The 57,671-nt window shown below is 62.2% G+C and carries 47 protein-coding genes, 1 other RNA gene and 3 pseudogenes (2 of these 51 only partly in view); 26 read left to right on the plus strand and 25 right to left on the minus strand.

The window, feature by feature from the left end; translation table 11 throughout:
* From D5125_04400 to D5125_04435, 8 genes are all read left to right on the plus strand, one after another.
* Positions 1 to 209: the final stretch of a methyl-accepting chemotaxis protein gene (locus D5125_04400; GenBank protein QFY88776.2), read on the plus strand. The gene continues 1,765 nt to the left of window position 1, outside the view; 209 of the gene's 1,974 nt are visible here — the last part of the coding sequence; its start codon lies beyond the left edge, outside the window; its stop codon occupies positions 207 to 209.
* A gap of 10 nt (positions 210 to 219) precedes the next feature.
* A complete protein-coding gene (locus tag D5125_04405) occupies positions 220 to 795 on the plus strand; it encodes a purine-binding chemotaxis protein CheW (protein ID QFY88777.1) in 576 nt (191 codons plus the stop codon).
* 12 nt (positions 796 to 807) lie between these two features.
* Positions 808 to 1,629 (plus strand): SAM-dependent methyltransferase, encoded by an 822-nt coding sequence (locus tag D5125_04410; GenBank protein ID QFY88778.1) that lies wholly within the window; start codon positions 808 to 810, stop codon positions 1,627 to 1,629.
* Positions 1,630 to 1,631: 2 nt separating this feature from the next.
* Entirely contained in the window at positions 1,632 to 2,228 is a 597-nt protein-coding gene (locus D5125_04415) for a chemotaxis protein CheD (protein ID QFY88779.1), read from the plus strand.
* 56 nt (positions 2,229 to 2,284) lie between these two features.
* Positions 2,285 to 3,352 (plus strand): chemotaxis response regulator protein-glutamate methylesterase, encoded by a 1,068-nt coding sequence (locus tag D5125_04420; protein ID QFY88780.1) that lies wholly within the window; start codon positions 2,285 to 2,287, stop codon positions 3,350 to 3,352.
* A 129-nt stretch (positions 3,353 to 3,481) separates the two neighbouring features.
* Entirely contained in the window at positions 3,482 to 5,029 is a 1,548-nt protein-coding gene (gene purH / locus D5125_04425; protein ID QFY88781.1) for a bifunctional phosphoribosylaminoimidazolecarboxamide formyltransferase/IMP cyclohydrolase, read from the plus strand.
* A gap of 207 nt (positions 5,030 to 5,236) precedes the next feature.
* On the plus strand, positions 5,237 to 6,529 hold the full coding sequence (gene purD / locus D5125_04430; protein ID QFY88782.1) for a phosphoribosylamine--glycine ligase: 1,293 nt from the start codon (positions 5,237 to 5,239) through the stop codon (positions 6,527 to 6,529).
* Positions 6,530 to 6,537: 8 nt separating this feature from the next.
* The gene (locus D5125_04435) at positions 6,538 to 7,041 is read left to right on the plus strand and encodes a SprT-like domain-containing protein (GenBank protein ID QFY88783.2); all 504 of its coding nucleotides are present in this window, start codon (positions 6,538 to 6,540) and stop codon (positions 7,039 to 7,041) included.
* Between the two features lie 340 nt (positions 7,042 to 7,381).
* Here the strand turns inward: D5125_04435 and D5125_04440 are convergent, their stop codons facing one another.
* The 3 genes from D5125_04440 to D5125_04450 form a co-directional block, all read right to left on the minus strand.
* On the minus strand, positions 7,382 to 7,618 hold the full coding sequence (locus tag D5125_04440) for a hypothetical protein (GenBank protein ID QFY88784.1): 237 nt from the start codon (positions 7,616 to 7,618) through the stop codon (positions 7,382 to 7,384).
* Positions 7,619 to 8,500: 882 nt separating this feature from the next.
* A complete protein-coding gene (locus D5125_04445) occupies positions 8,501 to 9,547 on the minus strand; it encodes a porin (GenBank protein ID QFY88785.1) in 1,047 nt (348 codons plus the stop codon).
* A 309-nt stretch (positions 9,548 to 9,856) separates the two neighbouring features.
* Positions 9,857 to 11,314, minus strand: coding sequence for a YdiU family protein (locus D5125_04450; GenBank protein QFY88786.1), 1,458 nt, complete (start codon positions 11,312 to 11,314; stop codon positions 9,857 to 9,859).
* Positions 11,315 to 11,505: 191 nt separating this feature from the next.
* On the opposite strand from D5125_04450, the gene D5125_04455 reads away from it, so the two are divergent.
* Positions 11,506 to 12,129, plus strand: a complete 624-nt coding sequence (locus D5125_04455) for an NAD(P)H-dependent oxidoreductase (GenBank protein ID QFY88787.1) — start codon at positions 11,506 to 11,508, stop codon at positions 12,127 to 12,129.
* Positions 12,130 to 12,226: 97 nt separating this feature from the next.
* Here the strand turns inward: D5125_04455 and D5125_04460 are convergent, their stop codons facing one another.
* Positions 12,227 to 12,823, minus strand: coding sequence for an isochorismatase family protein (locus D5125_04460; GenBank protein QFY88788.1), 597 nt, complete (start codon positions 12,821 to 12,823; stop codon positions 12,227 to 12,229).
* Positions 12,824 to 12,841: 18 nt separating this feature from the next.
* Positions 12,842 to 13,393: a zinc ribbon-containing protein gene (locus tag D5125_04465; GenBank protein ID QFY88789.1), complete on the minus strand. Its 552-nt coding sequence runs from the start codon at positions 13,391 to 13,393 to the stop codon at positions 12,842 to 12,844.
* Between the two features lie 267 nt (positions 13,394 to 13,660).
* Between D5125_04465 and D5125_04470 the strand changes: the two genes are divergently transcribed.
* The 7 genes from D5125_04470 to rsfS all read left to right on the plus strand — a co-directional run bounded on the left by D5125_04470 (position 13,661) and on the right by rsfS (position 20,262).
* On the plus strand, positions 13,661 to 14,770 hold the full coding sequence (locus D5125_04470; protein ID QFY88790.1) for a PilT/PilU family type 4a pilus ATPase: 1,110 nt from the start codon (positions 13,661 to 13,663) through the stop codon (positions 14,768 to 14,770).
* Between the two features lie 120 nt (positions 14,771 to 14,890).
* Positions 14,891 to 17,335: a glycogen/starch/alpha-glucan phosphorylase gene (locus D5125_04475; protein ID QFY91054.1), complete on the plus strand. Its 2,445-nt coding sequence runs from the start codon at positions 14,891 to 14,893 to the stop codon at positions 17,333 to 17,335.
* 43 nt (positions 17,336 to 17,378) lie between these two features.
* Entirely contained in the window at positions 17,379 to 18,647 is a 1,269-nt protein-coding gene (locus D5125_04480) for a glutamate-5-semialdehyde dehydrogenase (protein QFY88791.2), read from the plus strand.
* A gap of 97 nt (positions 18,648 to 18,744) precedes the next feature.
* Positions 18,745 to 18,948, plus strand: coding sequence for a type II toxin-antitoxin system HicB family antitoxin (locus tag D5125_04485; protein ID QFY88792.1), 204 nt, complete (start codon positions 18,745 to 18,747; stop codon positions 18,946 to 18,948).
* A complete protein-coding gene (locus D5125_04490) occupies positions 18,945 to 19,151 on the plus strand; it encodes a type II toxin-antitoxin system HicA family toxin (GenBank protein QFY88793.1) in 207 nt (68 codons plus the stop codon). Before D5125_04485 ends, D5125_04490 begins: the two co-directional genes overlap by 4 nt.
* 82 nt (positions 19,152 to 19,233) lie before the next feature.
* Complete coding sequence (gene nadD, locus D5125_04495; GenBank protein QFY88794.1) at positions 19,234 to 19,878, plus strand: nicotinate-nucleotide adenylyltransferase; 645 nt, start codon at positions 19,234 to 19,236, stop codon at positions 19,876 to 19,878.
* 27 nt (positions 19,879 to 19,905) lie between these two features.
* On the plus strand, positions 19,906 to 20,262 hold the full coding sequence (gene rsfS / locus D5125_04500; protein ID QFY88795.1) for a ribosome silencing factor: 357 nt from the start codon (positions 19,906 to 19,908) through the stop codon (positions 20,260 to 20,262).
* 304 nt (positions 20,263 to 20,566) lie between these two features.
* Here rsfS and D5125_04505 read toward each other — a convergent pair whose 3' ends face one another.
* The 4 genes from D5125_04505 to D5125_04520 all read right to left on the minus strand — a co-directional run bounded on the left by D5125_04505 (position 20,567) and on the right by D5125_04520 (position 22,008).
* On the minus strand, positions 20,567 to 21,226 hold the full coding sequence (locus D5125_04505) for a 5-formyltetrahydrofolate cyclo-ligase (protein QFY88796.1): 660 nt from the start codon (positions 21,224 to 21,226) through the stop codon (positions 20,567 to 20,569).
* Positions 21,227 to 21,260: 34 nt separating this feature from the next.
* Positions 21,261 to 21,445: non-coding RNA, 6S RNA (ssrS, locus tag D5125_04510), on the minus strand.
* Between the two features lie 27 nt (positions 21,446 to 21,472).
* Entirely contained in the window at positions 21,473 to 21,778 is a 306-nt protein-coding gene (locus tag D5125_04515; GenBank protein QFY88797.1) for a cell division protein ZapA, read from the minus strand.
* Complete coding sequence (locus D5125_04520; GenBank protein QFY88798.1) at positions 21,775 to 22,008, minus strand: TIGR02449 family protein; 234 nt, start codon at positions 22,006 to 22,008, stop codon at positions 21,775 to 21,777. Before D5125_04520 ends, D5125_04515 begins: the two co-directional genes overlap by 4 nt.
* Before the next feature lie 216 nt (positions 22,009 to 22,224).
* Here D5125_04520 and D5125_04525 point away from each other — a divergent pair, with 216 nt between their 5' ends.
* From D5125_04525 to D5125_04545, 5 genes are read left to right on the plus strand one after another with little or no spacing between them, the layout of a single operon-like run.
* Positions 22,225 to 22,791, plus strand: a complete 567-nt coding sequence (locus D5125_04525; GenBank protein ID QFY88799.1) for a UPF0149 family protein — start codon at positions 22,225 to 22,227, stop codon at positions 22,789 to 22,791.
* Positions 22,792 to 22,799: 8 nt separating this feature from the next.
* The gene (locus tag D5125_04530) at positions 22,800 to 24,119 is read left to right on the plus strand and encodes an aminopeptidase P N-terminal domain-containing protein (protein QFY88800.1); all 1,320 of its coding nucleotides are present in this window, start codon (positions 22,800 to 22,802) and stop codon (positions 24,117 to 24,119) included.
* 11 nt (positions 24,120 to 24,130) lie between these two features.
* Positions 24,131 to 25,318 carry a 2-octaprenyl-6-methoxyphenyl hydroxylase gene (gene ubiH / locus D5125_04535; GenBank protein QFY88801.1) on the plus strand — a complete coding sequence of 396 codons (1,188 nt, stop codon included), beginning with the start codon at positions 24,131 to 24,133 and terminating at the stop codon, positions 25,316 to 25,318.
* 38 nt (positions 25,319 to 25,356) lie between these two features.
* Positions 25,357 to 26,574, plus strand: a complete 1,218-nt coding sequence (locus D5125_04540) for a UbiH/UbiF/VisC/COQ6 family ubiquinone biosynthesis hydroxylase (GenBank protein QFY88802.1) — start codon at positions 25,357 to 25,359, stop codon at positions 26,572 to 26,574.
* A 2-nt stretch (positions 26,575 to 26,576) separates the two neighbouring features.
* Positions 26,577 to 27,512, plus strand: a complete 936-nt coding sequence (locus D5125_04545; GenBank protein ID QFY88803.1) for a MoxR family ATPase — start codon at positions 26,577 to 26,579, stop codon at positions 27,510 to 27,512.
* Positions 27,513 to 27,763: 251 nt separating this feature from the next.
* Here the strand turns inward: D5125_04545 and D5125_04550 are convergent, their stop codons facing one another.
* From D5125_04550 to D5125_04580, 6 genes and pseudogenes are all read right to left on the minus strand, one after another.
* Positions 27,764 to 28,363: a methyltransferase domain-containing protein gene (locus tag D5125_04550; GenBank protein QFY88804.1), complete on the minus strand. Its 600-nt coding sequence runs from the start codon at positions 28,361 to 28,363 to the stop codon at positions 27,764 to 27,766.
* A 196-nt stretch (positions 28,364 to 28,559) separates the two neighbouring features.
* The gene (locus D5125_04555; protein QFY91055.1) at positions 28,560 to 30,161 is read right to left on the minus strand and encodes an ATP-binding protein; all 1,602 of its coding nucleotides are present in this window, start codon (positions 30,159 to 30,161) and stop codon (positions 28,560 to 28,562) included.
* Positions 30,162 to 30,544: 383 nt separating this feature from the next.
* Positions 30,545 to 32,311, minus strand: coding sequence for a DUF4214 domain-containing protein (locus D5125_04560; GenBank protein QFY88805.2), 1,767 nt, complete (start codon positions 32,309 to 32,311; stop codon positions 30,545 to 30,547).
* A 132-nt stretch (positions 32,312 to 32,443) separates the two neighbouring features.
* Positions 32,444 to 34,618 (minus strand): annotated as a pseudogene (locus tag D5125_04570) (cadherin repeat domain-containing protein).
* Positions 34,619 to 35,200: 582 nt separating this feature from the next.
* Positions 35,201 to 36,748 (minus strand): annotated as a pseudogene (locus D5125_04575) (VCBS domain-containing protein).
* Between the two features lie 300 nt (positions 36,749 to 37,048).
* Positions 37,049 to 37,588, minus strand: a pseudogene (locus D5125_04580) (DUF4347 domain-containing protein).
* A gap of 418 nt (positions 37,589 to 38,006) precedes the next feature.
* On the opposite strand from D5125_04580, the gene D5125_04585 reads away from it, so the two are divergent.
* From D5125_04585 to D5125_04605, 5 genes are all read left to right on the plus strand, one after another.
* Positions 38,007 to 38,372 (plus strand): hypothetical protein, encoded by a 366-nt coding sequence (locus D5125_04585; GenBank protein QFY88806.2) that lies wholly within the window; start codon positions 38,007 to 38,009, stop codon positions 38,370 to 38,372.
* Positions 38,350 to 39,927 (plus strand): hypothetical protein, encoded by a 1,578-nt coding sequence (locus D5125_04590; GenBank protein QFY88807.1) that lies wholly within the window; start codon positions 38,350 to 38,352, stop codon positions 39,925 to 39,927. The genes D5125_04585 and D5125_04590 overlap by 23 nt, the downstream gene beginning before the upstream one ends.
* A gap of 70 nt (positions 39,928 to 39,997) precedes the next feature.
* Positions 39,998 to 40,726 carry a response regulator transcription factor gene (locus tag D5125_04595; GenBank protein ID QFY88808.1) on the plus strand — a complete coding sequence of 243 codons (729 nt, stop codon included), beginning with the start codon at positions 39,998 to 40,000 and terminating at the stop codon, positions 40,724 to 40,726.
* A 309-nt stretch (positions 40,727 to 41,035) separates the two neighbouring features.
* Positions 41,036 to 41,380: a UPF0175 family protein gene (locus D5125_04600; GenBank protein ID QFY91056.1), complete on the plus strand. Its 345-nt coding sequence runs from the start codon at positions 41,036 to 41,038 to the stop codon at positions 41,378 to 41,380.
* The gene (locus D5125_04605) at positions 41,362 to 41,880 is read left to right on the plus strand and encodes a DUF3368 domain-containing protein (GenBank protein ID QFY88809.1); all 519 of its coding nucleotides are present in this window, start codon (positions 41,362 to 41,364) and stop codon (positions 41,878 to 41,880) included. The genes D5125_04600 and D5125_04605 overlap by 19 nt, the downstream gene beginning before the upstream one ends.
* A gap of 48 nt (positions 41,881 to 41,928) precedes the next feature.
* Here D5125_04605 and D5125_04610 read toward each other — a convergent pair whose 3' ends face one another.
* The 10 genes from D5125_04610 to D5125_04655 all read right to left on the minus strand — a co-directional run.
* Entirely contained in the window at positions 41,929 to 42,888 is a 960-nt protein-coding gene (locus D5125_04610) for an Rpn family recombination-promoting nuclease/putative transposase (GenBank protein ID QFY88810.1), read from the minus strand.
* Between the two features lie 147 nt (positions 42,889 to 43,035).
* Positions 43,036 to 44,601: an ATP-binding protein gene (locus tag D5125_04615; GenBank protein ID QFY88811.1), complete on the minus strand. Its 1,566-nt coding sequence runs from the start codon at positions 44,599 to 44,601 to the stop codon at positions 43,036 to 43,038.
* A gap of 376 nt (positions 44,602 to 44,977) precedes the next feature.
* On the minus strand, positions 44,978 to 47,689 hold the full coding sequence (locus D5125_04620) for a sulfotransferase (protein ID QFY88812.1): 2,712 nt from the start codon (positions 47,687 to 47,689) through the stop codon (positions 44,978 to 44,980).
* 63 nt (positions 47,690 to 47,752) lie between these two features.
* Positions 47,753 to 47,980: a type II toxin-antitoxin system RelE/ParE family toxin gene (locus D5125_04625; protein QFY88813.1), complete on the minus strand. Its 228-nt coding sequence runs from the start codon at positions 47,978 to 47,980 to the stop codon at positions 47,753 to 47,755.
* Positions 47,968 to 48,171 carry a transcriptional regulator gene (locus D5125_04630; GenBank protein QFY88814.1) on the minus strand — a complete coding sequence of 68 codons (204 nt, stop codon included), beginning with the start codon at positions 48,169 to 48,171 and terminating at the stop codon, positions 47,968 to 47,970. The genes D5125_04625 and D5125_04630 overlap by 13 nt, the downstream gene beginning before the upstream one ends.
* 197 nt (positions 48,172 to 48,368) lie before the next feature.
* Complete coding sequence (locus tag D5125_04635; protein ID QFY88815.1) at positions 48,369 to 48,902, minus strand: transposase; 534 nt, start codon at positions 48,900 to 48,902, stop codon at positions 48,369 to 48,371.
* Positions 48,903 to 49,181: 279 nt separating this feature from the next.
* The gene (locus D5125_04640; GenBank protein QFY88816.1) at positions 49,182 to 53,141 is read right to left on the minus strand and encodes a cadherin repeat domain-containing protein; all 3,960 of its coding nucleotides are present in this window, start codon (positions 53,139 to 53,141) and stop codon (positions 49,182 to 49,184) included.
* 1,677 nt (positions 53,142 to 54,818) lie between these two features.
* A complete protein-coding gene (locus D5125_04645; protein QFY88817.1) occupies positions 54,819 to 55,520 on the minus strand; it encodes a response regulator transcription factor in 702 nt (233 codons plus the stop codon).
* A complete protein-coding gene (locus D5125_04650; protein QFY88818.1) occupies positions 55,487 to 57,406 on the minus strand; it encodes a sensor histidine kinase in 1,920 nt (639 codons plus the stop codon). The genes D5125_04645 and D5125_04650 overlap by 34 nt, the downstream gene beginning before the upstream one ends.
* Positions 57,406 to 57,671, minus strand: partial view of a transporter gene (locus D5125_04655; protein ID QFY88819.1) — the 3' portion only. Its footprint extends 616 nt past the window's final position; the window shows 266 of its 882 coding nt (coding positions 617–882); the start codon falls outside the window, past its right edge — the gene reads right to left on this strand; the stop codon is at positions 57,406 to 57,408. The genes D5125_04650 and D5125_04655 overlap by 1 nt, the downstream gene beginning before the upstream one ends.

A 57,671-nucleotide genomic window follows, 5' to 3' on the forward strand; every position in this document is an offset into this window, starting at 1 on the left:
TCAGCGCCCAGGCCGAGAACCTGCAACAGGCGGTGGCCTTCTTCAAGCTCTCCGGCAGTCAGTCCGGTGGCGGCGCACCCCGCCGCTCCGGGGCCGCCAAGGCCGCCAAGAAGCCGACCGCCGCCCCCAAGCGCCTGGAGTCCAGGTCTTCATCCCGCGATGAGACCGATGAGGGTGATCTGGACATGAGTGACTTCGAGCGATTCTGAGGAGCCCGCCATGGGTGAACTAGCAACCACGGACCAACAACCCGGCACGGGGACGAATCTGGTGGTCGATGAGGCCAATCAGTATCTGACCTTCCATGTGCAGGGGGAGAGCCTGGCCATCGGTATTCTCGATGTCAAGGAGATCATCGAGGTAGGCGTCATGACCCGAGTGCCCATGACCCCTGACTTCATTCAGGGGGTGATCAACCTGCGCGGCAACGTGGTGCCGGTGATCAACCTGGGCAGCCGTCTGGGCCGGGGCAGATGCCCGATGACCCGGCGCAGCTGCATCGTGCTGGTGGAGTGCGAGGTGGAGAACAGCGACCGTCAGACCATCGGCATGCTGGTGGATGAGGTGAACGAGATCCTTGAGATCCGCCAGGACTGCATGCAGCCGCCGCCGGACTTTGGCACCGACATCCGCATCGACTTCATCCAGCGCATGGCCCGGGTGGACGAGCAGTTCATCGCCCTGCTCGATATCGGCCATGTGCTCTCCATGGGCGAGCTGGCCCAGTATATGCTGCCCGGCGGGGCGGCCAACCTGCCCGCAGCCACGGCGGAAGCGGCACGGGGAGCGGATTGACCGAAACCCGCCATGGATCAGGAAATCGATTTTCAGGTCGAGCCGATCACGGACGACGAATTCAAGCGTTTTCAGAAATTGCTGCACGACACGGCAGGCATTTTCCTGCCCCCGGCCAAGAAGGTGCTGGTGCAGGGGCGTCTGAACAAGCGTCTGCGCGCCCACGGCTTCACCCGATTTGGTCAGTACTACCGGCTGGTCACCGACCCCGCCCAGCGGCGGGAGTTTCAGGTGATGGTGGACTGCCTGACCACCAACGAGACCTACTTCTTCCGCGAACCGGCCCACTTCGAATACCTCAAGACCCTGCTGCCGGGGCTGGCCAGCAAGGGGCCGGTGCGGGTCTGGAGCGCCGCCAGCTCCACCGGTGAGGAGATTTATACCCTGGCCATGGTGCTGGCCGAGACCCTGCGCGAACGGCCCTGGGAGGTGATCGGCTCGGACATCAACAGCCAGGTACTGCAACAGGCGCGCAGGGGACTGTATTCCCTGGAGCGCACCCAGGGCATTGCGCCTGAGCTGATGCGCAAGTATTGCCTCAAGGGGGTACGCGCCCAGGCCGGTTATTTCCTCATCGACAAGCCGCTCAGGGCGCGTACCCGCTTCACCCAGATCAACCTGAAAGACGACCTCGGCCAACTGGGCAAGTTTCAGGTCATCTTCCTGCGCAACGTGATGATCTACTTCGATCCGGGAACCAAGAAAGACGTGGTGGAACGCATCATCGAGGCCCTGGTGCCGGGCGGCTACTTCTTCATCAGCCATTCCGAGAGCCTGCACGGCATCACCAGCAAGTTGAAGATGGTCCGCCCATCGGTATTCCAGAAGGCCTGAGCATGAAGTCCTGGCCGGCCGAAAAACGGGTTACCATCCACCCTGGCGAACAGCATGTGAGCCGGGACCGTCAGTTCATGATCTCCACCCTGCTCGGCTCCTGCGTCGCCGCCTGTCTGTATGACCCGGTGATGCGGGTCATGGGCATGAACCATTTTCTGCTGGCCAACAAGCGCTACAGCAAGGATATGCCGGTCATCGCCAGCGAGGCGGGCCGCTACGGGCTTTACGCCATGGAGCTGCTGATCAACAATATGCTCAAGGCCGGGGCGCAGAAGCGTAACCTCAAGGCCAAGGTATTCGGCGGTGGTAACGTCCTGCCCGGTATCAGCAGCGACAGCTTCTTTGCCGTGGGGGAGGTCAACAGCCGCTTCGTGCTGGAGTTTCTGGAGGCGGAGAAGATCCCGGTCCTGTCCAAGGGCCTCGGCGGCGACCACGGCCGGGTGATCCACTTCGTCTCCACCGATTTCTCGGTCTATGTCAAACCCATAGCCCGCTCCAAGACCATCGAGGTGGAAAAGAAGGAGCAGCAGTACTGGAAGAAGGCCATCAATCAGCGCGAGCAGGAAGAGCAGCAATCGGAAATTCAGTTCTGGTGATTGCCCCCTAGGTTTGGCCCGAGTCCCGAACCCCGAACTCCGAGTCCCGTATTCTCATGATAAAAGTAATGATCGTTGACGACTCCGCCGTGGTGCGCCAGGTGCTGGCGGAGCAGCTGGGCAAGATGAGCGGCATCCAGGTGATCGCCACCGCCCGCGACCCCCTGTTCGCCCTCAAGGAGATGGAGCGGCAGTGGCCGGATGTCATCATCCTGGACATTGAAATGCCGCGCATGGACGGGGTTACCTTCCTGCGCAAGATCATGGCCGAGCGGCCCACCCCGGTGATCATCTGCTCGACCCTGACCGACAAGGGTGCCGAGGTGACCATGCAGGCCATGTCGGCCGGCGCGGTGGATATCATCACCAAGCCCAAGATGGGGCTGAAGGGCTTTCTGCAGGAATCCAACACCCGCCTGGCCGACGCCATCAAGGGCGCGGCCCACGCCCGCCTGAGCAGGATGAGCGGGGCCAGGTCCGCCCCCACCCCGGTGACCAGCGCCAAGCTGAGCGCCGATGAGGTGCTCGCCCGCGCCCCGCGCTCCAGTATCGGCGGCACCACCGACAAGGTGGTGGCCATTGGCACCTCCACCGGCGGCACCCAGGCCCTGGAGCGGGTACTCACCCGTCTGCCGCGCACCGTTACCGGCATCGTCGTGGTGCAGCACATGCCCGAGCAATTCACCGCCGCCTTCGCCAACCGCCTGGACAGCATCTGCCAGGTACGGGTCAAGGAGGCCGAGAATGGCGACCGCGTCATCCCCGGTCAGGTGCTCATTGCCAACGGCGGCAAGCACATGCTGATGCGTATCAGCGGTGCCCAGTACCGGGTAGAGATCAAGGACGGCCCCCTGGTCAGCCGTCACCGCCCCTCGGTGGACGTACTGTTCCGCTCGGTGGCCAATGCCGCTGGGGCCAACGCCCTGGGCATCATCATGACCGGCATGGGCGATGACGGTGCCCGCGGGCTGAAGGAAATGCGTGACGCCGGTGCCCGCACCCTGGGTCAGGACGAGCCCAGCTGCGTGGTCTATGGCATGCCCAAGGAGGCCATGAAACTGGGCGCGGTAGAACGCGAACTGCCCCTGGACAAGATCCCCGAGGCCATCATCGGCTGGCATTGAGACACTCGGGCCGACTCCTGGCAGCCCAGCGGGTCTGTCGAGCCTTAGGCCCTTTTTCTCGATAAATCGCTGTCATCCCCCCGCCTCCGTGAGAAAATACCCCTTCATCTAACCAACCAGAGAGAGCCCATGAGCATCAAAAGAGCCTTGATCAGCGTCTCCGACAAGACCGGCATTGTTGATTTTGCCCGCGCCCTGGCCGAGCGCGGGGTTGAGATCCTTTCCACCGGCGGCACCGCCAAGCTGCTCACCGAGAACAACATCTCGGTGACCGAGGTATCCCAATACACCGGCTTCCCGGAAATGATGGATGGTCGGGTGAAGACCCTGCACCCGAAGATCCACGGTGGCATCCTGGGTCGGCGCGGGCAGGACGATGCCGTGATGGCGGACAACGATATCGGTCGCATCGACCTGATCCTGGTCAATCTCTATCCCTTCGAGGCCACAGTGGCCCGGCCCGATTGCAGCCTGGAAGAGGCCATCGAGAATATCGACATCGGCGGACCGACCCTGCTGCGCGCCGCGGCCAAGAACCACAGGGACGTCACCGTGCTGGTGGATAGCGCCGATTACAACCGGGTGCTCAAGGAGATGGCCAAGGGCGGCATCAGCCCCGAGACCCGCTTTGATCTGGCGGTAAAGGCCTTTGAGCACACCGCCCGTTATGACGGCATGATCGCCAATTATCTGGGCAAGCGGGTAAGCAAGGAGCCCAGCCCCCTGCCGCGCACCTTCAACCTGCAGGTACGTCAGGCGCAGGCCATGCGCTACGGTGAGAACCCGCATCAGAGTGCTGCCTTTTTCGTTGAGGACCAGGCCCCGCCCGGCTCCATCGCCCGTGCCCGCCAGCTGCAGGGCAAGGAGCTGTCCTACAACAACATCGCCGATACCGATGCCGCCCTGGAGTGCATCAAACAGTTCGATGAAGGCCCGGCCTGCGTCATCGTCAAGCACGCCAACCCCTGCGGCGTGGCCATGGGCACCACCCTGCTGGAGGCCTACGAGCGGGCCTACAGCACCGACCCGGAGTCGGCCTTCGGCGGCATCATCGCCTGCAACGGCAAGCTGGACAAAGAAACCGCCCAGGCGATTGTGGAGCGCCAGTTCGTCGAGGTGATCATCGCCCCCAAGATCTCCTCCAAGGCGCTGGAGGTGATCGCCAGCAAGAAGAATGTGCGCCTGCTGGAGTGCGGCAGCTGGGGCGAGGCGGCCGAGCGGCTGGACTTCAAACGGGTCAATGGCGGCCTGCTGGTACAAAGCGCCGACCTGCTACTGACCCAGGAGGTCAAGGTGGTGAGCGAGCGCCAGCCCAGCGAGGAGGAGATGCGTGATCTGCTGTTCAGCTGGCGGGTAGCCAAGTTCGTCAAGTCCAATGCCATCGTCTATGGCCGTGACAGCATGACCATAGGCGTCGGCGCGGGCCAGATGAGCCGGGTCAACTCGGCGCGCATCGCCGCCATCAAGGCCGAACAGGCGGGGCTTGAGGTGAAGGGCTCGGTGATGGCCTCAGACGCTTTCTTCCCCTTCCGCGACGGCATAGACAACGCCGCCGAGGCGGGCATAGTGGCGGTGATCCAGCCCGGCGGCTCAATGCGCGATGAAGAGGTCATCCAGGCCGCCAACGAGCACGGCATGGCCATGGTCTTCACCGGCATGCGCCATTTCCGGCATTGATTTTCAGCGGCCAGCCGCCAGCGGTCAGCAGCCAGCTTAACGCTCATGGAGCGAGCAGCGATACCCAGGAGCATGAAACGTTTCTTGGTGGCTTCGGGACTCGTAAATTGCCATGGATGTTTCACAGTAAAGACGAGTACTTTCTGCAAATTAAAGCTGATAGCTGAAGGCTGGCAGCTGACCGCTGGCAGCTGACGAGGTAAACAAATGAACCTATTGATCATTGGTAGTGGCGGTCGGGAGCATGCCCTGGCCTGGAAGGTGGCGCGCTCACCGCTGACGACGCGGGTCTATGTGGCACCGGGCAATGCCGGTACGGCGCGGGAGCCGGGGATGGAGAATGTGGCCATCTCCGTGGATGATATTCCGGCCCTGGTGGCGTTTGCCCGGGAGCGTGCGATTGATCTGACCATCGTCGGCCCCGAGGCGCCGCTGGTGCTGGGGCTGGTGGATGCCTTTCAGGCGGCGGGTCTGGCCTGCTTTGGTCCGACCCAGGCGGCGGCTCAGCTGGAGGGTTCAAAGGCCTTCACCAAGGCGTTTCTCGCCCGGCACAACATCCCCACCGCCGACTACGCCACCTTCTCCGAGCTGGAACCGGCCCTGGCCTACCTGCAGCAGCAGGGCGCGCCCATCGTGATCAAGGCCGATGGCCTGGCGGCGGGCAAGGGGGTGATCGTCGCCGAGACCCTGGAGCAGGCGGAGGCGGCGGTGCGCGACATGCTGGCCGGCAATGCCTTCGGCGAGGCCGGGCATCGCGTGGTGATCGAGGAGTTTCTGCAGGGCGAGGAGGCCAGCTTCATCGTCATGGTCGATGGTCACAACGTCCTGCCCATGGCCACCAGCCAGGACCACAAGCGGGTGGGCGATGGCGATACCGGTCCGAATACCGGCGGCATGGGTGCCTATTCGCCGGCACCGGTGGTGACGGATATCGCCTACATGCGCATCATGGACGAGGTGATCTTCCCCACGGTGCGCGGCATGGCTGCCGAGGGCATGCCCTACACCGGTTTTCTCTATGCCGGTTTGATGCTGGATGCCGAGGGCGCGCCTCGGGTCATCGAATACAACTGCCGCTTCGGCGACCCCGAGACCCAGCCGATTCTCATGCGTCTGCAATCGGACCTGGTGGCCCACTGCCTGGCCGCCCTCAAGGGCGAGCTGGACCTGGAACACAGCCTCTGGGATCAACGCGCCGCCCTGGGCGTGGTGCTGGCCGCTGGTGGCTATCCCGGCAGCTACGCCAAGGGCGAGCCGATCAGCGGCCTGGATGGAGCGGACAGCGCCGATGCCAAGGTCTTTCACGCCGGCACGGCGCTGCAAGACGGCCAGGTGATCACGAGCGGCGGACGGGTGCTCTGCGCCACCGCCTTAGGTGATAGCGTAGCCCAGGCCCAGGCCAGGGCCTACGCCCTGGCGGCCGAGATTCACTGGAACGGCTGCTTCTATCGCCACGACATAGGCTACCGAGCCATAGCCCGGGAGCAGGCCGAGCCCTGAATCTGGATTTGCAGGAAGAACTAGAGCAACAACTGCGGCAGGCCACCCTGGCCTGTCTGGCCCAGGCCGAGCCCCTGCTGCGCGGGGCCGGTCGGTGCCGCGCCCAGGTCCGGGTGCTCTGTGATCTGCGCGGCAAGGCCGCAGGTCAGGCGGTCTGGGCCCAGGGCGAAACCCGCATCCGCTACAATCTGGCCCTGGCCAAGCCCCAGCCCGAAGCCTTCATCCAGCAGACCGTACCCCACGAGGTGGCCCATGTGGTCACCCGCCTGCTCCATCCCAGGGCCCGCCCCCACGGGCCCGAGTGGCGAGCGGTGATGGCCCACCTGGGCATAGCCGATGCCCAGCGCTGCCACAGCTTCGCCGTTACCCCGCCTGGCCACAGCCAACGCCGCTGGCCCTACCGCTGCCCCTGCCGCGAACACCAGCTCAGCACCACCCGCCACAACCGCATCCTGCGCGGCGAGCGCAATTATCTGTGCCGCTATTGCGGCAGTCTGTTACAGCGGGTCTAGGAGCCTGTCGGATTTAGGAATTACGGTGACACTTTACCATTTACAAAGAAATGGGGGCAGGTCCGGACGCAGATCGTTGATCAGCGAGACCAATAGCTCCGGCGCCTCGGCAAACAGGCGCTTGAAGACGTAGTCGTTGGTGGGGTCCAGTAGTGGGCGCATGGAGCTTCCTCAGAATTGAGGCAAATATAGCACAGGTGTTTTATGGCGGAAGGGGCAGTCAAAACGCGATCAGGCGGCCTGGGCCCCCTGGTCATTGATTCTCGATCGTTAGCCCATGCAGGAAATAGCAAAATCCCGCTTTGGTCGAGACTGATCCGCAGCGCGTGGGAAGGAGAAACTATGCATCGGCAAGCTCAAGTCGGCGTTCAATACGATCGAGGCGGTTGTCATGCCGGTCCAGCCGCAGCTGGATGTTGGCATTATCCTCGTGCAGGGTAGCCATGGCTCTTTCCAGGGAGTTGATGCGTTGCTTGATGGAGGAGAAATCCTCGCGGGTCTCTTGGCGGAATTCACGCAGGTCGTTACGCATGGCGCGTAAATGTTCAATGATCAGGTTGTCAATATTGTCGGCCATGGCTTATCTCCTCTCCCCTGGATCGGATCATGCGTCACATTTTAGCTGAGTTTTACTGTGAAACAACAGCAACGACCTGTAGGAGCGGTTTTAGCCGCGAAAGCCGCCGGCACAGTGCCAGCGGCCATCGCGGGCAAGCCCGCTCCCACAGACGAATAAGGGTTTCATGTTCCGGGGTGGTGCTGTCCGCCCCATGAGCGTTAGGGTATTTTCTCGTCTCCACGCGCTGAGTGGGAACGAGAACAATCGATGGGACGCAGAGAAGAATGAGGAAGAAGCCCCGTAGCCCGGATGCAGTGAAACGGAATCCGGGGTTGCCGTTGGCGAAGTGCTGAAGAGAATGGACGCAGAGGACGCAAAGGAGCGCAAAGGACGCAGAGAAGAATGAGGAAGAAGTGGCCCGGACGGAGTGGAGCGATGTCCTTGCTTCGACGATGCTCAGCACAGGAAGCCTGTCGAAGGGCGGAATCCGGGGTTGCCGTTGGCGAAGTGCTGAAGAGAATGGACGCAGAGGACGCAAAGGAGCGCAAAGGACACAGAGAAGAATGAGGAAGAAGTGGCCCGGATGGAGTGGAGCGATGTCCTTGCTTCGACGATGCTCAGCACAGGAAGCCTGTCGAAGGGCGGAATCCGGGGTTGCCGTTGGCGATGGATACCCCGTTGCACCTCCGAGCGCCAATTCGGCATTTCAGGGCTCGGAGTTCCCGGATTGACAGTGAGAGGAATCAAAAACGAGAACACCCCCTGGGATCGCCGATCCCGGGCAGGGTATCCCGATGGCCTGATGGGGCCTTCTCGGGCTTGGCTTGGGAGGGATCAAACGGACATAAAAAAACGGGACCCGAAGGCCCCGTTTTTTTCTCTTACAGGTATAAGTTCAGATTAGAACTTGTGAACCATACCGAAGGAGAAGCCGGAGTGATCGTTACCATTGCCACGACACTGGCTATTCACACCTGCTGAATCGGCACACCATAGGTTACCGCCAGCATTGGCTTCATTGTCAAGATCGGTGTACAGGGCATAGACCTTGGTACGCTTGCTCAGGTTGTGATCCATGCCGATGGCCCAGTAGTCAAAATCTTCAGCCAGGGCTTCGTCATCGTGGTTACCAAACTGTACTTTGAACACGTTATTGCCCATAGCGTAGCTGGCATTGACGATCATGTTTTCTGCATCACGCGCGTTGGCTGCATCATCGATTTCTTCGTAGATCAGGCCGACAGAGAAGCCGTTGGCCTTGTAGCCCAGGCCCAGTTTCCAGGCATCGGCATTATCTGCACCAACGATACCACCATTGGCTGCATTTTCATGGTCTTCATAGGCCAAAGAAGCGAACAGAGGTCCGTTGGAGTACATGGCGGCCAGGCTGACGGCATTGGTCTCCAGGGTATTGCCGAATACAACCGGCTCATCAACCAGATGCTGAACCCAAGCAGCGGCAACGGTCAGGCCGTTCATATTGGGTGAGATGTAGGCAACGGTCTGGGGAACACGCTCATCAAAGCGGTTAGCATCCAGATTTTCACCGATAACGATGGTGGCATCGGCCAGGGTATCGCCAAACAGGTCCAGGGAGCCGCTGGAGATCTTGTAGGGGGTGTCGTGACGACCCATCAGCATGGTACCCCAGTCGCCAGACAGGCCGACGTAGGTGTTGCGGCTACCGACATTTCCGCCCACGGCGCTTTCGATCTTGAAGATAGCCTTCAGGCCGTTACCCAGGTCTTCGGAACCCTTGACGCCGAGGCGGCTGGCGCGAGCACCAGCATGGTTGCCAGTTGCCCAGTCATTGCCGTCAACGGTGGCATCGCTATCAACGTAGTCCAGAGAGGCGTGCATCTGACCGTAGATGGTGATGTCCTGGGCCAGGGCGACACCTGAGGTCATGGCGGCGGCGACGGCCAGAGAGAGAATCTTTTTGTTCATGTTCAACTCCAAGTAAGTTGTTTGAGAGAAATTTGCTACATGCAGGTTGCATACTAGCAGGGAATTCCTTTTTTGCAACATCTTTTTCGCGTTTGTGTGAAAAAAGTTGCGGCACCAGATTTTGTTGCGCAAATGTAACGGATTCCCAAGTGTGATGCAAGCCCAGCTGTTGCGCCTGCGCTTTTGTTGCGGCGCGACCAGGGGGCCGGGATGGGCTGATGTGTCGTTCCGCGCCCCTTGGCCTGTTCGCGGCCATGGGCCGCTCCTACAGGCGTGTGCCTTCCTACGGCTGGTTTCGGCTGTGCCGGGCTAGGTGCCGCAGAAGGTCTGATAGCCTTGGTCGCCGTCGGCCGGGGCGTCCTGATAAGCGGCGGTGGCGGGCAGTTGCTGGTAGGGGGAGCGCAGTACCTGGAGGAAGGCCTCGGCGGGGGCGGCATCGCCCTGTTCGACACAGGCCTGGATCACCGCTTCCATGTGATGATTGCGGGGGATCACCCTGGGGTTGTTGCGGCGCATGATGCGCCGGGTTGCGCCGGGGTCTGCCTGTTGCTGGCGTTGCCGCCAGCGGGGATACCAGTCGGCCAGTTCCTGGTTTAGCTGGCGCTCCAGGTCTTGCCGCTCCGGCTGTTCCAGGCAGCAGGTGAGGCGGTCGAAGGTTTGGGTGTAGTCCATCCGCCCCTGCTGCATCCGTTGCAGCAGCGCCTCGGCCAGGTCCTTGTCCTCGGTTCGGCTGGGCTCCAGCCCCAGCTTGGCCGCCATCATGCGCTGCCGGGCCTGGTCTAGGGCCGGGGCCATGGCCTCGATCAGGGGCAGCGCCTGGGCCAGGGCGCGCTCCGGGTCGGGGTCGATCAGCGGCAGCAGGCATTCGGCCAGCCGCGCCATGTTCCATTGGGCGATGCCGGGCTGGTTACCGAAGGCGTAACGGCCCTGCCTATCTATAGAACTGAACACGCAGGCCGGGTCATAGACGCCGAGCATGGCGCAGGGGCCGAAGTCTATGGTCTCACCGGAGATAGCCGTGTTGTCGGTGTTCATGACACCGTGGATAAAACCCACCCGCAGCCAGTCCACCACCAGCTCCACCTGGCGCTGTATTACCTGCTCCAGCAGGGCGATAAAGCGCTGCGGCCCGGCCTCGGCCAACTCCGGGTAATGGCGCTGGATGGCGTAGTCGGCCAGGGTCCGCACCTGCTCGAACTGGCCCCGCCGGGCGAAGAATTCAAAGCTGCCCACGCGCAGATGGCTGGCCGCCACCCGGGTCACCAGGGCACCGGGCTCGGCACCCTCGCGCCAGACCGTTTCGCCGCTTTGCACCACGGCCAGGCTCTGGCTGCTGGGCACCTCCAGGGCCTGCAGGGCCTGGCTCATGATGAACTCGCGCAGGGCCGGCCCCAGGGCGCAGCGGCCATCGCCATTGCGGGAGAAGGCGGTGCGCCCGGAGCCCTTGAGCTGCAGGTCGAGCCAGCGGCCGGAGCCATCGCGCAGGTCGCCCAGCAGGTGGGCGCGGCCATCCCCCAGCTGGGGCACGAAGTGGCCGAATTGATGACCGGCATAGGCCAGGGCGATGGGTTCGGAGCCGGGCAGCAGGCGGTTGCCGGAGAAGACCTGGGCGAGCCGCTGCGGGTCGTTGAGCAGTTCATCGGCCAGGCCCAGGGCCTCGGCCAGCTCCTGATTCCAGAGAAATAATCGGGGTGCCCGCACCGGCTCGGGGTCGATGCGCTGATAGAAGGCCGGACCCAGGGCCTGATAGCTGTTGATGAAGTTCATGGTGCCAATCTATCACCGCCGGGCCGGGGCAAATCCTTGTGCTGGTTGCGGAATCCGGCAGTGGGGCGGGCCTGGCCAGGGTTTGGGGTGCCCCAATAGATCGCCCAGAGGGCAAGGGGATTTTGGTGAGGAGGGCTGAGCGCCTATAGTAGAGTGGCCCCGTGAAACCCCGAACCACTCAGGAGACCCCGATGAATCCGGTACTCAAAGCCCTTGAATTTCGCCATGCCTGCAAGCAGTTTGACCCCGAGCGGCAGATCCCCCGCGCCGAGCTGGAGGAGATCATGGAGTGCGCCCGCCTGTCGCCCTCGTCCTTTGGCATGGAGCCTTGGCGATTTTTGGTGATTCGTGATACGGCCATGCGCCAGCGCCTGCGTCCGGCCTGCTGGAACCAGGCGCAGATTACCGATTGCAGCGATCTGGTGGCCATTGTCACCAAGCCCGAGGCGGTGCGGCCGGATACCGATTACGTGCGCGCCCTGTTCAACCGCCGCCAGCTCAGCGCCGAGGCGGAGGCGGCCTATCTGGAGCGCTACCGCAACCACATGCATGCCGAGGTGGAGCCCTTTATGAGCTATCACGCCTGGGCCTCGAAGCAGTGCTATATCGCCTTGGGCAACCTGATGACCGCAGCCGCTGCGGTGGGCATAGATAGCTGCCCGATGGAGGGCTTCGAGAAGACCGCTGTGGAACAGGCGCTGGGGCTGGATACCGATCTGTACCAGATCGCTGCCCTGCTGGCCCTGGGCTATCGCGCCGGTGAGCAGTCGCCGCGTCTGCGCCTGAGCCGGGAGCAGGTGGTGGAGTACCTTTAAGCAGGCCCAGTGGGAGCGGGCTTGCCCGCGATTCCAGCCGCTGGCTGATCGAGGTGAGACAAGTGGGCAATGCTCCCATCTGACCCACCAATCTGACTCAGTCAGGGCCGCCACGAAACATCCGGGAGAGACTGCGGAACTGGGCGTTGCTGGCATCGGCCAGCCATTCAAACACCACAGATTCGGTATTGCTGACAATCGCCCCGGCCTGGGTCAGGCGTGCCAGGGCATTGGACTTGTGGTGCGGATTGCGTGAGCAGAGGGCGTCGGCCACCAGGAATACCTGATAGCCCCAGTCCAGCAGGCCGATGGCGGTTTGCAGTATGCAGATGTGGGCCTCCATGCCGACCAGCACCACCTGGGGCCGCTGCCGCGGCGGGGCCAGCCATTCGCCGAAACCGGCCTGGGCGCAACAGGAAAAACTGGTCTTACTGAAGTAGCTCTGTTGCGCCGGGAGCAGGGCGCGGATCTGCCCCAGGGTGGGGCCAAGCCCCTTGGGATACTGCTCGCTGGCGTAAATGGGGACCTGCAGGGCCTGGGCCGCCCTGCTCAGGCGCTCGATGTTGCTGCCCAGCTGGGCCAGGCAATCGGTGGGCATAGCCGCGCACAGGCGCTCCTGGATATCCACCACCAGCAACTGCGACCGCTCGGCCCGGCACAGGCCGAGGCCTTTTTCTGATCTTGCCTCTGACATATTCTCAACCCTCCGTCTTCAGTCCTCTGTCCTCTGCCCTCTGTCTTCTGTCCTCTGAAACTCACTGCCGTGGCACTTGGGACAGGGCGGGATGCGGCCTACCTTGTGGAAGTGGACCTCCTCGCCACAGGCCTTGCACTGGAGTACGCCGGGGCCTGTGATCTCGCCGGTCTTGTATGGGGCCAGGCGTGCCCGCTCCGCCCATTGCTTGAGTTGCAGGCTGGTCTGATCCGCCACCGAGGCGAGCATGTGCAGCATACGCGCCTCGATCAGGCTGGCGTCTATGCTCAGCCAGGTGCGAAATTCCTCGCCGGTATCGGCCAGAAACTTGCCCGCGTCCTCCAGGTCGCGTTGCAGGTAGGTGGAGAGCCGGTCCGCCTCCTCCCGGCTCAGCTCGCCCAGCTCCACCATCTTCTCCCGTGCCTGGTCCAGGCGCTCCCGCAGGTGCGGCAGGCCGTCCTGCTCAAACCGCTCCACGCCCTCATGCACCAGACCGAGCATACGCTCGTAGGCCTGGCTGAGGCGGTCAAGACCGTCTTTCTTTTGCTCGTGGTTAGAATTCTCGTTCATGCTCTGCCTCGGTGTCTGTGGGTTATTGGCCAGCGCCCTTTGCTGGCCGCTGCTCCTGACGCAAGTTTGGCCCAGTGGGCGGAAAAGTCCAATGACCTGGATTCAGATCAATCTGGACCTGAATCCCGGCCGGAAATCGTTGTATGATTGTGCCCTTGTTTCCCCGGCGGGGGAGTTGGCGGCATCTGGGTGTCAACCCAAGCCATTCACCGGACCAGGCCGCCAAGTACACCGACTATTTCACGTTTCACCAAGCGAGACAATCTGATGGACATTACGCCTTATCTCAAGTTGATGGTGCAGAAAAACGCCTCGGATATCTTTTTCTCCACCGGCACCCAGGTACATATCAAGGCCGAAGGCAAGACGGTGCCTGTGGGTGAGACCAAGCTGGCGGTGGGGGTGGTGCGCAAGCTGGCCTATTCCATCATGAGCGACAAGCAGCTGAAGGAGTTCGAGGCGGAGATGGAGTGCAACCTGGCCATCAGCGTCGAGGGCCTGGGCCGCTTCCGCGTCAATGTCTTCCGCCAGCGCGGCGATGTGGCCATGGTGATCCGCTACATCAAGGGCGACATCCCCTCCATCGAGGCCCTCAACCTGCCGCCCATTCTCAAGGACCTGATCATGGAGCGGCGCGGCCTGATCCTGGTGGTGGGCTCCACCGGCTCAGGCAAGTCCACCTCGCTGGCCTCCATGATCGACTACCGCAACTCCAACGAGTGCGGCCACATCCTCACCCTGGAGGACCCGGTGGAGTTCCTGCACCGGCACAAGAAATCCATCGTCAACCAGCGTGAGATCGGCTTTGACTCCAAGTCCTACGAGATCGCCCTGAAAAACGCCATGCGCGAGGCCCCGGACGTGATCCTGATCGGTGAAATCCGCGACCGCAGATCCATGGAACACGCCATGGCCTATGCCGAGACCGGTCACCTGTGCCTATCCACCCTGCACGCCAACAACGCCAACCAGGCGCTGGATCGCATCATCAACTTCTTCCCCGAGACCGCCCATCACCAGCTGCTGCTGGATCTGTCGCTGAACCTCAAGGGGGTGGTGTCCCAGCGTCTGGTACGCGGGCTGGACAAGAAGCGGGTACCGGCGGTGGAGGTGCTGCTGCTGACCTCCTACATCAGCGAGCTGATCCAGAAGGGCGAGATCCACGGCATCAAGGAGGCCATGGAGCAGGGCGGCCAGCGCGGCATGCAGACCTTCGATCAGGCCCTGTTCGAGCTGTACACCAACCAACAGATCAGCCTGGACGAGGCGCTGAAAAACGCCGACTCGCGCAACAACCTGTCGCTCAAGATCCGCCTCAACGAGGGCGGCAACAGCGCCGTGAGCGAGGATGAGCTCATCATGCACCCGAATGAATAACCCATCGCCACCAGCAACCAGGGAAACCCCGGCATGAAAAACACCCACGAGCTTAACAGCATCAGCGAAATGTGCGAGGCGGACAGCCACAACCAGCTTACCGACCTGGACCCCCTGGGCATGGACAGCGACAGCCTGATCCAGGACTTTCGCCACTACTTCACCCACACCCTGGGCCGCGACCGCCGCTGCTGCTCCAACCACTATTACTACAAGGCTCTGGCGCAGACCCTGCGCGACCGCCTGATGGAGCGCTGGAAAAACACCCGCTACGCCTACGACGAGGGCAACTGCAAGCGCACCTATTACCTGTCCATGGAGTTTCTCATGGGCCGCGCCCTGCGCAACGCCATGCTCAACCTGGACGTGGAGGCCGACGTCAAGGATGGCCTGGAGGAGCTGGGCATAGTGATGGAAGACCTGGTGGAGATGGAACACGACGCCGGTCTGGGCAACGGCGGCCTGGGCCGCCTGGCGGCCTGTTTTCTGGACAGCTGCGCCACCCTGCAACTGCCGGTCACCGGCTACGGCATCCGTTACGAATACGGCATGTTTCGTCAGGTGATCGAGGACGGCTATCAGCTGGAGGAGCCGGACCACTGGCTGCGCGACGGCAACCCCTGGGAGCTGGAGCGGCCGGAATACGCCCAGCGCATCCACTTCGGTGGCCGCACCGAGCATTTCGTTGACCCCGAGGGCAAGCACCACGCCCGCTGGGTGGATACCCACGACGTGCTCGCCGTGCCCTTCGACAACCCGGTGCCCGGCTACCGCAACGGCACGGTCAACACCCTGCGCCTGTGGAAGGCGGCGGCCACCGACGAGTTCGACCTGGACGAATTTAACGCCGGCGACTACGCCGACGCAGTGGAGGCCAAGAACCAGGCGGAGCATATCTCCATGGTGCTCTACCCCAACGACGCCAGCGAAAACGGCAAGGCCCTGCGCCTGCGCCAGCAGTATTTCCTCGCCTCCGCCAGCCTCAAGGACGTGATCCGCGGCTGGAAGCGGGCGCACAAGGACTTCAGCGAGTTTTCCAGCAAGAACTGCTTTCAGCTCAACGACACCCACCCGACCATCGCCGTGGCCGAGCTGATGCGCCTGCTGGTGGACATAGAGCGGCTGGATTGGGACGACGCCTGGGAGATCACCAGCCAGACCATGGCCTACACCAACCACACCCTGCTGCCCGAGGCCCTGGAGCGCTGGTCGGTGCCCCTGTTCAAGCAGCTGCTGCCGCGTCTGCTGGAGGTGATCTACGAGATCAACGCCCGCTTTCTCAGCGAGGTCTCGGCGCGCTGGCCGATGGACACCCAGCGCCTGGGACGCCTATCGATCATCGAGGAAGGCCCGGTCAAGCAGGTACGCATGGCCCATCTGGCCATAGTCGGCAGCTTCTCGGTCAACGGCGTGGCGGCGCTGCACTCGGAGTTGCTCAAGCAGGGCCTGTTCCGTGATTTCTATGAGATCTGGCCGGAGAAATTCAACAACAAGACCAACGGCGTCACCCAAAGACGCTGGATGATCGCCTGCAACCCCGGCCTGACCCAGCTGCTCAACGAGACCATCGGCGAGAGCTGGGCCTATCAGCTGGATGACCTCAAGGGGCTGCGCCAGCAGGCCAGCGACCACGCCTTTCAACAGCGCTGGATGGCGGTGAGACGGGAAAACAAGGTACGCCTGTCCAACACCATCTGGCGCGATTGCGGCGTCAAGTTTGACCCCGACGCCCTGTTCGATGTGCAGGTCAAGCGCATGCACGAATACAAGCGCCAACTGCTCAATCTGCTGCATGTGCTGCATCTGTACGACCGCATCAAGCAGGGCGATACGGAAAACTGGACGCCGCGCTGCGTGCTGTTCGGCGGCAAGGCCGCGCCCGGCTACGCCCGCGCCAAGCAGATCATCAAGCTGATCAACAACGTCGCCCGGGTGGTCAACCGCGACCGTCAGGTACGCGAACTGTTACAGGTGGCCTTCCTGCCCAACTACCGGGTCACGGCCATGGAGATCATCGCCCCAGGCACCGACCTGTCCGAGCAGATCTCCACCGCCGGCAAGGAGGCCTCGGGTACCGGCAACATGAAGTTCATGATGAACGGGGCCCTGACCATAGGCACCCTGGACGGGGCCAATATCGAGATCCGCGATGCCGTGGGCGAGGAGCACTTCTTCCTCTTCGGGCATAGCGCCCAACAGGTGCAGGACCTGCGTCCGCACTACAACCCGGAGCACTTCATCCAGGGCGACAACCGCCTGAGCCGGGTCATGAGCCTGCTGGAGAGCGGTCATTTCAACCAGTTCGAGCCGGGCCTGTTCGACGCCATTGCCCAATCCATTCGCAGCCCGCAAGATCCCTGGCTGGTGGCCGCCGACTTCAGCAGCTACATCGACGCCCAGCAACGCGCCTCGGAGCACTTTAACTGGAGCGAACGCTGGGCGCAGAGCAGCATCCTCAACACCGCCTGCAGCGGCTTCTTCTCCACCGACCGCACCATGCAGGAATACAATCGGGACATCTGGCAACTCAACCCCATGGCCCCTCTGACCATGGAGATGAAATGAACACCGCCCCTTTGGCCTGGGCCGAAAGGAAACCTACATCACAATGAACAGCATCACCGACATCGATAGCTACATGAATGAACTGGGCCAGCGCGCCCGCGCCGCCTCGCGCCAACTGGCCGCCGCCGCCACCGCCGACAAGGACCGCGCCCTGCTGGCCATGGCCGCCGATCTCGATGCCCACCGCGCCGAGCTGATGGCGGAGAACCAAAAAGACCTGGACGCCGGTGCCGCCAAGGGCCTGAGCGAGGCACTGCTGGATCGCCTGAGCCTGACCCCGCCGCGCATCGATGGCATGATCGAGGGCCTGCGCCAGATCGCCGCCCTGGCCGATCCCATCGGCGAGATCTTCGATCTCAACTACCGCCCCAGCGGCATCCAGGTGGGACGCATGCGCGTGCCCCTGGGGGTGGTGGGCATCATCTACGAGTCACGGCCCAACGTCACCGCCGATGCCGCAGCCCTTTGCCTTAAATCCGGCAACGCCACGGTGCTGCGCGGCGGTTCCGAGGCCTTTCACTCCAATCAGGCCATAGCCGCCTGCATCCAGCGCGGCCTGCAGCAGGCCGGGCTGCCGACGGATGCGGTGCAGGTATTGCAGACCACCGACCGCGCGGCGGTGGACCTAATGATCGCCCTGCCCGAGTTCATCGACGTCATTATCCCCCGTGGTGGCAAGGGCCTGATCGAGCGCATCAGCCAGGGCGCGCGGGTGCCGGTGATCAAACACCTGGACGGCATCTGCCACGTCTATATCGACGATCAGGCCGACCGCGACAAGGCCCTGCTGGTGGCCTTCAACGCCAAGACCCAGCGCTTTGGCACCTGCAACACCCTGGAAACCCTGCTGGTGGCCGAGGCAATCGCCGAGCGGATACTGCCGCAGCTGGCGGCCCTGTACCGGGAAAAGGGCGTTGAGCTGCGCGGCTGCCCCGCCACCTGCAATCTGCTGGCGGATGCCATCCCGGCCACGGCAGAGGATTGGGATACGGAATACCTGGCGCCGATCCTGTCGATCAAGGTGGTCAAGGACCTGGATCAGGCCATAGAACACATCAACCGCCACAGCTCCCAGCACACCGACAGCATCGTCACCGAGAATTTCAGCCGGGCGCGGCGCTTCCTGCGCGAGGTCGATTCCAGCTCGGTGATGGTCAACGCCTCCACCCGCTTCGCCGACGGTTTCGAATATGGCCTGGGGGCGGAAATCGGCATCTCCACCGACAAGTTCCACGCCCGCGGCCCGGTGGGCCTGGAGGGCCTTACCTCGGTGAAGTTCATCGTCCTGGGTGATGGGCATGTGCGGCAGTAGGCCAGCTGCCAGCCTTCAGCGGCCAGCTGGATTTTCCAATGGATTATCTGGGCTCAAAACAGGTCATCGCCGAATAGTGCAAAATTGAGGGGCGGGAATGAAGTTGAAGGTTGTGATACATCAAGCGGAAGAGGGCGGTTACTGGGCGGAAGTGCCTTCCATACCCGGCTGTGTCACTCAGGGTGATACCTTTGATGAGTTATTGGGGAATATCTATGAGGCGGTTGAGGGCTGTCTTTCTGTAGATATTCAGGACATCGCCGTATCAGAGCATGACCGGGTGATGGAGATTGCTGTTTGAAGACCGTTAGTGGCAAAAGACTGTGTCGGCTACTTGAACTCAAAGGCTGGGAATTGAGGCGGGTAAATGGCAGCCACCACATATTCGCCAAAGCCGGGGAAAACACACGCATCTCTGTGCCCGTCCATAGCAATACGCCACTGAAGCTTGGCCTACAACGGCATTTGATGCAGCTTGCTGGCATCACTGAGCAGGAGCTATAGACATTGTCCGTGAAGCCTTGAACAAAGTGCCCAAAAAAATCTGGCGGGCTGATAGCTGGCCGCTGGCCGCTGACGGCTGACCATGATCGGCATTCTTGGCGGCACCTTCGACCCCATCCACTTCGGCCATCTGCGCACGGCGCTGGACGTGCAGGAGGCCCTGGGCCTGGAGCAGGTGCGTTTTCTGCCCTTGAACCAGGCGGTGCACCGGCCCCAGCCGCAGGCCAGCCCCACGCAGCGTCTGCAGATGGTGCAGCTGGCCATCGCCGACCGGCCCGGCTTTGTCGCCGATGCCAGCGAGCTGCAACGCGGCGGCGCTTCCTACATGCTCGATACCCTGGGCCACCTGCGCCAGCAGCTGGGCACAGACACCCCGCTGGGCCTGCTGCTGGGCACCGATGCCTTCAATGACTTCCTCAGCTGGCGTGAGCCGCAACAGGTTGCCGATCTCTGCCATCTGCTGCTGATGACCCGGCCCGGCTACCAACTGCCGCAGCAGGGCGAGCTGGCCGAGTTCGTTACCCAGCGTTTGCGCCAGGCCCCTGCCGAGCTGACCGGCCCCGGCGGGCGCATCTACCTGCAGCCGGTAACCCAGCTGGCCATCTCCGCCACCGACCTGCGCCAGCGTGCGCATCAAGGGCGCGGCCTTGCTTACCTGCTGCCCGAGCCGGTCAGACAATTCATTCAATCCGAGGGCCTCTATTCCGACACAACTGGGTTAAGATGACAGCCATTAGAGAACACAGGATTGATGATGCAGACAGAAGAACTCAAAGTGCTGGTGGTGAAGGCCCTGGAAGACATGAAGGCGCGTGATATCGAGGTGATAGACGTGCGCGGCAAGACCAGTATCACCGACATCATGGTGGTGGCCTCGGGCACCTCAGACCGCCACGTCAAGGCCCTGGCCGAGACCGTCGCCTTTCAGGCCAAACAGGCCGGTGAGACCCCGCTGGGCATGGAGGGCCTGAGCGAGGGGGAGTGGGCCTTGGTGGATCTGAACAGCCTGGTGGTGCATCTGATGCTGCCCAAGGTGCGAGATTTCTATCAGCTGGAACGGCTGTGGAAGGAGCCCAGCCTGGCCCATCGCCAGGAGCGCCCGGCCCCATAGGTTGTCCGGCCTGGTATCTCCCTGGGACGCATAAAAAAACCCCTTCACCCAGGGCGAAGGGGTCAATGCACATAAGCAACTCTCTCAGGATTCAGCGCCTGTCCGCCTTGGAGGCCAATGCCTCCCCACGCCCTAATTAAAGCCTATTCTGCCGATTTTGCCGGGATTTTTCCCGGTCAGCCCCGCCTGAGCGGCTTTATTGAGATCAAAATCCTGAAATGACAGGCAACTGAGAAGAAAACCTCATCTCATATCTGTATGCTTCGGTACTCTGTGGCTCTGTGGCGAAATACTCTTTTTAGGTTCAAGTAAACAACCTGGCCCCGATGACGCGGCGACCAGGGACCGCCCAATGTGGTCCTTTTTTTGGTTCCGGCAGATACAGCCCCCGCTCGGTGACCAGGGCATCCATGGCCAGATCCCAGGGCTTAGGCTGCAAGCGGGTCAGGCGCTGGCATTCGTGGGCCACGCCCAGCAGGCGCGGCCGGTGCCAGCGGCCCCGGCGCAGAAAGGCAAAGCTGCGGTCATAGTAGCCACCGCCCATGCCCAGCCGGTGGAGCCGATCATCAAAGCCCACCAGGGGCATCAGCACCAGGTCCAGCCGACGCAGATTCAAGGGTGGCCGGTATCGGGTAATGGGCTCGGCAATGCCGAAACGGTTGGGCCGCAGGCAATCACCCGGCCGGTAGGGGGCAAACCAGAGCCGCTGCGTCTGGCCCGGACGCAGCACCGGCAGGTAGAGTTTTTGCGGGCGATGGCGCAGGGCCTGCTGCAAGGGGCGCAGGTCCACCTCGCCATCGGTGCCCAGGTAGAGGCCGATGTGGCGGGCCTGCAGCAGCCAGGGCAGGCGCAGTAAGTGTCGGCAGACAGCTTGGCTGTGCTGGCGCTGCTGGCGGGGATCAAGGGCGCGGCGTTTCTGGCGCAGGGCCTGGCGCAGCGAGGGACTGGCGATATCTGGCTGCATGCGCGGGGAGGGGACGAAAAAGGGGGATGAAAAAGGCGCTCCCACCAGGGCCGTTATCGACTTCGTTCCTGAACCGTTGGGTTCAAGTGGGAGCGGCACCGAGGCTTCAGGCTTTCCGCTATGAAGCGGACATGCACAACGGCATCGGTATTGTGCCCCCAGGGTACACTGTAAGGCTCAAGAAAATACCCCATCGAAACACGAGAGCGGCAGGAGCGCCTAGGTGTTACCTTAACCCTATTGTCATCAAAGTTCCAGCTGGGAATTCTGATTCAGGGCAATTTCGATCTTCTGCTGGATATGGCGCAGGCGGTTGTCCATCTCGCTGCGTCGGCCGGAGCTTTCACAGTCCTGTTGCAGGTATTCATGGGCGATGTTCAGCGCGGCCATGATGGCGATGCGCTCAACGCCGATGATGTTGCCGCTGGAGCGGATGTCACGCATCTGCTGATCCAGGTAGCGGGCGGCCCGTTGCAGGTCCTCGCGGCCCTCGGCATCGCAGCTGACGCGGTAGTCCTTGTCGAGGATCTTGACGTTGACCAGTTCACTCACGAGCCGGACTCCAGTGCCTTGAGGCGGGTAATCATGGCCTCTACCCGGCTGCGGGCCAGCTCGGTCTTTTCGATCAAGGCGGCACGCTCGGCCACCAGCTTTTCCTGCTGGGCCTTGAGCGAGCGGTTTTCTTCGCCCAGCTGGGTGCAGGTGGAGATCAGTTCATCCACGCGCTGCTCCAGCTTGAGCAGGTCGTTATCGGCCGATGTGGAGGTATTGGTAGTGTCCATGGCGGAGATATTAGAGATAGCCTGTTAGAGGGTCAATGAGAGAAACGGGGTAATTATAGGCCAAACCCTGGAATGCCTGTCCATGGTAGCATCTACCGCCTGCGAAAGTAGCCCAAATTGCAGGGATGACCTTGCGCCAGGCCCCCCTGCCTTGATGTTCGACTCAGGTAAGGCCCGGCACGGGCCGAATCCGATTTTCTGACAAGGTGAATAGCCATGCACAGCGCCGACACCCCGGCCAGCCACGCCCGGCTGCAACAGGGCCTGCACGACCTGTCCCTGCCGCTGGGTGCAGGCGAGGTACATGGCGTGCTCTGTGGCCTGCTCTGCGGCAACAGCGCCGATGCGCAACAAGCGTGGCTGACGGAATTGCTCCCCGATGGCCTGGACCTGGCCAATCTGAGCCACAAGACCCTGGCCGAACAGCTGGCCGGGCTGTACCGCCAGACCCTGGCCGAGCTGGGCAGCGAGGAGCTGACCTTCGACCTGCTGCTGCCCGGTATCGAACAACCCCTGGGCGTGCGCGCCGCCGAGCTGGTGGGCTGGTGTCAGGGCTTCAGTTACGGCCTGGGCCTGTCCGGCTGTGACCTGGATGCCCTCAGCGCCGATGCCCGCGAGGGCCTGAGCGACCTGGTGGACATCACCCGCCTGGCCACGGACATCCCCACCCCGGACGAGCAGACGGAGCAGCAGCTGATGCAGCTGGTCGAGTTCACCCGCGTCATTGTGCTGTTGATCTTTCTGGAACTGACGCAGTCGGCCGAGGGAGGCGTAAACCCGTGAAGCCCCCGATGCACAAGGAATACGCCAGCCGCCGCCGTCGCCTGCTGCAACAGCTGGGCAAACAGGCCTTGGCCATCATCCCCACCGCGCCGACCCGGTTACGCAACAACGATGTCGAACACCCGTTTCGGCCGGACAGCGATTTCTTCTACCTCACCGGTTTTACCGAGCCCGAGGCCATTGCCCTGTTGCTCACCGGCAAGCGGCCCAACTTCATCCTCTTCTGTCGTGAGCGCGACCCCAAGCTGGAACGCTGGAACGGCCTGCGCGCCGGGCTGGAGGGGGCGCGCAAGCTGAGCGGGGCGGATCAGGTATTTGCCATAGAGGAATTTGAACAACGCCTGCCGCAGCTGTTGGAAGGCCGTCGTCGGCTGTACTACGCCATCGGCAGCCATGCATTGCTGGATCGGCTATTGCCGCAGGGCATTCGCCGGTTGCAGGGCAAGGGCCGGGGCGGTGCCCAGGTGCCGGAATCCCTGCACAACCTGGACCTGCCGCTGCATGAGATGCGCCTGATCAAAAGCCCGGCGGAGATCGAACTCATGCGCCAGGCGGCCAGCATCTCCGCCCAGGCCCATGCCCAGCTGATGCGCTGGCTGCGGCCCGGCATGATGGAATATCAGCTGGCGGCCCGCTTCGAGCATGAATGCCAGCAGCAGGGTGCCCGCCGCCAGGCCTATCCGGCCATAGTCGCCGGTGGTGCCAACGCCTGCATCCTGCACTACACCGATAACGACTGCCCCCTGCGGGCAGGCGATCTGGTGCTGGTGGACGCCGGTGGCGAATACCAGGGCTATGCCGCCGATATCACCCGCACCTTCCCGGTCAATGGCCGCTTCAGTCCGGAGCAGCGGGCGCTGTATGAGCTGGTGTTGCAGGCGCAGCAGGCCGCCATCGAGCAGGTCCGCCCAGGTAACCCCTGCAACGCCCCCCATGAGGCTGCGGTGCAGGTACTCTGCCGCGGCCTGGTCAAGCTGGGCCTGCTCAAGGGCCCGGCCAGCCGCCAGCTCAAGCGCGGCGGCCACAAGCGCTTTTTCATGCACCGCACCGGCCACTGGCTGGGGCTGGACGTGCATGACCTGGGCAGCTATCAGCAGGGCGACGACTGGCGTTGTCTGGAGGCCGGCATGGTGCTGACGGTGGAACCGGCGCTGTATATAGATGCCGACGACAAAAAAGTGGACAAGCGCTGGCGCGGCATCGGCATCCGCATCGAAGACGATGTACTGGTCACGGCCGAAGGCCATCAGATACTCAGCCAGGAGGCACCCAAGCAGGTGGATGAGATCGAGTCCTGGATGGCGCAAGGCCAGGTACTGAAGGCATAGAAACAGAACCCATGCACACAGACCCTATCGATATCGCCATCGTCGGCGGCGGCATGAACGGGGCCAGCCTGGCCCTGGCCCTGAGCCAGGCGGGACTGAGCACGGCGCTGATCGAGGCCGTATCCCTGCAAAGCGAACAGCGACCCAGCTACGACGACCGCGCCATCGCCCTCGCCCTGGGCTCGGTGCGCATCCTGCAGCGCCTGGGGATCTGGACCGAACTGGCCCCCCTGGCCGAGCCTATCCACCGCATCCATGTCTCCGACCGGGGCCACTTCGGCATCGCCCGGCTGGATAGCGCTGCGCAGCGCGTACCCTTTCTCGGCCAGGTAGCCCTGGCCCGCGACATAGGCGCGGCCCTCAACCGTCGGCTGAGCCAGGCCCCGAACCTGCGCCTGCTCTGCCCGGCGCGGCTGCGGGGCTTCACGCAAGAGGCCGATCAGGTGCGCCTGCGGATCGACCAGCAGGGCCAACAACTGGGCCTCGGTGCCAAGCTGCTGGTGGCCGCCGATGGGGCGGACTCACCCATCCGCCGCCAACTGGACATACCCACCCGGCACTGGCGCTATGGCCAACATGCCCTGGTGGCCAACCTCACCCCCGGCAGGCCCCACCAGGGCCAGGCCTTTGAGCGCTTCACCGACAGCGGCCCCCTGGCCCTGCTGCCCATGCCGGGCAACCGCTGCGGCCTGGTCTGGACCTGCTGGGACGCGCAACGCGATGAACTGCTGGGGCTGGACGACGCCGCCTTTCTCGCCCGCCTGCAACAACGCTTCGGCCAGCGCCTGGGTCGCCTGCACAGTCTGGGCCAGCGCGCCGCCTATCCCCTGCGCCTGATGCAGGTGCGCCAGCACTACCGCCAGCGGGTGGTACTGCTGGGCAACGCGGCCCACGCCCTGCACCCCATCGCCGGTCAAGGCTTCAACCTGGGCCTGCGCGATTGCGCCGTGCTGGCCGAAATACTGAGCAGCGGCCGCAGCCAGGGGATCGACCCCGGCAGCCCGACCCTGCTCGACCGCTACGCCCGGCAACGGGATACCGACCAGCAGGCCACCGGCCTGTTCACCGACCTGCTGGCGCGCCTGTTCACAAGCCCCCTGCCGCCGCTGAAACTGGGCCGCAACCTGGGCCTGCTGGCGCTGGATTTGTTGCCGCCGCTAAAGCAGGCCCTGGCGCGGCGGGCGATGGGATTCAGATAACAGAGGACAGAGGGCTGAAGGCTGAGGGCTGAGTACAGATGACAGATGAACAGAAGTTTGATGTAGCCATCGTCGGTGGCGGCATGGTCGGCGCGGCGCTGGCCTGCGCCCTGGGGCGCGAGGGCTTTCGCCTGGCCCTGATCGAGGGCCGCGAGCCACAGCGGCACTGGCCCGCCGCAGAGATCGACCTGCGTGTCTCCGCCCTCACCCGTGCCTCGGAGAACCTATTGCGCAATCTGGCTGCCTGGCCCACCATGCAGCGGATGCGCGTCAGCCCCTACCGGCGCATGGCGGTGTGGGATGCCGGCAGCAACGCCGCCATCCGCTTCGACTGCGCCGAGATCGGCGAGGACAACCTGGGCCACATCGTCGAAAACCGGGTCACCCGGCTGGCCCTCTGGCAACAGCTGGAAACACTGGAGGGGGTCAGGCTGTTCTGTCCCAATCGCGTATGCGGGCTGGATCGGCAAGGGCGCTGCCTGAGCCTGGAGAAGGGCCAGCGGATCCAGGCCGGGCTGATCGTCGCTGCCGATGGCCGTGACTCGCCCCTGCGCCAGATGGCCGACATAGAGGTACACGGCTGGGCCTACAACCAGCACGCCCTGGTGGCCACCGTCAGCCCAGCGGGGGATCACCAGCACACTGCCTGGCAGCGGTTCCTGCCGACCGGCCCGCTGGCCTTGCTACCCCTCGACGATGGCCGCTGCTCCATTGTCTGGAGCACCAGCCCGGACCAGGCGCAACGGCTACTCAGGCTGGATGAGACCGAGTTCCTGCGCCAACTGACCCAGGCCAGCCAGGCCCGTCTGGGCCAGATCATTGCGGTGGGACCGCGCGCCGTCTTCCCACTGCGCCTGCAACATGCCCTGCCCTATGTACGCGAAGGCCTGGCTCTGGTGGGTGATGCCGCCCACGCCATCCACCCGCTGGCGGGGCAAGGGGTCAATCTGGGGTTTCTCGATGCCGCCGCCCTGACCCAAGCCCTGCTGGAGGGCCGCGCCGCCGGTCGCGCCCCCGGCCACCTGCGCGATCTGCGCCGCTACGAGCGCATGCGCAAGGGCGACAACCTGGCCATGCAGCTGGCCATGGACGGCCTCAAGCGCCTGTTCACTAACCGCAATCCCCTGCTCGGCCTGGCCCGCGGCCTGGGCCTGAGGCTGGCCGACGGGGCGCGTCCCATCAACCAGGCCCTGATGCGCCGCGCCCTCGGCCTGGAGGGCGAGCTGCCTCCCCTGAGCCAGCGGCCGCTGGACTGATCATGGCGCAGCCATACGACAGCCTGAAGGCGCTGCAAAGCAACCTGGGTGGGGTGCTCCAGGGCCAGCAAGCAGCCTGCGAGCGCCTGCTGGTGGGCCTGATCAGCGGTGGCCATATCCTGCTGGAGGACGTACCCGGTACCGGCAAGACCACCCTGGCCAAGGCCCTGGCACGTTCCATCGACGCCGAGTTCTGCCGCATCCAGTTCACCCCGGACCTGCTGCCCTCGGATATCCTCGGCGTATCCGTGTATGACCCATCCAACCGGCAGTTTCACTTCCGCCCCGGCCCCATCTTCAGCCAGATCCTGCTGGCCGACGAGATCAACCGCGCCTCGCCGCGCACCCAATCGGCCCTGCTGGAGGCCATGGCCGAGGGTCAGGTCAGCGTCGAGGGCCAGGCACGGCCACTGGATGGGCTGTTCTGCGTCATCGCCACCCAGAATCCGGTGGAATTCCACGGCACCTACCCCCTGCCGGAGGCGCAGATGGACCGCTTCGCCCTGCGTTTCGCCCTCGGCTACCCCAGCCTGGAGCAAGAGGTGGAATTACTGGAACAACAGCGCCAGGGCCAGCCGCTGGACGCATTGCAACCGGTGGTCAGTCCCGCGCAGATCCTGCAACTGCGCCAGCTCAGCCAGCAGATCGAGGTCAGCGAACCGGTGCGCCGCTACATCGCCGAGCTGGTCAGGCGCACCCGCACCTTGGAGGGCGTAACCCTGGGTGCCGGCATCCGCGCCTCCCTGGCGCTGATGAAGACAGCCCAGGCCCTGGCCCTGCTGCAAGGGCATGATTTCGTCAGCCCCGACCAGGTGCAGGCGCTGGCAATCCCGGTCATCGCCCACCGCCTGGGCCTGGACAGCCAAGCCCGCTTCGGCGGCCCAAGCGCCGAGATGCGGGTGGAGCAATTGCTGCACCAGCTAACCCCACCGCTATAAAAATCGCCCTGATTACCCCTGTATCTCAGCCATGATCTCGGCTTGGCTGGCCGTGCACGTCCTGGGCCGGGAGGCCGACTTTGCCGTGCGGCATAGGGCGGGCCGTGCCCGCCGCCAAGCCACGGCCACGAAGCCTGCCCCGTGGTTGCTCGGCGGCCACGGGCCGCCCTATTCGATGGGCTGAGATTTGTGGGTAATCAGGAAAATCGTTCACTGAGCGAAGCCGAAGCGAGCACTCCGACCAGCCGCCATCAAACTGCTTCCAGCGCATAACCCAATTCACAGTTGCCGTTGGCGCGGTGCAGCTCCAGGGCCTCAGCCGTGGGCCAACGCCAGGCCGGGCCAGCGAACAACCGCCGCATCTGCCCCAAATCGCAGTGAAAGGGCGGCCCAACCTCCTGCCCCGTCTGCATGAACAGGGCATAGAGCCGACCGCCGGGCCTGAGCCAGCGATGCAGGCGCTGGGCATAGTCCGCCCAATGCTCCGGGGCCAGGGCGCACAGACAGGTCTGCTCATAGATGAAATCAAACCGCCCGGCCGGTTCCCAATGCAGCAGATCGGCCTGCACCACCTCGGCCTGCAAACCGGACTCGGCCAGGGCCTGCCTCAGCCGCGCCAGCGGGGTTGGCGCAATATCCACCGCGGTGACCTCATGCCCGGCCTGCGCCAGCACGCCAATCTCATGGCCATGACCACAGCCGGGCACCAGCACCCGTCCCGGCGGCATGGACTCCAGCCAATGGTCCAGGGCGGTACTGGGGCCGCCCTGGTCCCAGCCGGTGCTACCCTGCCGATAGCGTTGTTCCCACTGGGTCTGGCGCTGGGGGTCTATGGGGTACTCGGATTTCATCATTACCTCGGTCTGATCAGCGGCCCAGGTTGCAGGGCCTAAGGCGGCAAAGCCTACCCCGCCAGGGGCGACGGAGACAAGAAAGGCAGCAGAATGTGTCGATGAACCCGCTTTTTATCACCGCCATCGCCAAGAAGGTGCCTGCGCTGAAGACCTTCCGCGAGCGGCAGGCACGCGGTGATCTGGCGGCCAGCACCTACTCCGATTCCGGCAGCGGGCCGCCCCATGCGTATGGGCCATCTGCCCTTCCTTGGCCCAGGGTTTCCACCTCAAAGGCAATCAGATTACGCTGCTCCTTGCTGAACTCGATGCCGATAAGGTGAATCGGCTGATTGAGGGCTTGGTACTTCTCGGCATAGTTCTTGATCTTCAGCTGCCCCAGCGCCTTGCCCTCCGGCACCAGCTCGACCACTTTGAACTCGAACAGATAAACCTGTTGATTGAACAAAACGGCCATATCCAGCCGGCCTTGGTTGGTGGCATCCTCCAGGCGAATATCCAGCCCCAGGGCGGCGAAGTGGCTGTAGAAGACGCTGGCCCAGTAGCCTTCGTATTGGGTGATGGGGTTGTTGCGGTACCAGTCGTGGGGGATGCTGGCGTAGAGGCTGTGGAAGTGCTGGTGTAGTCGCTCGAAGTCGCCGCTCATCAGGCTGTCGTAGAGGCGGCTCATGCCCCGGCTGGCCTGGCTGGGATCACCCATCAGCGCCTTGGTCAGGGAGTTGTTCAGGGCGCTGCGCACCTCCAGATTGGGGTAGCCGAGCTGGTAGTCGATACGGGCACCCGTATGGCGCTGACCCTGGATGGTCAGGTAGCCGGTCTGCCAGAGCAGGGCCTCGGTGCTGATGTGATCGATATCGAACGAACCCAGCAGATCCTCGTCACCGCTCAGGGACTCCAGATTTGGGCTGAAGACACCCCGGCCAGTCATCACATCGATCAAAAAGGTCGGCGTGCCGGTTTCAAACCAGTAGCAACGGAAAAGGTGGCTATCGAACAACAGCAGCAGGTCGTAGGGGTTATACACCGCCTCGCCGGTCCAGTTGTAGCCATTGTACCAATCGCGAATTTGCTGCCGATCCAGGCCTTCCAGCTCGGGGGCGAATACCTCATCCAGGTCATCTTCCGTATAACCGCAGATCGCCGAATAGCCGACATTCAGGGTGATGTCTTCCAGATTGTTCAGGCCGGAGAAGATGCTCACCTTGCTGAACTTGGACACGCCGGTGATGAAGGCGAATTTGATCTGGGCGTCGTTGTCCTTGATCACTGAATAGAGGTTACGCAGACCATCGCGCATCTCGCGGGCCAGCTCGGGTTGGGTCAGGTTATCGACGATGGGCTTGTCGTATTCGTCCACCAGAATGACCACGCGCTGGCCGTATTTTTGCTCGGCGCTCTGGATCAGCTCGGCAAAACAGCCCGGAGCGGTGGGTTGGCGGCAGGTGATGCCCAGCTTGGCCTGGTTGATATCGAGCAATTCGCGGAACTTGGCCTCTAGCTGCGCCCGATCGCGCATCAGGCCACCGCCAAAGCTCAGGCGAATAACGGGATACTTGATGCCCCAATCCCAGTGCTCATGGGCATAGAGACCGCGAAACAGCGGCTCATTGGCCTGAAACAGCTCGGCCAGGGTATCGAGAAAAAGGGATTTGCCAAAGCGGCGTGGGCGGGATAGGAAGTAATAGCTGCCCTCTTCGATCAACTGCAGGGCAAAGGGGGTTTTGTCCACATAGTAATAGTCCTCGCCACGGATCTTGGCGAAGGTGTAGATGCCGGTAGGGAGTTTTTTGCGTTTCATGGCCCAATCATAGCACCGCATAGGGCGGGCCGCGCCCGCCGTTGGGTCGATTCAGCTGGGGCAAGCCCCTCTTGCAGCGGCACGGCGGCCAGGGGCCGCCCTATGGGTTATGGCGCTATGGATCGGCTATGTCTGGACTTGCTGTGAAACACCCTTGCCGTTGCAACGCATCCTGGGAGCTCCGAGCGCTGGCTCGGAGGTGAGTGTTAGCCCGGATGGAGTGCAGCGCCGTCCTGAGCCTGTCGAAGGGCGGAATCCGGGGTTGGTCCCAGTCCAGTGCGACCCGCGACGCAGCGCGTCGCCCCTGGGTACCCACGCAGCGCGTGGGCACCAGAAAAGGCCGATAGGGCGGGCCGCGCCCGCCGCTGATCCCACTACTGGTCCTACACCCAGCCGTCGAACTGCATCACGCCAGTGATGGCCGCTGCCGCCTCCTCGGACGCGGCCAACTCCACCGCCAGCCAGCCCCGGTCCAGGCTGCCGTCGGTCAGCTTGGTCTGGTAGGTACTGAGTTCGGCTGTGGTGGCCGCCCGGCCCAGGGTGTTTTGTATCAGCTGCTGGATATAGCCGGCATCGTCCAGGTTTGCCGTGTTGGCCTGCTGCTGGAAGCGGGCCAGCAGGTCGTTGGCATCGGCCTGGTCGCTATGGATATAGGCCCGCTCGGCGCTCCACTCGGCTTCGGTGGCGTTGCGGCCAAGAAAACCCTGGTAGAGCCGGGCGATGATGGCCTCGACGCCGTTGTGCGCCAGCACCAGGGTATCGCCGTTGCTGAAGCCGAGCATTTCAATGTTGCTCAGCAGGTACATGCTGCCATCGTCCAGTCGGGTCAGTTCCAACTGACCGTTCTTTGCCTCCAGGTGCAGGTTGCTGCGCGGGGCGTTGAGGCCGAGTACGTCATGGCCGCCGCTGCCGTCGATACTCAGGCCCAGGCCGGTGGGCAGTTCGGCCCGGTCATCACCTGGGCTGCCGGTGACCGCGCGGATGGCGTCCAGGCGCAGGATGTTGGGGTTGTCCGCCAGCCCGGCAAGCAGTTCCTCTTGGCTGAGGGCCTGTACCGACTCGGGGGCCAGATAGCGCAGGAAGGCGTCGATGATGGCCTGGCCCTCGCCCTGCCAGTTCTGGATGGCCTCCGCCTCGGCTGTGGTCGGGTCGCGTCCCAGCCAGGTGCCGATCAGGTGCTGGCCCAGGGCCTCGTTGGCGCTGTGGGCCAGGGTCAGGCTATCGCCCTGATCGAACTGGAGGCGTTCGACGTCCCACAGGCGGGTGGTCTCGCCGCTGGTTTGCTGGGTGAGGTTGACCTGGCCGTTGCCGATGAGTTCGATGCTGTAATCGGCACGGTTGCCGCTGAGCAGGGCGGTATCAATGCCCAGGCCGCCGTTGAGCTTGTCCTCACCACTTCCACCGCTGAGGCTGTCGTTACCGCTGCCGCCGAAGACGGTGTCGTTGCCTGCATCACCGAACAACTGATCCGCACCACCCAGGCTACCGACGGTGTCCTTGCCACCGCCGCCGCGCAGGACGTCGTCGTCTTCACCCAGGACAATGTACTGGTTGTCGTCATCGGCGACGACGAAGTTGCGGCCCTCGCCACCGGAGACACTAACCGCGCCGATGATGATGGCGAACTCGACCTTGTCGAACTCGATCACCGTGCCCGAGGGCAGGTTACTCACGTCGATCACCAGGGCCTCCTGGCGGTTGGGGTTTTGTTCGTCGTCCTCACCGGTGCCGGTGGCACCGGTGACCCGTATCGGCTGAGTGGGTACGCTGCCGTTGGATTCGAACGTTACGGTGCGGACCGTGACCTCTTGCTCGTTCTGCACCGTGGGCACATAGGCGTCGATACCGGCCTGCAGAATCTCGTCAAACACCTGTTCCTCGTCGATGCGCGGATTGGAGGCGGCAATGAGCAGATCACGCAGGGTACCGGCGCTAGTGCCGGTGACCTGTTGCGCGGTCACGCCCACGCCCACGGGCAGGCTGACTTGCAGAATCGTCTCGCCGTCTTCGCCCTGAGCCAGGGGGATGTCGGCTTGGGGGGTGGCGTCGTTCTCGTCTTCGCGATCCCCTTCAACGATGGGCACCGAGGTGGTGGTCGTGGTACTGCCGCCGGTGTTGGTGGTGGTTGTGCTGACCTCAGTGCCATCCACGGTCTCGGTTTCCGGCTCGGGCTCAGGCTCGGGTTCGGGTTCGGGTTCGGGCTCGGGCTCGGGCTCGGGCTCGGGCTCTGGTTCCGGCGCCGGAGGGGGTGGTGGCGGTGTTGGCGGGGTTTCATCCACGTCGGTGACGGTCACGGTCAGGGTCTGTACGTCGCTGCCGCCGTTGCCGTCGCTGGCGGTGACTTCGACCACGTAGGTGTTGTTGGTGTCGCTGTCAGCGGGCGTCTCGAAGTCGGGGGCGGTAGCAAAGGTCAGCACGCCATTGTTGGCATCGATGTTGAACTTGGCCTGATCGGTGCCGCCGCTGAGGCTGTAGGTGACCGTGTCGCTGTCGGCGTCGGTGGCGGTGAGGGTGGTGACGGCGGTGGTGTTTTCGGTGACGTTGAGCGCTGCCGTTTCACCGCCGCCGTTGCTGGTGATGACCGGGGGCTGGTTCACGGTGGCGGTGATGCCGTTGCCGGTGGTGTCGGCAATCACCACGGCGGCGTCTGCTCCCGCTGCCCAGTCTTCCGCTGCCGCCAAGTTGTAGCTGGTGCCGCCGCTTGACGACGTGCCGTCCTTGTTGATCAGGGCGTTGACTGCTGCCTTGTCGGTGGTCGAGAGGGTCAGGGTGAAGCTGGTAGTCGAGGTGATTTCGACGTCGGCGCTATCAGTCAGCGTATGGGTCGTCCCGCCTTCGCCGGTGATGGTGAATTTGTTGGCGACAATGTCATTATTAACGCCTGCGCGCTTGACGAAACCGGCGCCGGTGACAACCAGTTCGCCGGTAGCAGTGCCATAGGTGGCACTGGCAATGGTCGGTACTGGGACACTGCTGACGGTTACTGCGTTGGTGGTATCGCTGCTGTCGCCTGGGGTCCAGTTGGCATTCCAATCATCGTCTGCGGCCAGGTTGTAGTCGGTGCCGCTGGTGGAGCTGGTCCCGTTCTTGTTCAGAAAACGTTCCACCACGGCCTGGTCCGTGGCGTTGAGGGTGACGGTGAACTCAGTATCGGAGGTAATTTCCACATCGTTACTGGTGAGGGTGTAGCTCTCCTCGCCTTCGCCCTTGAGGCTGAGCATGCTCGTGTCGATATCATCCCCGGCACTGTTGGCCTGCAGATCGGTACCGGTGACAACCAGCTCGCCGGTGGTCGCATCGTAGGTGGCAGAGGTGATTCTGGGGATGTCGGTCACCGCGATGGTGAAGTTTACCGCACCGTCTTCATCGCCTGTATTAGCAGTGCCATCGTTGTCGTTGAGGGTCAGGGTGAAGGTCTGGTCGCCCGTGCCGGCGGGTGGGTTGTAGGTCAGGCCCTGGATCAGGGTTTGAATACGCTCAGAGGTGGCATCGCTGTTGAAATTGATTCGCAAGGTGTTGCCACCCTGACCGTCACTGGTGCCGTCAGCCGTGCCAATAGCCGTCCCGCCAACAGAGACCGTCTCTCCAGCGGCGATAGTGGCATCGTCTCCAGAGGTGACATTGACGTCATCCACTCCAAAGTGACCATTAACGGTGTTGTTGCTGCCGTTATCGGTAATGGTCAGGAAACCGCCGTTGTAGTCACTCGAGTCGGCGTTGCTGACCGTGGCATCATCCAGACCGAAGATATTCTGAGCGCCGCCAGTCGTTATGATACTTGAGGTCTCGCCATCTATGCCACCCAGCACCGGCGCATCGTTCACCGCCGTCACATTCACCGTCGCCGCCAATGCCAAGGCAGCGCTGTCGTCACCCGAGTTGGCCGTACTACCACTATCCTGCAGCACGGTAATGGTGACCACCCGGTTGCTGGCCGTGGAAGGGTCATCCGAAGTATGGCGATAGGCCAAGCCATCCACCAGAGTCTGAAGCGCCGCAGCGCTGAGAGTGGCAGCACTGAAACTGACGGTGGCCGTGCTACCAGTGACCGAGACACTGACGGAGAGGCTGTTGGTGGCGGTGGTGACGCTGTTGCCGTTGGTTAGTGCGACATCTGAGCCATCGAAACTCAAAATCTCACTAGCGCCATCTGTGACGTTGGTCACTGTCAGAGTCAGTGCCGTGAATGTCTGGCCCGACTCCACGGTGGAAGCAGTCACTGTATTGAAGAGATCAGCGGCCGCAGTGCCTTCCACATAGGTTGGGCTGCCGCCGGTAGCGGTCAGGGTGGGCTCATCGTTGACACCCGTGACAGAGACAGTCGTAACACCGTTTGTGGTTCCCGGGTTATCCCCGGTGCCCTGCACATTGCCAGAGTTGCCGTCAGAGAAGGACCAGTCCAGTTGAACCGAACTGGCCGGATCATCTGAGGCGTTGGCATAACGGATGCCCTGCATAACTTCATTGACCAGGGCGGTTGTCGGGATAGTTCCATTATTGGCAAAGGTAACGGTCACCTGCCCTGGGGTTGAAGAAGTATCAAAGGTTGCAATGACGTGACCAGCGGCAGAGATATTCGAGCCGGCAACTGTGAGGTTACCACCACTTTGAATCGAAAATTGGTCGTCGCCATTGGCCCCACCGTTACGCGCTATGGTCACTGAAGCACCGGCATAGTTGCCGTTGCCGGAGTTCAGTGCATCCAGTTCTACATCGGCGACCGTAACGTCGCTGTCCAGCACCACCGCGCTGCTTCCTTCCGTGAAGCTGGGGGTTCCATTAAGGCCGGAGAAAACAGGGGTGTCGTTAACAGCGTTAACATCCACATTGACAGTGCCAAGAGCCACGTCACCACTTCCGGCACCATCGTTCGCAGTCACGGCTATGGTTGCTGCTGCGTTACCGTTTTCATTGGTGGCCGCCGTATACTGGATATTCGAGGCTGTATCCAAATAGGTATTGATATCGGCAGCGGCACCAAGCAGTGTGATGGTCGTTGCGTTGACCGTCGTTTGCGTAACCCCGCTACCGACGCTAGCACCATCCGCCGGGGTCGCAAACGTTCCGGTGGATGCTGTCAATGTTACCGTCAGGTTATCGCCGTCAACATCCGCAAAAGAGGCTGCCGAAAGGTCGATATCGCTCTGGGTGTCTTCGGTGACTGTGACTGCTGCCGGCAGGTTTGACACCGTCGGATCGTCGTTAACGCCATCGATTGTGATGCTCACCGTATCCGCTGTGCCGTCTGCGGAGCCGTCATTGGGAGTGACCGTCAGAGTGGCACTGGTTGTGTCGTTCGCCGCGGTGGTATAGGTGATTTTGCTGGTATCGTTTAGATAGGTATTCAGATTGGCTGCTGTCCCTTGCAGTGTCATCGAGGCAGTGCCAGAGCTGGCAACCGTTACGTCAGAAGTCGTACCATCTCCATCGGTTGATGCGATCGTCCCACGATCCACGGCCAGGGTCAGGGTGATGGGTTCGCCGCCTTCAGGGTCGCTGATAGAATAATCAGAGAGGTCGATGGCTGTCGCCACGTCCTCGGTGGCGGTGGTATCCAGCGGTGTTCCGCCGAGGGTGGGGGCCTCGTTAACCGTGGCGGTAATGCCGATGCCCGTCAGGTCGGCAATGTCGACTGCCGCATCCGCGCCCGCTGCCCAGTCTTCCGCTGCCGCCAAGTTGTAGCTGGTGTTGTCGCTTGACGACGTGCCTGCCTTGTTGATCAGGGCGTTGACCGCTGCTTTGTCGTTGTCCGAGAGGGTCAGGGTGAAGCTGGTGGCCAAGGTGATTTCGACACCTGGCGTATCTGTCAGTGTATGCTCGCCATTCGCTTCGCCAGTGATGGTCAATTTATCGGCAACAATGTCCCAATCACCATATTTTTGGGTAAATCCATCGCCGGTAACAACCAGCTCACCGGTAACGTTATCATAGGTCGCGCTGGTGATACTAGGCGCGGGCACAGGGGGTACAGTGATACCGTTAATGCCACTGCCACTGCTACCCGTATCATCAGAAGCCGAGGGAAAAGCGGCAAGAAAGCCAGAGCCGGCTCGAAGAGCATAAGACGTTCCATCGGTTGAGGATGTTCCGCCTTTGTTCAATATTTGATTAACTTCATCCTTGTCTGTATCAGAGAGACTCAACCTGAACTCAGTGGCAGAAGTAATCTCTACGTTAGCTGTATCGGTCAACGTATATCTTAAACTGTCTCCACCTTCCCCGATTATCATGAACTTGTTTGCAGCAATATCGTTATTTTCGCCATCAAACGCTGTGAAATTAACCCCGGACACCACCAATAAACCTGTATCTGGATCATAGGTTGCACTGGAAATCCTGGGCGGATTGATTTTGATAGAATCAATAAAGATCGAGCTTACTTCAACACCTGCGGGAGGAACTATTCGAAGTGCGTCAATGTTAGCAAATTCGTCTTTATGATAAAAATTATACGTTTTCCATTCTCTAAAGGTCCCAAACGAGCTAAGATTAAATGTCGATGTTGCTCCCGTTACCGGACTACCATCCCTATAGCCGATAAAAGTCATCGTGTCGGTAGAGTTGTTGGGATCATAATCGAGTCGCATACCAATAGAGTATAGAGTAAACTCGGAACCATCGTTAGATGCTATTTGACCCCAGAGAAGTTGGGTTGTAGTTCCTGTGTCACTGAAACCTACAGCATCTTGACCAAAAGCATTAAGATTCTCATCCACATATTGAACCCGTGTTGAACTATCACCGTCTCCTTGAGCGGAAAAATCCCATCCTGAGGTGAACACATCTTCTGCAATTACAGTAGGCGTTCCATAAGCTATAGTGTCCCAATCATCAAAATTGGGTAGAGTGGGGTCGATATCGAACGTGGTTATCGATGCTGGAGTCGCGAGAATATGAGTAAAGGTGTTCAGTAAATCACTCGAGATTGCGCTGGAACTCACTGGCCCGCTGGCTACTTCAAGGACCCAGTCCCCCTGCAAACTAACTGCACCGGTAATATCATCCGATGCCGCAACATCACCTTGGGTGATTTCCGTCAGACGATGGACAAAGGCTTGCCCTTCGTCATCCGCTGCCACATTGCAGCCATAGAGCAGGATGTCGCCCTCCTCGCTCAGGGCCTGACGAATGACGGCCAGTTCATCGCCATAGGCGTCCAACGTAGCGTTATTGAGCGAGGCCCCGCCGAGGATGATCCGGCCGTTGCTGCCGTGGGAAAAGATGTGCAGCGCCTCGATGCCACTGCGCCCTGCCAGCGCCGCGGCCAGTTCGGCCACTCCATCGCCCTGACCGGACAGCAGGATGACGTCAAGCCCAGCCTCACGGGCGGCTTGTTCGAGGACCTGGTAGTCCTGGACCTGGGTATCGATGACGGCGATTTGGTTTTGGGTCGGCATGGGGCTTCTCTCTAAGGGGTACAAAAACATCGATTATCACGATCCTTATCCTAGTCCTGTTTGCCCGAATCACAACCATCGAAATACATCAAAATCTATCAAAATCAATCATATCAGGCCGAACAAAGCCGGCTCAGGATTGACTCGACTGGAACAGATGTCCACTTTAAGTGTTGCATGTTTTTGTATATAAAAGGACAAATTAAAATCTATCAGAATGTCACAATTCCAAGCGGTGACCTTTTCCTATTGCGGTATCTGGGCGCAAGGTTTCGCGCCACCGGGTTGATCTCGCTATCATTGGGGTTCCGATGCGTTTCAGGCGAGATGATCCATGCCCCCCTGTTTGCAGTTCCCGCGTTTTTCACTGCTGCTGTTGTTGGCCTTGTTGGCCTGGCAGGGGGTTGCCTAGGGGGGCTCCGGGCCGGTGGTGGCTCGCGAGGGGGTGTTGAGCCTGGCGGGGCATCTGGCGTTTCTTGATGATGCCGAGGGCGAGCTGGACCTGGCCGCAGTGCTGGGCGGGGCCGCCGAGGGCTTCCGGCCCCTGCCGGGCTTTATCAATCGGGGCTATACCGGTGCGGTGAGTTGGTTACGCTTGCGCGTGGCATTCGATGCGAATTCGCCCGATAAGCTGACCCTGTGGATGGATCCGCCCTATCTGGACCGGGTGGATGTGTGGGTGCAACGGGGGGGCCGATCCCGCCGACCCGGACAGTTATGTGCACAAGCGACTGGGCGACTAGGAGCGGATCACCGATGCGCTGAACCGGCATCCGCGTCTGCTGCTGCGCATGGAACCGAGCGCACCCGATGAGCAGTGGGTGTTTATCCGCGTGCAGAGCAAGGGCGCGCTGACGCTGCGCGCCTTTCTCATGGGCCCGCAGGCGCTGGCCGCCGAGACCCAGCGGGTGGTGCTGATCCAGGGCGGTTATCTGGCCATCACCCTGACCCTGACGTTGATCAACGGCCTGCTGGCGCTGCGCCTGCGCGATCTGTTCTACGGCTGGTACAGCGCCTATATCGCCACCCTCTGCTTCGGCTACCTGGGGATAGAGGGGATGCTGCGCCTGCTCTGGCCGGCGGCAGTGCCATTGTTCGGCGACTTCCTGGTGGCGCTGGCTACCGGCCTCGGCTTTGCCACCTTTGCGCTGTTCATCATGCGGCTGTTCGAGACCCGCCGGCGCAACCCCCGGATTCATCGTGGCCTGCAGGCTGTCGTGGCCCTCGGGGTGCTGAGTTTTCTCAGTGGTACGACGCCCTACTACAACCTCTTTGTCCAGCCCCTGGCGACCACGGGTCTGTTCCTCGTGTTTCTCTACATGGGCATGGCCTGGATGCACATGCGCCAGGGCCTGGTCGCCGGGCGGTTGTTTTTCAGCGCCTTTTCCATTACCGCCGTTGGCGCCATGATCACCTTTATGGGTATGCTCGGGCTGCTGCCGAGCACCGAGTTGACCCGCTACGCGTTGCAGTACAGTTCGGTGTTCCACATGATCCTGATGACCCTGGCCTTGTCGGAGCGGGTGTTGGCGGCGGAGGCGGCGGCCCTGGAGGCGGCGCAGGCGGCGGAGGGCAAGGCGGTGGCCCTGGCGCGGGAGATGACCCGGAACCTGGTGGAGAAGCAGGCGCAGTTGCAGGAGGCGCTGACCTCAGAGCAGACCCTCCGCGCGGAGCAGCGCCAGTTCATCGACACCATCAGCCACGAGTACCGCACGCCCCTGTCCATCGTGCGCACCCACCTGGACGTTCTCGACGGCAAGGGGCGGATTGAACAGGAACGCATGGCGGTACTGAACAAGGCGATGGGACGTCTGCAGGGATTATTCAGCGAGGCGCTGCAGACCCACCGGCAGGGGCGTCCGCCGCAGGTGCGGCTACAGCGGGTGGACCTGGCACCGCTGTTGAACGGCGCGGTGGCCGATTTTCGTCAACTACACCCCGATTGCCCGATCGTCTATCGGCCCCTGTCCGAGCCGCTGCCCCTGATGCTCGACCCGGGCCTGTTCCAGGTGGTGGTGGAGAATCTGCTCGGCAACGCCTCGCGTTACCGCTATCCGGTCGATGGGGCGTATCCGGTCGAACTGGAACTGGTGCTGGAGGCCGATGCGGTGCGGTTGCGTTTCGGCAACGCCGTCGATCCAGGCAAGCCGTTACAGCGGGAGGCGCTGTTCGAGCGATTTGTACGGGGGGCCACGGGCGGCGGTCGGCCCGGCATGGGCTTGGGCCTCTACCTGGTGCGGCGGATCGTGCAGGATATGTCCGGTGAGGTCCATATTCTGGATACGCCCAGGGATCGCTTCCTGATCGAGGTGTGCCTGCCTCGCCAGGGTGGCGCGACGGGTCAACCCGCCGGCGTGACGGCGGCATGATGGCCCTCGAAGATTCCATGCGGTGTCGGCCCGTCGCCGTCGTTCCTCTTGATTCAGGGAGTTCCTGCCCATGACATCCATTCCCATTCTCCTGGTCGAGGACGACGAGGATCTCTGCAGCGCGTTGGGGGAGTTGCTGGAGATCAACGGGTACCGGGTGACCCAGGCCCGCAGTGGCCTGGATTTCTACCGCGCCCTGGATCTTGGCACGCCCTTTCAGGTGGCGTTGATCGATCTGGGGTTACCCGACCAGCCCGGACAGGTGTTGGCCGAGTACGCCCGGTGCAATACCGCCATGTCGGTGATCATTATTACCGCCAACGATGAGGTGGAGAACCGGGTCGAGGTGTACCGCAGCGGCATCGACCTGTTTCTGAGCAAGCCCATCGATCACCGCGAGCTGCTGGCCGCCGTCAGCGCCATGGCTGCTCGTTACCAGGAGCGGCAACAGCCGGCCCGAGTGGCGGATGAAACGGCCAGCGGCCAGTGCCCGGATCAGATCTGGCGACTGGACACCAGACACCGCCAATTGCTTACGCCAAGCGGAAGGATGATCGCATTGACGCCGAAGGAGAGCGCACTGTGCAGTCGCTTTTGCGCGCATCCCGAGGACACGATTCCCCGAGAAATCCTGCTCGAACACCTGTATGGACGGCACGACCACTCCGCCCAGCGCGCCCTGGACAATCTGGTGCGCCGCCTGCGCGGCAAGATTAGCGAGACCACCGGCGACCCCGCGCCCATCATCACCACCTACGGCGTCGGTTATGGGTTTGCGGAGCGGTTGGTGTGGAGATAAGCTTGGATTGCTAACCCATGGTTTCCACATTGAACCCCACCAGGTTACGCTGTTCCCGACTGAATTCGATGCCAATCAGGTGGATAGGATATACGGTGACCAAATACACTAATCATCTCACTTCCTCCTTTTTGGCTCTCGTTTTAGTGACGTCAAATCTGCCCAGGGTAAACCGTTGGCGGGCTCAAGGTGCGGGTAAGGCCAAACCGATGGCCGGATCAGCTTGCAGTCCGCTGCGTTGGATAGGCCTGTGACCTGAACCCTGTGGTGCTAGACTATTCCCATTGAATATTCCCCTGGGAGATGGGCATGCAAACGGTGAATGTGAGTGGCTTGAAGAACAACCCCAGCGATGCCTTGCGGCGGGCGCGTCACGATGTGGTGGTGGTGATGAATCGAGATAAACCCGATGCCTTGATGGTGGGGGTAGAGGCGCTTGGCGGGCTCGATCTGGCGGGCGTTCGGCCGGCCCTGGCTACAGCGTTGTTTCGGGATGGGCATTTGTCTTTGGCACGGGCGTCACGCTTGGCTGAGATGAGCCTGAGTCAGTTTATTACCCATGTGTCGCGCCTGGGTATTCCAGTGATCAGTCTGGAGGCAGCGGATGCCACGGCGGATATGGAGACGCTGGACACATGGCTGGCCGGGTCCTGAGTGATGCCAGCCCGTTGATCGGGCTGGCGCGTGTAGATGGCCTGCCTTGGTTGAAAGACCTTTTCGGCGAGGTTTGGGTACCGCAGGAAGTCTGGCGCGAGCTGTTGCCGGGCCGTGGTTTGCCGGATGAGCCCCTTTTGCTGTGCGCCCATGAACGAGGCATTTTGCGGTTGTGTGATGCGGCACCCGTCGAGCCCCCCGGTGCCTGTATAGATGCCGGACTGGACGCCGGATTGGACGAGGGCGAAACCGCCTGCATCCGACACGCGCTGGCCGATGGGAAAGGCTCATTGTTGCTAATGGATGAGCGTGCGGGACGGGCGATTGCCATTGAGCAGGGTCTGCAGGTGGTGGGGACTGCGGCGGTGATCGGCATGGCCCGCCAGCGGGGGTTGATCCCATCCGCCAAGGCGGTGTTTGCTCGTTTGCACGCCTCCGACTTTCGCATTTCTGCCGCCGTGATCTCGACGATCTTGCGCCGGGTGGGTGAGGCGGATTGAGGGCTCAGGGTTATTTAACCTGCCCCGCCACCCCGCCAGCACCTATGTTCAATGGCCATCAAATACCGCCGTCACGCTCGGCGCGTCCAGAATCCGGTCAGCCCAAAGATCGAGTTGATCAAGGGTCGCTTCCGACAAGCGCACGCGGGTCTCCTCTGACAAAGGGCCAAAGCGTTTGGTCAGTAGCCGGGAGAGCATGGCAGCGGCTTCTTCACGTTTGCCTTGCTGCATACCCTGCTGCATCCCTTGCTGCATGCCCTGCTGCAGCCCCCTCTCCGTCGCCGCTCGCAGTGCCGATGACTCATCCCGCATCGCCCGTTCGCGCACAAAGGCCATGCGCCGGGTTTCCGCATCGGCGCTGAGGCCTTTGAGTTTGTCCAGTGCCTGTTGTACCGGTGGGTAGTCGATGCTTTGCATGGTGCAGTCCTCCTGCCAGTGTTCAAACAGTTTGATCCAGTCCGCCAGAGGGCCCTGGGTATGGCCCAGGCGGTCCGCTTTGCTGAGTTCAATAATGTGCAATTTTAGCTCATCGCCGAGCCTGACCTGCGGATTGTTGCGGTCGCGCAATTCAAAGCACCATTGTGCCTGGTTGGCGTTTTCCGGCTGGTCGAACAGGTCAAAATCCAGCAGATGGATGCCGATGACGGGTTTCAGGCTGTAGTAATCCTCGCCGCTGCTGATTTGGCCGGAGAGGGCGCGGGCCAGGTAATAGGTGCTGCGGGCGCTCCAGGGGTCGAAACGGCGAATCTGCATTTCGACATTGAACAGGCGACCGTGCTGATCCTTGACCAGGATGTCGAGGACGATGAATTTGCCTTTGATTTCATCCGGTTCGATACGCGGATTGAGGACCTCCACCACCTCAACCGGCGGTTCGTCGCTGCGCACGGCGTTGATCAGGGCAGCAAGCAGGGCCGGGGCCTCGGCAAACAGCTTCTTGAAGACGTAGTCGTTTTTCGGGTCGAGCAGGCCGTCTGCTGGGACGGCGTTGGTTGGGGTGGCGGTCATGGCGACTCCTGAAGATTGCTGGGGGCTATGCTGAGTGATTTTAGGGGCGAGTGAGTTCAGGTACTCACGGGCGTAAAGCCAGGGAGCGAGCTGAGCAAACCCATATACCGCAGGCCAAGTCCCACCTTTTCATAGGGTTGGAATAATTCAGATCAGCACCTGCTGGGTGAGAGTTTCCACATCAAACCCACTCAGATTACGCTGCTCCTTGCTGAATTCGATGCCGATGAGGTGAATCGGCTGATTGAGGGCTTGGTACTTCTCGGCATAGTTCTTGATCTTCAGCTGCCCCAGCGCCTTGCCCTCCGGCACCAGCTCGACCACCTTGAACTCGAACAAATAGACCTGTTGATTGAACAATACGGCCATATCCAGCCGCCCCTGGTTGGTGGCGTCTTCCAGGCGAATATCCAGCCCCAGGGCGGCGAAGTGGCTGTAGAAGACGCTGGCCCAGTAGCCTTCGTAGTGGGTGATGGGGTTGTTGCGGTACCAGTCGTGGGGGATGCCGGCGTAGAGGCTGTGAAAGTGCTGGCGCAGCTGCTCGAAGTCACCGCTCATCAGGGTATCGTAGAGACGGCTGACTGACTCGCTGGCCAAGCTGGCGTTGCCGTAGAGTCGGCTGAGCAGGGCCTCGTTGAGGGCGCTTTCCACCTCCAGATTGGGGTAGCCGAGCCGGTATTCGACCCGGGCAGTACCCACCTGGCGCTGGCCGTGGAGGGTCAAATAGCCGGTCTGCCAGAGCAGGGCCTCGGTGGTCATGTCGTCCACATCAAAGCGCGATAGCAGGGCCTCGGTGGCATGCCAGGCGCTGATCTTGGGGCTGAAGGTCTGGCGCTGGGTGAGTACGTCGATCAGGAAGGTCGGCGTGCCGGTTTCAAACCAGTAGCAACGGAACAGGCGGCTATCGAACAACAGCAGCAGGTCGTAGGGGTTATACACCGCCTCGCCGGTCCAGTTGTAGCCATTGTACCAATCGCGAATTTGCTGCCGATCCAGGCCTTCCAGCTCGGGGGCGAATACCTCATCCAGGTCATCTTCCGTATAACCGCAGATCGCCGAATAGCCGACATTCAGGGTGATGTCTTCCAGATTGTTCAGGCCGGAGAAGATGCTCACCTTACTGAACTTGGAAACGCCGGTGATGAAGGCGAATTTGATCTGGGCGTCGTTATCCTTGATCACCGAGTAGAAATTACGCAGGCCATCGCGCATCTCCCGAGCCAACTCGGGCTGGGTCAGGTTATCGACAATGGGCTTGTCGTACTCATCCACCAGAATCACTACGCGCTGACCGTATTTTTGCTCGGCGCTTTGGATCAGCTCGGCAAAACAGCCCGGAGCGGTGGGTTGGCGGCAGCTGATGCCCAGCCTGGCCTGGTTGATGTCGAGCAATTCGCGGAACTTGGCCTCCAGCTGCGCCCGATCGCGCATCAGGCCACCACCAAAGCTCAGGCGAATAACGGGATACTTGATGCCCCAATCCCAGTGCTCATGGGCATAGAGACCGCGAAACAGCGGCTCATTGGCCTGAAACAGCTCGGCCAGGGTGTCCAAGAACAGGGATTTGCCAAAGCGGCGTGGGCGGGATAGGAAGTAATAGCTGCCCTCTTCGATCAACTGCAGGGCAAAGGGGGTTTTGTCCACATAGTAATAGTCCTCGCCACGGATCTTGGCGAAGGTGTAGATGCCGGTAGGGAGTTTTTTGCGTTTCATGCCACCATGATAGCACCGCATAGGGCGGGCCGCGCCCGCCGCTGGGTCGATTCAGCTGGGCCAGCAGCGCCCCACCTCGTCGGCACGGCGGCCAGGGGCCGCCCTATGGGTTGTGGCGCTATGGATCGGCTATGTCTGGACTTGCTGTGAAACACCCTTGCCGTTGCAACGCATCCTGGGAGCTCCGAGCGCTGGCTCGGAGGTGAGTGTTAGCCCGGATGGAGTGCAGCGCCGTCCTGAGCCTGTCGAAGGGCGGAATCCGGGGTTGGTCCCAGTCCAGTGCGACCCGCGACGCAGCGCGTCGCCCCTGGGTACCCACGCAGCGCGTGGGCACCAGAAAACAGGCCAACCCCAGCCCCCTCAGCACGAAACCCTCTCACCCCTGCCGAAAATAATTCCCCAGCACCTCATCCAGATAGGCCTCTCGGGGATTTTCTGAGGTCGGCATGATCAGTTCGCCCTGATAGGTCTCCAGGCCCTGTGAATCCGCATCGGCCGTCGGGCCCCTGGCAGGGTATTTCTGCTTCAGCGCCTCGGCCTTGTCGGTCTCACCGGTGGCCTCATAGGCCTGGATCAGGCCCTGCCGCCAGACGGTTTGCCAGGGGCACTTGTTGTGGGCCTTCTCGAGAAAGGGGATCGCCTCTTTGAGATGGCCCTTGCGCCAGTAGATCACCCCCACCTGATAGTTGGCGGCACCGTGGTCGGGGATGTGGTGCAGCAGCTTTTTGTATTCGTACTCCGCCTCGTCGAGTTTGTCCGCTTTGTAGTAGCTCCCGGCGGTGGTGTACATCCCCGGCTCCGGCAGCAGTTTGATCGTCTCGGGGTCAGGGCGGATGGGGGCATTGGCGGCCTCTACCAGGGGCAGGATATGGGGCTTGTAGTTCATCCACTTGGCCTTGGAGGTCTTGTAGATGGGCTGGCGTACCTGCCAGACGCTGGCGGTCTTCACCGGTCGGTCGAGTTCATTGAAGGCCAGCACCTGCGGCTCCCAGTCAACGCCGATGTAGTCGAGCATCCTGCGCGCCATGCCCTCGGTGTCTTCCACCACATCCTCGTAGTTGATCTCCAGGATTTCGTTGGGGAAGAGCTGCTGCCAGTGGTGCATGAGGAGGTTGTGATCGGCGAGCTGCTGGCCGATCCATTCGAGGTCATAGGCGAAGCCCATGCCGCCGTGTTTGGCCTGGTAGTCGGTGAAATAGTTGCTCATGGCGATGTCGCGCGGGTCGCGGCGCACCGAGATAATGCGGGCGTTGGGGAAGAGCAGCTTGATGAAGCCGATGTTCTCGAAGTTGTGCGGCAGCTTGTCGACGACATGCTTCGCCCCGGGTTTGGCCTCATCGGCATAGCCCTGCAACTCGTCGAGCACCTGCTGGGCGATCCCCTGGCTGACGTAGGCGGTGACATCGTCCATACAGACCGGATATTCGCGGCCGGAGCCGATGTGGCGCTCCCAGCGGTTGAGACCCTGAATCCGGGCGGGGATGACGCCCAGCTCGCCGGCACCCTGGATCAGGCTATGGCCGGCGATGATCTGCTCCACCAGGGTGGTGCCGGAGCGCGGCATGCCCAGCACGAAGACTGGCAGGGTCGAGGGGTTGCCGTAGTCCTTGCGGCGGGCGAAGTAGTCGCGGCTGTAGAGAGCACGGATGCGGGCGCAGCTGTTGCGGTGGGCCTTGGGATCGTAGTGGAGAAAACGCTTGCTGGCCCGGTTGGCCTCGTCGGCGAGGCTGAATGCTTTGTCGTAGTCCTTGCGCTTCTCCCAGGCGGCGGCGAGCTGAAACAGCAGGCCGCTGCGCAGGCTTCCCTCCAGGCTGGGGCGGCGGGCGACCTGCTCAATCTTTTCGAGGGTTGTCTCATCTTCGGGGAAGCGGCGGGCGTTGATGAGGGCGCCGTGGCCCATGACGGGGTCGATCTGCTTGAGGCGCTCGAAATGGGCCACCGCCTCGTCGATGCGCCCCCGCTGCAGGCAAAGACTGCCCAGCTCCCGCAGGGCGGGGGCGAGATGGGGCTGCTCCTCCAGCAGGGCCAGCAGCATCGGCTCGGCCTCGTCGTACTGCTGTTGGTTCGCCTTGACCTGGGCCAGCGCCAGCCGGGCCTGACGCCTGAGGGCACAGATGCGTGCCTCGGGATTGTCATCACTGACTGTCAGCGCCTCGCAGAGTTCGAGTGCCTTGTCGGCTGCCTGCGCGGCCCGCGCCTCGAACTGCGGCAGGCAGGCGTTCACCAGCGCTATCCACCACTCGGGGTTGTCCCTGTCCCGGGCGATGCGCCGCTCGATGAGATGCACCGCCTGGTGGCTACGTCCCAGCAACTGGGCCAGTTCGATGAACTGCCGCACCAGGGTCTCGTTGTCAGGATCGCGGCGCAGCCCCTCCTTGAGCACCGCTTCGGCCTGGGCATGGCGGTCGTTCTCGGCCAGCACCCGGGCGAAGTGGGCCTGTGCGCCTGCCACATCCCCCTGCTCGGCGACCCAGGCCTCGGCCTCGGCGGTTTCTCCCTGTTTGACCCAGAGGCTGAGGCGCAGGTTGTCGAGGGCGTCGCGGTGCTGGTTGCGGATCGCCTCGGGCAGACCCTGCCGGGTGGCCAGCTGTTGCTCGGCCTGCGCCAGTCGTGCCTCGGCTTCGGATAGCTCCTGCTGCTGGAGGTGGAGGTGAATGCGGTTGAGCAGGACGGTGATTCGCCCGGGGTTGTGCTGCAGGCTGCGCTCGAACCATGCGGCCGCTTCGGCGGGTTCGCCCCTGGCCATGCAGGCAAAGCCCCTGCGGGCTAGGGCGAGATCCTGTTCGGGCGCCGCTGCGAGGATGTCGTCGAGGAGGGCGATCGCCCGATCGAACTGCAGCAGCACCAGGCAGGCGCCGGCCAGATCGGTACGCGCATCGACATCGAGTTGATCGAACAGCGCCTCGGCCTGCTGCAGGTGCTCACGTGCGCAGTGGAAATCGCCTTGCTGGGCCTCGGCAAGGGCGAGCAGCGGGAGCGTGGCGGGGTCTGATTGCGCTGCCCATGCCTCGGCGCAGGCCGCTGCCAGCGCGGGGTAGTCCTGCTGCTCCATCAGTTGGCGCAGATGGGTGATGGTTGGGTCGATCATGGTCTAACTCTGTTTCAGGATGGATGGGGCTATGCTCTGTTCTCAGTCTCTGCTGGCCAGCGCCTAAGCCTGGCGCTCTGACCAGTGCCGACCACCTCTTCCCGTTAGGGTTCGTGCCTCATCCATATGCTCAACGGGTCGTCCAACACCGGGCTGTTGTTCCAGCACAGCTACCCCTTGGCGAATGGCTTTTGCGGCACGCTTTGCCGCGTCAGGATGTTTGAGTGCCAGGAAGCGGTAAAGCCGCTGCACATCCAGCAGCGCTGCCGGAGTCCAGATCAATCGTGACATTCGGGTGGTTCAGTGTCATGGCCTTGTTCAAGCTGGTTCAGCCAGGCATCGGCCTCATCGGCAGCAACATGCAGGCCATTGGCCCGAAAGGCTTCCCATGCCTGTAGCCTCTGCTGGCGGAACGCCTCTCGCTTCTCTTCGCGATCCACGTACTCGGTGATCGCCACGGGGCGAACGGCAGCAGTCGTCATAGCAACCTCCAGGGCATTATCCTAAGGTATTACCTAACTATACCAAGAACCGCCAAGCCATCTTCAATGTGGCCGCTTTCCACCTCTACGAACAAGCCCCAACACACCTTAGCCCGTAGGTTGGGGTGAGAAACGAACCCCAACAGACCCCGTAGCCCGTAGGTTGGGGTGAGGAACGAACCCCAACAGACCCCGCCCTATCGTTCACCCACATCACCCCGGTCTTCCACCAGTCCACCCACCCCCCAATCGGATTCGAGCATACCTTTGGCAATAGCGCGGTGGATGCTCGAATGCGCCCCATCGGCCGGACGCGAGACATACCCGTGTTTCACCGGATTGTAGTGGATGTAGTCCACATGCCTCTGGTAGTCCTGTTCATCCCGGATGCTGTGTTCCCAGTACCGCCGTTGCCAAATGCCGCGTTCCCCCTTTCTCCTTCGGCTCGCGTTGATGCGCTCGTCCCGGGCGATTTGGCGCGAGAAACCCGACTTAATCAGCATCCACCGGGTGGCGAAATCGGCATCACCTGAGGGTAGCGTCCAGATCGCATGCAGATGATCGGGCAGCACCACAAAGGCATCGATATAAAAGGGGTGGCTTTTTTTTACCCGTTGCACCGAGGTGCGCAACAAGGCCACATGATCCACCAACAAACGCAGCCGACGTTCGGCCAGATTGACCGTAAAGAAGTATGAACCGCCCGGCACATTAGCCCGTCGGTAACGCATCGTCTGTGGGTTGCTCCATTGCGTTGGTTGGGGTGAGTCTGCGCAGCCCAACGATTGAGCCACACCTGGCGGCATCTTGTTGGGGTTCGTGCCTCACCCCAACCTACGCGCTGCAAATGGGTTTTGCAGGCCTGATCCATTTCACGACAAGCAGTCGCCTTTGGTAGGTTGGGGTGAGCCTGCGAAGCCCAACGATTGAGCCACACCAGGCGGCATCTTGTTGGGGTTCGTACCTCACCCCAACCTACGTGCTATTTTGATCGAGATGGCACACTGCCTTTACGCTGTCGGAAGCCAAGCGGAACCGTTGTAGTATCTGATCTCTGGGACAGCATCCCATGTACCCATGAATAAATCAGCGCCCGTACTACCTCCGTATGATCGATACATAAAGCCATCAGCGTACAGAATCGCTGCGTTTTCATAACCGGCCGGTCCTGTTTTCAGTTTCACTACGCTAAAAACTGGTTCGCTGACACTCGCAACTGGATCCTTCCAATAACCTTTAATCGCTCCCTCATCAGACGCAATAAAATACAATACGTCGTCATCATCCAGAGCGTCCCAGTTGGGTAGTTCTCCGATGCTGCGGGGGGTCACCTTCGATGCGTTATGGTCTACTATTATCTTAATCCTGTAAATTGTATCAGCAGACAGTGTCGCACCTCCTTCGTATGCTCCAGTGTCCGTGTTGTAGACGATATCAAAGGTCGGTCCCTCCGCGACGTCGTTCACCGTAACCGCCACGTCCTGTGTCTCGATGTTGCCCGCCGCATCGGTGGCGCTGACTTGCACCTCGTAAACATTATTACCATCTGAATCCGCTTGCGACTCAAAATCAGGCGCCGACTGAAACGCCAAGGCTCCCGATGCGTCAATGCTAAACCTGAGCTGATCATCTCCACCGCTGAGACTCCAGGTAACCGTCTCATCTGCCGTCATGGTGTGAACGGGGGTGGTGTTCTCATCGATAGAGACCGATGCAGTCGGGCCTGTCGCGTCGTCGGGTCCGGTGATGGTTGGGGCGGTGGTGTCGACTACCAGTGCGGCGTTATCGGCCAGATTGGCCGATGCCGGCAGGGTCGTGCTGGCCATGGCATTACCCGCCGTGTCGGTCGGGATGTTGCTGCCCGAACTGCCCAACACGAAGGAGGCCACCGTCAGGTCGCCACTGGTGTCACCCGCCTGCACCGTGTAGCTGCCGACCAGTTTGGTGGCATCGCTACCATCGCGGGTGAGGACCACTTCGCGGTCGGTGGTGCCGGTCTCGAGGGTGACGGTGATCTGACCGCCCACTGCCAACGCCTCACTCGCGGTGGCGGTGATGTTGATGGCGTCTCCCGCCTTGTAACTGCCATTTGATGTTGTCGAACTGAAGGCGGTGACGGTCGGCGCAACCCCATCGACGAGGACGGCGGTTGTGGTGCCGACACTGTTCAAGGCGGTGTCGAGCGCATTCCCCGCCGCATCCTTCAGCGTCCCGCCGTTGGCGTCGATGCTGCCTCCCACCGCAATGCCGTCGCTGTCCAGATCACCGCTCTGCACGCTGTAGCTGAATACCAGCGCCTGGCTGCCGCTGCCACTGGCGTAGTTGGCATAGAGGGTACTGCTGCCGACGGTCAGGGCCAGACGGGGCGTGCCGTTGGTGGTGTCCACAGTCACATTCTCGTCGGTGTTGACGGTGAAGCTGAGGGTGTCACCGGTCTTGTAGGTGGTATTGGCGGGCACGGTGACGCTGGTGATGGTCGGGGCCGTTTCGTCGGCGATGTCGGTAATCGCCAGGCTGACCGCCTGTTCGCTGGCATTGCCCGCTGCGTCGGTGGCCACGACGGTGAAGGCGTAACTGGCCTTGGTCTCGTAGTCTGGGTTGCCGGTCAGGGTGACCGCGCCCGTGTTGGCATCAATGCCAAGGCTGGCGTGGTCGTCCACGGCCTTGAGACTGTAGCTGACCGTGTTGTCATCAGTCGTTGTCGCAGTGTAGATCGTCTGGCCTGCACCGGAGTTTTCGGCAATCGCCGTTGCTGTGGCACCAGAAGTGAAGCTGGGCGCTACCGCATCCACCGGGTAGCTGGCGTTGTCCGCCACGGCACTGTGGGTGAGGGTGGCGGCATTACCTGCGGCGTCGCTCAGACTGCCGCCGTTGGCGCTGAGGCTGTTGCTGTCGATGCTGATGCCATTGGCATCGGACAGGCCCGATTCGAGGCTGTATTTGAACACCAGGGCGGTGGTGCCGCTGCCGCTGTCGTAACTGGCCTGCTTGGTGGTGCCGCCAATGTTGAGCGCCAGTTGCGGGGTGCCGTTGGTGGTGTCGACCGTGGTTGCTTCACTCATCGTCACGGTGACGCTGATCTCGTCGCCGGTGTTGTAGAGGCTATTCTGTACGCCGGTGGCCGAGGTGAGGGCGAGGCTGGAGACACTCGGCGCAACCCCATCGACGAGGACGGCGGTTGTGGCGCCGACACTGTTCAAGGTGGTGTTGAGCGTATTACCCGCCGCATCCTTCAGCGTCCCGCCGTTGGCGTCGATGCTGCCTCCCACCGCAATGCCGTCGCTGTCCAGATCGCCGCTCTGTACGCTGTAGCTGAATACCAGCGCCTGGCTGCCGCTGCCACTGGCGTAGTTGGCATAGAGGGGACTGCTGCCGACGGTCAGGGCCAGACGGGGCGTGCCGTTGGTGGTGTCCACAGTCACATTCTCGTCGGTGTTGACGGTGAAGCTGAGGGTGTCACCGGTCTTGTAGGTGGCATCGGCGGGCACGGTGACGCTGCTGACGGTCGGGGCCGTTTCGTCGGCGATGTCGGTAATCGCCAGGCTGACCGCCTGTTCGCTGGCATTGCCCGCTGCGTCGGTGGCCACGACGGTGAAGGCGTAACTGGCCTTGGTCTCGTAGTCTGGGTTGCCGGTCAGGGTGACCGCGCCCGTGTTGGCATCAATGCCAAGGCTGGCGTGGTCGTCCACGGCCTTGAGACTGTAGCTGACCGTGTTGTCATCAGTCGTTGTCGCAGTGTAGATCGTCTGGCCTGCACCGGAGTTTTCGGCAATCGCCGTTGCTGTGGCGCCAGAAGTGAAGCTGGGCGCTACCGCATCCACCGGGTAGCTGGCGTTGTCCGCCACGGCACTGTGGGTGAGGGTGGCGGCATTACCAGCGGCGTCGCTCAGACTGCCGCCGTTGGCGCTGAGGCTGTTGCTGTCGATGCTGATGCCATTGGCATCGGACAGGCCCGATTCGAGGCTGTATTTGAACACCAGGGCGGTGGTGCCGCTGCCGCTGTCGTAACTGGCCTGCTTGGTGGTGCCGCCAATGTTGAGCGCCAGTTGCGGGGTGCCGTTGGTGGTGTCGATCGTGGTTGCTTCACTCATCGTCACGGTGACGCTGATCTCGTCGCCGGTGTTGTAGAGGCTATTCTGTACGCCGGTGGCCGAGGTGAGGGCGAGGCTGGAGACACTCGGCGCAACCCCATCGACGAGGACGGCGGTTGTGGCGCCGACACCGTTCAAGGTGGTGTTGAGCGCATTCCCCGCCGCATCCTTCAGCGTCCCGCCGTTGGCGTCGATGCTGCCTCCCACCGCAATGCCGTCGCTGTCCAGATCACCGCTCTGCACGCTGTAGCTGAATACCAGCGCCTGGCTGCCGCTGCCACTGGCGTAGTTGGCATAGAGGGTACTGCTGCCGACGGTCAGGGCCAGACGGGGCGTGCCGTTGGTGGTGTCCACAGTCACGTTCTCGTCGGTGTTGACGGTGAAGCTGAGGGTGTCACCGGTCTTGTAGGTGTCATTGGCGGGCACGGTGACGCTGCTGACGGTCGGAACTACCGTATCCACCGCCTGGGTGGACTGGGTGGCCGCGGTGTTGTTGTTACCCGCCGCATCCTGCGCCACATCGGCGGCTACATCGACGGTGATGTCGGTGGTGCTGTTGGCATCGGGGGTGACCACCAGGGTGTAGACGCTGTCTCCATCGGTGCCACTGGCAAAGCTGCCCGCTTTGGTGCCGCCGGTGACGTTGACATCATCCACGGTGAAGCCTGTGACGGCTTCGGAGAAGGTGAAGGTGTAGGTGATATCACCCGTGGCGGTGCCGCTGGTGTCATCGGTGATGGCTACTGTGGGTGCCGTGGTGTCGGGCGCAGGCGCAGGCGCTGGCGCTGGCTCGGGTTGGGGCTGTGGCTCTGGCTGCGGCTCGGGCTCGGGTTGGGGCTGTGGCTCTGGCTGCGGCTCGGGCTCATCTTCCACCGGCACGATCTCACCAGATAGCCGGTATCGGCATCCGCTTCCTTGTCGTCAAGATTATCGCCGGTGAATTCTTCGCTCGCTTGGCTGAAGTCCCCTTGCTGCATGCCTTCGGCGAGGGCCTCGGTGGCTTCGCCTTGGGCCACGACCATGCTCTGGGTCAATTGGGTAACGGTTGTGGATGCCGCTGCCGAGCTGTTGCTGGCGGCGGTAATGCCGGCAATCTGCTGGGTCTGCTCCTGGCTCAGGGTTTCACCCAGGCCACTGGCCGTGGAGCTGTTTTGAATGATCTGGCCCAGGGTGTCGCTGTCGGTCAGGTCCAGGGCACCTGTGCCGCCCTGGCTGGCATTCAGCAGGCTTTGGCTGAGGCTTTGGAGCACCGCATCAGCACTGCCTAGGGGGTCGCTCTCGCCCTTGGCAGTGCTGAGCACGGTGCTGGTTTGCACCAGTACATTGACCACCTGGGCCACGGCCTTCTGTACCGCCAGGGCGTCGCTGTCATTGCGGTTCTCTGCCAGCCTCTGGATGGGGTCGTAGGTGAGAACGCTGATGGTATCCGATAGGCCCAGGCCTCGCTGCACGGCTGTGGCGGCCTGTTCCACCGTGGCGGCCTGGCCGCTGCTAAGCATGCTCTGCACCAAGGTGGTGAGGGGGTTGATGATCGTGGTGCCGGCCGGGGCAGTGAGCACGCCCTTGAAGGGCTGGTTGGTCATGATGTCGGTACCACCTTGGGCGATCAGCATGCCTTGGGTGTCTCGGGGCAGCTCGTAGTTGCCGAAGGCATCGGTGGTGGTGGACCATTCGCCCTCATCTTGCTGGCCGTTGCCGTTGGCGTCGGCAAACACGGTGGCGCCGGCCACGTAGCCATCGGCTACCTTGTTGATGATGCCAGTCTCGGTCAGATTGGCGGCGAATTTGTTCAGCCCCTCAATAACGGCATTGCGGCTGGTGTCGGAGCTACCGATGTTCTGGATCAGTGCCGTGACTGCCTGATACACGGCATTGCCGGCGTACCAGTCGTCGCGACCGGCCTCGGTCAGGGTGTCGAGAAAGGCGCTGCTGGCCTCGGCGCGGTTGTTCAGGGGCTGGCTCCAGGCCTCTTCAGCGGTGATCAGGCGGGCGTAGAGCTTGCTCCAGGTGTCTATGCCCTGGGCCTGTAGCTCGGGGATGAGTGCTTCAACCTGCTCATCGGTCATGTCCAGGCCCAGCCCGTTCTTGGTCACGGCTTTGATCATCTCCACCACGCCGTGCTGTTCACTGAGCTGGCCCATGTAGGCATCGACCAAGTCGATGATGCCCTGAACCCCCTGTTCCGCCAGCAAGGCTTGCAGCGCGGTGATATTGTCGGCGCTGGCGGCGCGGCCGGTGGCGAGGATAAAGATCTCTTGCAGTAGGTTGGCCAGTTCGGGCTGGGCGGCTTGTTCGAGGACGTGGTAGTCCTGCACCTGGGTATCGATGACGGCGATTTGGTTGGAAGCAACGGTAAACATGGGGTAACCCTCGACAGCAAACGAAATACAGCCGTTCTATTTAGCAGAGCCACTGGCGCTATCCTGTCAAAACCTGTCAATCGCTTGATAAAGATGCTGGGTTATTTGGACAGGGGGAAAGGGCTGAGGGGTGATCTGCGCCGCTCCTTCCCTGCAAAGGGCGAGGGGCTTGATGGCCTGGGCGGTTCAGAAACGATCAGACCAACCGCATCTCGACGCAGAGCTGGTAGCCCCAGTTGCGGATGGCCTTGATGGTCGGTGCATCGGCAGCGGACGGTGTGAGCTTCTTGCGCAGGCGGGAGATGGGTAGTTCTAAAGCCGGCTTGGTGAAGGTATCCAGATCCATCCCCAGGATCTCCGCGACCTGCCAGTACTCCAGCCGATGCTGGGCGGCCTGGGCAAAGGCGACGAGCAAGGCCGCCTCCTTGGCGTTGAGCCGGGTGGTGTTAGGGGTTCCAGATTCGATCAGCAGCAGGCGCTGCGGGTCGAGCAGCAACCCCGCTTCGGCCGCTGGCGGCTTCAATCGCCGTGCCAGGGAGCGGATGGCAGCATTGAGCTCGGCCAGGCTGGCGGGCTTGGTCAGGTAGATGTCGGCACCCTGGGCATAACCGGCGGAGCGGTCCTGGCTGCGGGTGCGGGCGGTGAGCATGATGATGCCCACCTCGGGCTGAACCTGGCGCAGGCGTGCGGCCAGGGAGAGGCCATCTTCGCCGGGAAGGTTGAGGTCGATGATGAACAGGTCCCAAACACCCTGGCTGGCCTGCTCGGCCACCGCCTCGGCACAATCGACGCCCTGGACCCGATGCCCCTGACCACCGAGCGCATCGACCAGGGACTCGCGCAGGTCGTCGTTGTCTTCGACGATCAGGATGTTGAGGCGGACGTGAGCGGTATCCATAGCTGGAAGTGTACCCGGTCCGGCTCGGGCCGGTAGCTCAGATCCGCGTCCAGGGTGTCGGCGATACCCCGGGCCAGGTAGAGACCCAGGCCAGAGCCGCTCTTGCCCTGGGCCTTGTCGCCCCGGTAAAACTTGTCGAACAGGCGCTCGGGGTCTGGAGGGGCCAGGCCTGGCGCCAGCGGGTTGCTGATCTGCCACCGGAGGCCGGGGCGGTCGTCGCTTCCGGGTTGTCGTGAAATCGCGATCGTCACCGGCGCGCCCTTCGGGGAATACTTCAGGGCGTTCTCGACCAGGTTGTGCAGCACGATGAACAGCAACTGGGGGTCGGTGTGCAGGGTCAGTTGCCGGTCGAGGCCCGTGATGCTCAGGCGCGCGGCCGCGTGGCTGGCGGCGACCAGGTCGGCCAGCAATTCTTCCACGCTTACGGGAACGGCCTGCCCTTGCAGCAGCCCCTGGTCGAGCCGGTTGGCCTGGCTGCAGCGTTCGATGATGTTGTCGAGCCCGGACAGGGCGCGTTCGATGCGCTGGCGGCGCGGTTCATCCCCGGCCACGGAGGTCATGGCATCCAGGGTCAGGCGTACCGTGGCCAGGGGGTTCTTGAGTTCGTGGGAGAGCATGGACAGCAGCTGCCCCTGCTCCTGGCGAAACCCCTTCTCCAGCAAAACGGCCTGTTGTGCCTGTTTCGCCGTCTCAAGGGCCTGTTTGCGTTCGTCCTCGGCACGACGGTAGTGCAGCATGATGGCAAAGTGCAGCAGCAACACGTGGAACAGGTTGCTGGTCATGCCGATGGGGATGTTCCAGCTATCGAACGGGATCAGGGCGAGGGTGCCGAAGATGTTCCAGATCAGCAGGACACCATAGGCGCCATAGGCCACCGCCAGCAGGCGCGACCAAAGGACGCCGGTGCGCCAGAGGCGGACGATCGGCCAGGGCATGGTGAAGGAGGCAACGATGGCGATCATCAGCAACAGGGGCGCGAAGGTCTGGTAGTGGCCCAACGGGGTCGCCAGTGCCGTCACCAGGGAGGCGGCAACGCCAAATTGGCTGAAGCGGTAGATGAAGGGGTGATAGCGCTTGAGTTCGAGGATCAGGATGAAAAAAACGAAGGCCAGGGCGCCGGCCAGTGACAGGGTCACGCCCAGCAGCAGGTTGGCCAGCAGGGGCTGCTCGGGAAATACAAACTCCGACACCAGGCCATTGATGGCCGCCCATTGCAGGGCGTTGAGAAACAGGTAGCCACTGTAGACCAGAAACACCCGGCGACGCGCGACGACCCAGCTGACCAGGTTGAACAGCAGCACGGTGCTCAACAGGCTGAAGTAGAGGCCCAATACCAGGTAGCTGCTACGCAGGTGTTTGTCGAAGGCATCGGGCTGCCACAGGATGACGACGGCCGAGAGGCTGCTGCTGGTCTGGAGGCGCAGAAACAGCTGATGGGTACCGGGCTGCAGGTCGAGCTTGAAGGCGTGGGCGCGGTAGTCCAGTTCCTTCTGGGATTGTGGCAGTCGATCACCGGCCTGGCGCTGCACCACCTGCCCCGCGGGTCCTCGGTGATAGAGGCGGATGTCGTCCAGGTAGGGGACGGCGATCTCGACCCAGCGGCTCTGGGTTTTGTCGGCGGGATTGGTGATGGTGAAGTGCAACCAGACAGCATCAGGTCGGTAGCCCAGGCCAAGGTTACCCGGTAGCGGGCGGAACCGGCCCTGCTGCCAGGCCTGGGTGGCCTCCGCCAGGGTCATTTCCCGTGTGGGGTCGATGAGCAGGCTCAACTCGCCTTGGTCGAGGATACGCTTGGGGGTATCGTCGAGGGCAATGATCGTCGTGCTGGCAGCCGTTACCGGAACGGCCAGAATCAATAACAGGCAAAGCCCGACCCAGCGCCCCATCAGAACGCTTTCTGGTAGCGCAGGGCAATCTCCCGATCCGTGCGGAAGCCGTTTTCGTTGTCGATCTCTTTCGCCAGGCGCAATATCAGTTGCTGCTTGCCGGGCAGGAACCAGGTGGCGCCGAGGTTGACGCGGCTGTTCTCGGGTGGGTTGTCGAGGGCAACTCCGTTCAGCGTGGCCGCCCCGCCCCAATTCAGTTGGCCGCCCAGGTGCAGGTGAAAGGCCGGGGTGACCCGCCAGCGCAGGTAGCCGGTCAGGGCCAGGG

It is taken from the genome of gamma proteobacterium SS-5 (genome assembly GCA_009497875.2).
GTDB classification, from domain to species: domain Bacteria; phylum Pseudomonadota; class Gammaproteobacteria; order Chromatiales; family Chromatiaceae; genus Magnetovirga; species Magnetovirga frankeli.

What these genes read in the sequence shown, in the direction of transcription:
- D5125_04405 (QFY88777.1), top strand. Translation starts at nt 220, where the DNA reads ATGGGTGAACTAGCAACCACGGACCAACAACCCGGCACGGGGACGAAT.
- D5125_04410 (QFY88778.1), top strand. Translation starts at nt 808, where the DNA reads ATGGATCAGGAAATCGATTTTCAGGTCGAGCCGATCACGGACGACGAA.
- D5125_04415 (QFY88779.1), top strand. Translation starts at nt 1,632, where the DNA reads ATGAAGTCCTGGCCGGCCGAAAAACGGGTTACCATCCACCCTGGCGAA.
- D5125_04420 (QFY88780.1), top strand. Translation starts at nt 2,285, where the DNA reads ATGATAAAAGTAATGATCGTTGACGACTCCGCCGTGGTGCGCCAGGTG.
- purH (QFY88781.1), top strand. Translation starts at nt 3,482, where the DNA reads ATGAGCATCAAAAGAGCCTTGATCAGCGTCTCCGACAAGACCGGCATT.
- purD (QFY88782.1), top strand. Translation starts at nt 5,237, where the DNA reads ATGAACCTATTGATCATTGGTAGTGGCGGTCGGGAGCATGCCCTGGCC.
- D5125_04440 (QFY88784.1), bottom strand. Translation starts at nt 7,618, where the DNA reads ATGGCCGACAATATTGACAACCTGATCATTGAACATTTACGCGCCATG.
- D5125_04445 (QFY88785.1), bottom strand. Translation starts at nt 9,547, where the DNA reads ATGAACAAAAAGATTCTCTCTCTGGCCGTCGCCGCCGCCATGACCTCA.
- D5125_04450 (QFY88786.1), bottom strand. Translation starts at nt 11,314, where the DNA reads ATGAACTTCATCAACAGCTATCAGGCCCTGGGTCCGGCCTTCTATCAG.
- D5125_04455 (QFY88787.1), top strand. Translation starts at nt 11,506, where the DNA reads ATGAATCCGGTACTCAAAGCCCTTGAATTTCGCCATGCCTGCAAGCAG.
- D5125_04460 (QFY88788.1), bottom strand. Translation starts at nt 12,823, where the DNA reads ATGTCAGAGGCAAGATCAGAAAAAGGCCTCGGCCTGTGCCGGGCCGAG.
- D5125_04465 (QFY88789.1), bottom strand. Translation starts at nt 13,393, where the DNA reads ATGAACGAGAATTCTAACCACGAGCAAAAGAAAGACGGTCTTGACCGC.
- D5125_04470 (QFY88790.1), top strand. Translation starts at nt 13,661, where the DNA reads ATGGACATTACGCCTTATCTCAAGTTGATGGTGCAGAAAAACGCCTCG.
- D5125_04475 (QFY91054.1), top strand. Translation starts at nt 14,891, where the DNA reads ATGGACAGCGACAGCCTGATCCAGGACTTTCGCCACTACTTCACCCAC.
- D5125_04480 (QFY88791.2), top strand. Translation starts at nt 17,379, where the DNA reads ATGAACAGCATCACCGACATCGATAGCTACATGAATGAACTGGGCCAG.
- D5125_04485 (QFY88792.1), top strand. Translation starts at nt 18,745, where the DNA reads ATGAAGTTGAAGGTTGTGATACATCAAGCGGAAGAGGGCGGTTACTGG.
- nadD (QFY88794.1), top strand. Translation starts at nt 19,234, where the DNA reads ATGATCGGCATTCTTGGCGGCACCTTCGACCCCATCCACTTCGGCCAT.
- rsfS (QFY88795.1), top strand. Translation starts at nt 19,906, where the DNA reads ATGCAGACAGAAGAACTCAAAGTGCTGGTGGTGAAGGCCCTGGAAGAC.
- D5125_04505 (QFY88796.1), bottom strand. Translation starts at nt 21,226, where the DNA reads ATGCAGCCAGATATCGCCAGTCCCTCGCTGCGCCAGGCCCTGCGCCAG.
- D5125_04520 (QFY88798.1), bottom strand. Translation starts at nt 22,008, where the DNA reads ATGGACACTACCAATACCTCCACATCGGCCGATAACGACCTGCTCAAG.
- D5125_04525 (QFY88799.1), top strand. Translation starts at nt 22,225, where the DNA reads ATGCACAGCGCCGACACCCCGGCCAGCCACGCCCGGCTGCAACAGGGC.
- D5125_04530 (QFY88800.1), top strand. Translation starts at nt 22,800, where the DNA reads ATGCACAAGGAATACGCCAGCCGCCGCCGTCGCCTGCTGCAACAGCTG.
- ubiH (QFY88801.1), top strand. Translation starts at nt 24,131, where the DNA reads ATGCACACAGACCCTATCGATATCGCCATCGTCGGCGGCGGCATGAAC.
- D5125_04540 (QFY88802.1), top strand. Translation starts at nt 25,357, where the DNA reads ATGACAGATGAACAGAAGTTTGATGTAGCCATCGTCGGTGGCGGCATG.
- D5125_04545 (QFY88803.1), top strand. Translation starts at nt 26,577, where the DNA reads ATGGCGCAGCCATACGACAGCCTGAAGGCGCTGCAAAGCAACCTGGGT.
- D5125_04550 (QFY88804.1), bottom strand. Translation starts at nt 28,363, where the DNA reads ATGAAATCCGAGTACCCCATAGACCCCCAGCGCCAGACCCAGTGGGAA.
- D5125_04555 (QFY91055.1), bottom strand. Translation starts at nt 30,161, where the DNA reads ATGAAACGCAAAAAACTCCCTACCGGCATCTACACCTTCGCCAAGATC.
- D5125_04590 (QFY88807.1), top strand. Translation starts at nt 38,350, where the DNA reads ATGGAACCGAGCGCACCCGATGAGCAGTGGGTGTTTATCCGCGTGCAG.
- D5125_04595 (QFY88808.1), top strand. Translation starts at nt 39,998, where the DNA reads ATGACATCCATTCCCATTCTCCTGGTCGAGGACGACGAGGATCTCTGC.
- D5125_04600 (QFY91056.1), top strand. Translation starts at nt 41,036, where the DNA reads ATGCAAACGGTGAATGTGAGTGGCTTGAAGAACAACCCCAGCGATGCC.
- D5125_04605 (QFY88809.1), top strand. Translation starts at nt 41,362, where the DNA reads ATGGCTGGCCGGGTCCTGAGTGATGCCAGCCCGTTGATCGGGCTGGCG.
- D5125_04610 (QFY88810.1), bottom strand. Translation starts at nt 42,888, where the DNA reads ATGACCGCCACCCCAACCAACGCCGTCCCAGCAGACGGCCTGCTCGAC.
- D5125_04615 (QFY88811.1), bottom strand. Translation starts at nt 44,601, where the DNA reads ATGAAACGCAAAAAACTCCCTACCGGCATCTACACCTTCGCCAAGATC.
- D5125_04620 (QFY88812.1), bottom strand. Translation starts at nt 47,689, where the DNA reads ATGATCGACCCAACCATCACCCATCTGCGCCAACTGATGGAGCAGCAG.
- D5125_04625 (QFY88813.1), bottom strand. Translation starts at nt 47,980, where the DNA reads ATGTCACGATTGATCTGGACTCCGGCAGCGCTGCTGGATGTGCAGCGG.
- D5125_04630 (QFY88814.1), bottom strand. Translation starts at nt 48,171, where the DNA reads ATGACGACTGCTGCCGTTCGCCCCGTGGCGATCACCGAGTACGTGGAT.
- D5125_04635 (QFY88815.1), bottom strand. Translation starts at nt 48,902, where the DNA reads ATGCGTTACCGACGGGCTAATGTGCCGGGCGGTTCATACTTCTTTACG.
- D5125_04645 (QFY88817.1), bottom strand. Translation starts at nt 55,520, where the DNA reads ATGGATACCGCTCACGTCCGCCTCAACATCCTGATCGTCGAAGACAAC.
- D5125_04650 (QFY88818.1), bottom strand. Translation starts at nt 57,406, where the DNA reads ATGGGGCGCTGGGTCGGGCTTTGCCTGTTATTGATTCTGGCCGTTCCG.